The organism is Mesobacillus foraminis, from assembly GCF_004340465.1.
In the GTDB taxonomy this organism is placed as follows: Bacteria; Bacillota; Bacilli; order Bacillales; family Cytobacillaceae; genus Mesobacillus_B; species Mesobacillus_B foraminis.
Window position 1 is genome coordinate 1 of record NZ_SLVV01000012.1, and the last position, 55171, is coordinate 55171.

At 44.8% G+C, this 55171-nt stretch carries 63 protein-coding genes; 41 read left to right on the forward strand and 22 right to left on the reverse strand.

Annotated features, from left to right (window positions below; all coding sequences use genetic code 11):
- Window positions 1–99 precede the first annotated feature (99 nt).
- Window positions 100–603 (reverse strand): phosphatidylglycerophosphatase A family protein, encoded by a 504-nt coding sequence (locus tag EV146_RS20750; RefSeq protein WP_121611161.1) that lies wholly within the window; start codon window positions 601–603, stop codon window positions 100–102.
- Window positions 604–807: 204 nt separating this feature from the next.
- On the opposite strand from EV146_RS20750, the gene yutH reads away from it, so the two are divergent.
- From yutH to thrB, 5 genes are all read left to right on the forward strand, one after another.
- Window positions 808–1815 carry a spore coat putative kinase YutH gene (gene yutH, locus EV146_RS20755; protein ID WP_132010372.1) on the forward strand — a complete coding sequence of 336 codons (1008 nt, stop codon included), beginning with the start codon at window positions 808–810 and terminating at the stop codon, window positions 1813–1815.
- A 159-nt stretch (window positions 1816–1974) separates the two neighbouring features.
- Window positions 1975–2958 (forward strand): 2-hydroxyacid dehydrogenase, encoded by a 984-nt coding sequence (locus tag EV146_RS20760; RefSeq protein ID WP_181215961.1) that lies wholly within the window; start codon window positions 1975–1977, stop codon window positions 2956–2958.
- Between the two features lie 185 nt (window positions 2959–3143).
- Window positions 3144–4442 carry a homoserine dehydrogenase gene (locus EV146_RS20765; RefSeq protein WP_132010376.1) on the forward strand — a complete coding sequence of 433 codons (1299 nt, stop codon included), beginning with the start codon at window positions 3144–3146 and terminating at the stop codon, window positions 4440–4442.
- Window positions 4439–5500, forward strand: a complete 1062-nt coding sequence (gene thrC / locus EV146_RS20770) for a threonine synthase (protein WP_132010378.1) — start codon at window positions 4439–4441, stop codon at window positions 5498–5500. The genes EV146_RS20765 and thrC overlap by 4 nt, the downstream gene beginning before the upstream one ends.
- Window positions 5497–6426 (forward strand): homoserine kinase, encoded by a 930-nt coding sequence (thrB, locus tag EV146_RS20775; RefSeq protein WP_132010380.1) that lies wholly within the window; start codon window positions 5497–5499, stop codon window positions 6424–6426. Before thrC ends, thrB begins: the two co-directional genes overlap by 4 nt.
- A 61-nt stretch (window positions 6427–6487) precedes the next feature.
- Here thrB and EV146_RS20780 read toward each other — a convergent pair whose 3' ends face one another.
- A complete protein-coding gene (locus EV146_RS20780; protein WP_121611167.1) occupies window positions 6488–6724 on the reverse strand; it encodes a NifU family protein in 237 nt (78 codons plus the stop codon).
- A gap of 134 nt (window positions 6725–6858) precedes the next feature.
- On the opposite strand from EV146_RS20780, the gene EV146_RS20785 reads away from it, so the two are divergent.
- Window positions 6859–7188 (forward strand): YuzD family protein, encoded by a 330-nt coding sequence (locus tag EV146_RS20785; RefSeq protein WP_132010382.1) that lies wholly within the window; start codon window positions 6859–6861, stop codon window positions 7186–7188.
- 237 nt (window positions 7189–7425) lie between these two features.
- Here EV146_RS20785 and EV146_RS20790 read toward each other — a convergent pair whose 3' ends face one another.
- On the reverse strand, window positions 7426–8493 hold the full coding sequence (locus EV146_RS20790; protein WP_132010384.1) for an NAD(P)/FAD-dependent oxidoreductase: 1068 nt from the start codon (window positions 8491–8493) through the stop codon (window positions 7426–7428).
- Between the two features lie 425 nt (window positions 8494–8918).
- Here EV146_RS20790 and EV146_RS20795 point away from each other — a divergent pair, with 425 nt between their 5' ends.
- The 7 genes from EV146_RS20795 (at window position 8919) to EV146_RS20820 (ending at window position 13522) form a co-directional block, all read left to right on the forward strand.
- Window positions 8919–9158 (forward strand): YuzB family protein, encoded by a 240-nt coding sequence (locus EV146_RS20795; protein ID WP_121611170.1) that lies wholly within the window; start codon window positions 8919–8921, stop codon window positions 9156–9158.
- A 164-nt stretch (window positions 9159–9322) separates the two neighbouring features.
- Window positions 9323–9685, forward strand: coding sequence for a HesB/IscA family protein (locus tag EV146_RS20800; protein ID WP_121611171.1), 363 nt, complete (start codon window positions 9323–9325; stop codon window positions 9683–9685).
- 458 nt (window positions 9686–10143) lie between these two features.
- Window positions 10144–11370, forward strand: a complete 1227-nt coding sequence (locus EV146_RS20805) for an NAD(P)/FAD-dependent oxidoreductase (protein WP_162990409.1) — start codon at window positions 10144–10146, stop codon at window positions 11368–11370.
- A 104-nt stretch (window positions 11371–11474) separates the two neighbouring features.
- Window positions 11475–11957: an NUDIX domain-containing protein gene (locus tag EV146_RS20810; protein ID WP_132010386.1), complete on the forward strand. Its 483-nt coding sequence runs from the start codon at window positions 11475–11477 to the stop codon at window positions 11955–11957.
- Between the two features lie 166 nt (window positions 11958–12123).
- Window positions 12124–12255 carry a YuiA family protein gene (locus EV146_RS27200; protein WP_158287164.1) on the forward strand — a complete coding sequence of 44 codons (132 nt, stop codon included), beginning with the start codon at window positions 12124–12126 and terminating at the stop codon, window positions 12253–12255.
- 84 nt (window positions 12256–12339) lie between these two features.
- Entirely contained in the window at window positions 12340–12663 is a 324-nt protein-coding gene (locus EV146_RS20815; RefSeq protein WP_132010388.1) for a YuiB family protein, read from the forward strand.
- Window positions 12664–12811: 148 nt separating this feature from the next.
- The gene (locus tag EV146_RS20820; protein ID WP_132010390.1) at window positions 12812–13522 is read left to right on the forward strand and encodes a 3D domain-containing protein; all 711 of its coding nucleotides are present in this window, start codon (window positions 12812–12814) and stop codon (window positions 13520–13522) included.
- A 72-nt stretch (window positions 13523–13594) separates the two neighbouring features.
- Here EV146_RS20820 and EV146_RS20825 read toward each other — a convergent pair whose 3' ends face one another.
- Both EV146_RS20825 and EV146_RS20830 read right to left on the reverse strand, forming a co-directional pair.
- Window positions 13595–14368: a cobalamin-binding protein gene (locus EV146_RS20825; RefSeq protein ID WP_132010392.1), complete on the reverse strand. Its 774-nt coding sequence runs from the start codon at window positions 14366–14368 to the stop codon at window positions 13595–13597.
- A gap of 11 nt (window positions 14369–14379) precedes the next feature.
- A complete protein-coding gene (locus tag EV146_RS20830) occupies window positions 14380–14856 on the reverse strand; it encodes a divergent PAP2 family protein (protein ID WP_132010394.1) in 477 nt (158 codons plus the stop codon).
- 116 nt (window positions 14857–14972) lie between these two features.
- On the opposite strand from EV146_RS20830, the gene EV146_RS20835 reads away from it, so the two are divergent.
- The 7 genes from EV146_RS20835 (at window position 14973) to EV146_RS20865 (ending at window position 20661) form a co-directional block, all read left to right on the forward strand.
- Window positions 14973–15353 carry a DUF309 domain-containing protein gene (locus EV146_RS20835; RefSeq protein WP_132010395.1) on the forward strand — a complete coding sequence of 127 codons (381 nt, stop codon included), beginning with the start codon at window positions 14973–14975 and terminating at the stop codon, window positions 15351–15353.
- Between the two features lie 52 nt (window positions 15354–15405).
- Window positions 15406–16902, forward strand: a complete 1497-nt coding sequence (locus EV146_RS20840; protein ID WP_132010397.1) for a leucyl aminopeptidase — start codon at window positions 15406–15408, stop codon at window positions 16900–16902.
- Window positions 16903–17059: 157 nt separating this feature from the next.
- Window positions 17060–18370, forward strand: coding sequence for a Na+/H+ antiporter family protein (locus EV146_RS20845; RefSeq protein WP_132010399.1), 1311 nt, complete (start codon window positions 17060–17062; stop codon window positions 18368–18370).
- 134 nt (window positions 18371–18504) lie between these two features.
- Complete coding sequence (locus EV146_RS20850) at window positions 18505–19101, forward strand: sulfite oxidase-like oxidoreductase (protein WP_132010401.1); 597 nt, start codon at window positions 18505–18507, stop codon at window positions 19099–19101.
- 127 nt (window positions 19102–19228) lie between these two features.
- Entirely contained in the window at window positions 19229–19429 is a 201-nt protein-coding gene (locus tag EV146_RS20855; RefSeq protein WP_132010403.1) for a hypothetical protein, read from the forward strand.
- 192 nt (window positions 19430–19621) lie between these two features.
- Window positions 19622–20230 (forward strand): DedA family protein, encoded by a 609-nt coding sequence (locus EV146_RS20860; protein WP_132010405.1) that lies wholly within the window; start codon window positions 19622–19624, stop codon window positions 20228–20230.
- A gap of 41 nt (window positions 20231–20271) precedes the next feature.
- The gene (locus tag EV146_RS20865) at window positions 20272–20661 is read left to right on the forward strand and encodes a hotdog fold thioesterase (RefSeq protein ID WP_132010407.1); all 390 of its coding nucleotides are present in this window, start codon (window positions 20272–20274) and stop codon (window positions 20659–20661) included.
- 63 nt (window positions 20662–20724) lie between these two features.
- Here EV146_RS20865 and EV146_RS20870 read toward each other — a convergent pair whose 3' ends face one another.
- The 8 genes from EV146_RS20870 to EV146_RS20905 form a co-directional block, all read right to left on the reverse strand.
- Window positions 20725–20928 carry a hypothetical protein gene (locus EV146_RS20870; protein WP_132010409.1) on the reverse strand — a complete coding sequence of 68 codons (204 nt, stop codon included), beginning with the start codon at window positions 20926–20928 and terminating at the stop codon, window positions 20725–20727.
- Window positions 20929–21312: 384 nt separating this feature from the next.
- The gene (mnhG, locus tag EV146_RS20875) at window positions 21313–21657 is read right to left on the reverse strand and encodes a monovalent cation/H(+) antiporter subunit G (RefSeq protein ID WP_132010663.1); all 345 of its coding nucleotides are present in this window, start codon (window positions 21655–21657) and stop codon (window positions 21313–21315) included.
- A gap of 1 nt (window position 21658) precedes the next feature.
- Entirely contained in the window at window positions 21659–21949 is a 291-nt protein-coding gene (locus tag EV146_RS20880; protein WP_132010411.1) for a Na(+)/H(+) antiporter subunit F1, read from the reverse strand.
- The gene (locus EV146_RS20885; protein ID WP_121611187.1) at window positions 21949–22425 is read right to left on the reverse strand and encodes a Na+/H+ antiporter subunit E; all 477 of its coding nucleotides are present in this window, start codon (window positions 22423–22425) and stop codon (window positions 21949–21951) included. The genes EV146_RS20880 and EV146_RS20885 overlap by 1 nt, the downstream gene beginning before the upstream one ends.
- Window positions 22426–22431: 6 nt before the next feature.
- Window positions 22432–23913 carry a Na+/H+ antiporter subunit D gene (locus tag EV146_RS20890; RefSeq protein ID WP_132010413.1) on the reverse strand — a complete coding sequence of 494 codons (1482 nt, stop codon included), beginning with the start codon at window positions 23911–23913 and terminating at the stop codon, window positions 22432–22434.
- Entirely contained in the window at window positions 23906–24247 is a 342-nt protein-coding gene (locus EV146_RS20895; protein WP_121611189.1) for a Na(+)/H(+) antiporter subunit C, read from the reverse strand. The genes EV146_RS20890 and EV146_RS20895 overlap by 8 nt, the downstream gene beginning before the upstream one ends.
- Window positions 24247–24669, reverse strand: a complete 423-nt coding sequence (locus tag EV146_RS20900) for a Na(+)/H(+) antiporter subunit B (RefSeq protein WP_121611190.1) — start codon at window positions 24667–24669, stop codon at window positions 24247–24249. The genes EV146_RS20895 and EV146_RS20900 overlap by 1 nt, the downstream gene beginning before the upstream one ends.
- Complete coding sequence (locus tag EV146_RS20905; protein WP_132010415.1) at window positions 24666–27074, reverse strand: Na+/H+ antiporter subunit A; 2409 nt, start codon at window positions 27072–27074, stop codon at window positions 24666–24668. The genes EV146_RS20900 and EV146_RS20905 overlap by 4 nt, the downstream gene beginning before the upstream one ends.
- Window positions 27075–27297: 223 nt before the next feature.
- On the opposite strand from EV146_RS20905, the gene EV146_RS20910 reads away from it, so the two are divergent.
- Both EV146_RS20910 and kapD read left to right on the forward strand, forming a co-directional pair.
- Complete coding sequence (locus EV146_RS20910) at window positions 27298–27525, forward strand: hypothetical protein (RefSeq protein ID WP_121611192.1); 228 nt, start codon at window positions 27298–27300, stop codon at window positions 27523–27525.
- A 210-nt stretch (window positions 27526–27735) separates the two neighbouring features.
- Window positions 27736–28353: a 3'-5' exonuclease KapD gene (gene kapD, locus EV146_RS20915; protein ID WP_121611193.1), complete on the forward strand. Its 618-nt coding sequence runs from the start codon at window positions 27736–27738 to the stop codon at window positions 28351–28353.
- 45 nt (window positions 28354–28398) lie between these two features.
- On the opposite strand, the gene kapB is transcribed toward kapD, so the two are convergent.
- A complete protein-coding gene (gene kapB / locus EV146_RS20920; protein ID WP_132010665.1) occupies window positions 28399–28782 on the reverse strand; it encodes a kinase-associated lipoprotein KapB in 384 nt (127 codons plus the stop codon).
- Window positions 28783–28910: 128 nt separating this feature from the next.
- On the opposite strand from kapB, the gene EV146_RS20925 reads away from it, so the two are divergent.
- Entirely contained in the window at window positions 28911–29609 is a 699-nt protein-coding gene (locus EV146_RS20925) for a peptidylprolyl isomerase (protein WP_132010417.1), read from the forward strand.
- Window positions 29610–29709: 100 nt separating this feature from the next.
- Window positions 29710–29919, forward strand: a complete 210-nt coding sequence (locus EV146_RS20930; RefSeq protein ID WP_121611195.1) for a hypothetical protein — start codon at window positions 29710–29712, stop codon at window positions 29917–29919.
- A gap of 713 nt (window positions 29920–30632) precedes the next feature.
- Here EV146_RS20930 and EV146_RS20935 read toward each other — a convergent pair.
- On the reverse strand, window positions 30633–31802 hold the full coding sequence (locus EV146_RS20935; protein ID WP_132010419.1) for a MalY/PatB family protein: 1170 nt from the start codon (window positions 31800–31802) through the stop codon (window positions 30633–30635).
- Window positions 31803–31891: 89 nt separating this feature from the next.
- On the opposite strand from EV146_RS20935, the gene EV146_RS20940 reads away from it, so the two are divergent.
- On the forward strand, window positions 31892–32152 hold the full coding sequence (locus EV146_RS20940) for a DUF1871 family protein (protein WP_132010421.1): 261 nt from the start codon (window positions 31892–31894) through the stop codon (window positions 32150–32152).
- Between the two features lie 18 nt (window positions 32153–32170).
- Here EV146_RS20940 and EV146_RS20945 read toward each other — a convergent pair whose 3' ends face one another.
- Window positions 32171–33031: an alpha/beta fold hydrolase gene (locus tag EV146_RS20945; protein ID WP_132010423.1), complete on the reverse strand. Its 861-nt coding sequence runs from the start codon at window positions 33029–33031 to the stop codon at window positions 32171–32173.
- 152 nt (window positions 33032–33183) lie between these two features.
- Between EV146_RS20945 and EV146_RS20950 the strand changes: the two genes are divergently transcribed.
- Together EV146_RS20950 and EV146_RS20955 are read left to right on the forward strand one after the other, a co-directional pair.
- Complete coding sequence (locus EV146_RS20950; protein WP_132010425.1) at window positions 33184–33684, forward strand: Lrp/AsnC family transcriptional regulator; 501 nt, start codon at window positions 33184–33186, stop codon at window positions 33682–33684.
- Complete coding sequence (locus EV146_RS20955; RefSeq protein ID WP_132010427.1) at window positions 33684–34856, forward strand: aminotransferase; 1173 nt, start codon at window positions 33684–33686, stop codon at window positions 34854–34856. The genes EV146_RS20950 and EV146_RS20955 overlap by 1 nt, the downstream gene beginning before the upstream one ends.
- Before the next feature lie 102 nt (window positions 34857–34958).
- Here EV146_RS20955 and EV146_RS20960 read toward each other — a convergent pair whose 3' ends face one another.
- Window positions 34959–35165, reverse strand: coding sequence for a helix-turn-helix domain-containing protein (locus EV146_RS20960; RefSeq protein ID WP_132010429.1), 207 nt, complete (start codon window positions 35163–35165; stop codon window positions 34959–34961).
- Window positions 35166–35357: 192 nt separating this feature from the next.
- Between EV146_RS20960 and yugI the strand changes: the two genes are divergently transcribed.
- A complete protein-coding gene (gene yugI, locus EV146_RS20965) occupies window positions 35358–35735 on the forward strand; it encodes a S1 domain-containing post-transcriptional regulator GSP13 (RefSeq protein ID WP_121611202.1) in 378 nt (125 codons plus the stop codon).
- An 84-nt stretch (window positions 35736–35819) separates the two neighbouring features.
- On the opposite strand, the gene EV146_RS20970 is transcribed toward yugI, so the two are convergent.
- A complete protein-coding gene (locus EV146_RS20970) occupies window positions 35820–36053 on the reverse strand; it encodes a DUF378 domain-containing protein (RefSeq protein ID WP_121613904.1) in 234 nt (77 codons plus the stop codon).
- Between the two features lie 193 nt (window positions 36054–36246).
- Here EV146_RS20970 and EV146_RS20975 point away from each other — a divergent pair, with 193 nt between their 5' ends.
- The 3 genes from EV146_RS20975 to EV146_RS20985 all read left to right on the forward strand — a co-directional run bounded on the left by EV146_RS20975 (window position 36247) and on the right by EV146_RS20985 (window position 39479).
- Window positions 36247–37410, forward strand: coding sequence for an iron-containing alcohol dehydrogenase (locus EV146_RS20975; protein ID WP_132010431.1), 1164 nt, complete (start codon window positions 36247–36249; stop codon window positions 37408–37410).
- A gap of 181 nt (window positions 37411–37591) precedes the next feature.
- Entirely contained in the window at window positions 37592–38941 is a 1350-nt protein-coding gene (locus EV146_RS20980) for a glucose-6-phosphate isomerase (protein ID WP_132010433.1), read from the forward strand.
- Window positions 38942–39077: 136 nt separating this feature from the next.
- Window positions 39078–39479: a YugN-like family protein gene (locus EV146_RS20985; RefSeq protein WP_132010435.1), complete on the forward strand. Its 402-nt coding sequence runs from the start codon at window positions 39078–39080 to the stop codon at window positions 39477–39479.
- Here EV146_RS20985 and EV146_RS20990 read toward each other — a convergent pair.
- Window positions 39471–40475 carry a potassium channel family protein gene (locus EV146_RS20990; RefSeq protein ID WP_132010437.1) on the reverse strand — a complete coding sequence of 335 codons (1005 nt, stop codon included), beginning with the start codon at window positions 40473–40475 and terminating at the stop codon, window positions 39471–39473. The genes EV146_RS20985 and EV146_RS20990 overlap by 9 nt on opposite strands.
- A 166-nt stretch (window positions 40476–40641) precedes the next feature.
- On the opposite strand from EV146_RS20990, the gene EV146_RS20995 reads away from it, so the two are divergent.
- The 5 genes from EV146_RS20995 to EV146_RS27205 all read left to right on the forward strand — a co-directional run bounded on the left by EV146_RS20995 (window position 40642) and on the right by EV146_RS27205 (window position 45031).
- Window positions 40642–40845: a hypothetical protein gene (locus tag EV146_RS20995; RefSeq protein WP_121611207.1), complete on the forward strand. Its 204-nt coding sequence runs from the start codon at window positions 40642–40644 to the stop codon at window positions 40843–40845.
- Window positions 40846–40997: 152 nt separating this feature from the next.
- Window positions 40998–42548, forward strand: coding sequence for a spore germination protein (locus EV146_RS21000; RefSeq protein ID WP_241993998.1), 1551 nt, complete (start codon window positions 40998–41000; stop codon window positions 42546–42548).
- Window positions 42545–43645 carry a GerAB/ArcD/ProY family transporter gene (locus EV146_RS21005; protein ID WP_132010439.1) on the forward strand — a complete coding sequence of 367 codons (1101 nt, stop codon included), beginning with the start codon at window positions 42545–42547 and terminating at the stop codon, window positions 43643–43645. Before EV146_RS21000 ends, EV146_RS21005 begins: the two co-directional genes overlap by 4 nt.
- Complete coding sequence (locus EV146_RS21010) at window positions 43629–44876, forward strand: Ger(x)C family spore germination protein (protein WP_132010441.1); 1248 nt, start codon at window positions 43629–43631, stop codon at window positions 44874–44876. Before EV146_RS21005 ends, EV146_RS21010 begins: the two co-directional genes overlap by 17 nt.
- Entirely contained in the window at window positions 44873–45031 is a 159-nt protein-coding gene (locus tag EV146_RS27205; protein WP_158287160.1) for a hypothetical protein, read from the forward strand. The genes EV146_RS21010 and EV146_RS27205 overlap by 4 nt, the downstream gene beginning before the upstream one ends.
- A gap of 28 nt (window positions 45032–45059) precedes the next feature.
- On the opposite strand, the gene EV146_RS21015 is transcribed toward EV146_RS27205, so the two are convergent.
- The gene (locus tag EV146_RS21015; RefSeq protein ID WP_132010443.1) at window positions 45060–45848 is read right to left on the reverse strand and encodes an SDR family oxidoreductase; all 789 of its coding nucleotides are present in this window, start codon (window positions 45846–45848) and stop codon (window positions 45060–45062) included.
- 1132 nt (window positions 45849–46980) lie between these two features.
- On the opposite strand from EV146_RS21015, the gene EV146_RS21020 reads away from it, so the two are divergent.
- Window positions 46981–47637: a potassium channel family protein gene (locus EV146_RS21020; RefSeq protein WP_121611211.1), complete on the forward strand. Its 657-nt coding sequence runs from the start codon at window positions 46981–46983 to the stop codon at window positions 47635–47637.
- Between the two features lie 253 nt (window positions 47638–47890).
- Here the strand turns inward: EV146_RS21020 and EV146_RS21025 are convergent, their stop codons facing one another.
- Together EV146_RS21025 and EV146_RS21030 are read right to left on the reverse strand one after the other, a co-directional pair.
- Complete coding sequence (locus tag EV146_RS21025; RefSeq protein ID WP_132010445.1) at window positions 47891–49450, reverse strand: flotillin family protein; 1560 nt, start codon at window positions 49448–49450, stop codon at window positions 47891–47893.
- Between the two features lie 12 nt (window positions 49451–49462).
- Window positions 49463–49993, reverse strand: a complete 531-nt coding sequence (locus EV146_RS21030) for an NfeD family membrane protein (protein WP_132010447.1) — start codon at window positions 49991–49993, stop codon at window positions 49463–49465.
- A gap of 284 nt (window positions 49994–50277) precedes the next feature.
- Between EV146_RS21030 and EV146_RS21035 the strand changes: the two genes are divergently transcribed.
- The 4 genes from EV146_RS21035 to EV146_RS21050 all read left to right on the forward strand — a co-directional run bounded on the left by EV146_RS21035 (window position 50278) and on the right by EV146_RS21050 (window position 55080).
- The gene (locus tag EV146_RS21035; protein WP_132010449.1) at window positions 50278–50847 is read left to right on the forward strand and encodes a chromate transporter; all 570 of its coding nucleotides are present in this window, start codon (window positions 50278–50280) and stop codon (window positions 50845–50847) included.
- A complete protein-coding gene (locus EV146_RS21040) occupies window positions 50847–51377 on the forward strand; it encodes a chromate transporter (RefSeq protein ID WP_132010451.1) in 531 nt (176 codons plus the stop codon). The genes EV146_RS21035 and EV146_RS21040 overlap by 1 nt, the downstream gene beginning before the upstream one ends.
- Window positions 51378–51480: 103 nt before the next feature.
- Window positions 51481–54255: a response regulator gene (locus EV146_RS21045; protein ID WP_132010453.1), complete on the forward strand. Its 2775-nt coding sequence runs from the start codon at window positions 51481–51483 to the stop codon at window positions 54253–54255.
- A gap of 12 nt (window positions 54256–54267) precedes the next feature.
- A complete protein-coding gene (locus EV146_RS21050) occupies window positions 54268–55080 on the forward strand; it encodes a CheR family methyltransferase (RefSeq protein ID WP_132010455.1) in 813 nt (270 codons plus the stop codon).
- The last annotated feature ends 91 nt before the right edge of the window (window positions 55081–55171 follow it).

Here is a 55171-nt window from a genome sequence, read left to right on the forward strand (position 1 = left end):
AGAAAGACAAGCAAAAACAGAGAAAGGTGAAATTGAGTACGCTCAATTTCACCTTTCTCACTATTTGAAGCTAGTTATGGCCCAACCTCTTTTTTGTCATCATTCCGTGCTTTGTGCCCGGTGCGCAAGCCTGCTGGAGGCAGCGGCCGCAATGGCGCCGACAATATCATCGAGGAAGGTATGGCACTCTCCGCTCGATTTATCATTGAGTTTTTCAAGAATTCCTGGCTTTTGTTTATCAATATAGCCATAGTTCGTGAAGCCGATGGAACCGTAAATATTGACAATGGAGAAAGCAAGAATTTCATCCACCCCATATAAGCTTTCATCTGTAGCGATGATGGATTGCAGCGGTTCGCCAAGTTTTTTCTGTTCTGCCAGGATATCCAGCTGGATCCCAGTCAAGATGGCGTTTTGTACTTCGCGTTTGGAAAGGACGCGTTCCACGTTTTCCATGCAGTCCTCGATAGCAAGATTTGGGTGATATTTTTCCTGCAGATAGTACACTAGCTTAGCAATATCCTCAACTTCAACACCCCGTTTGTGGAGCCACTCACGAGCTGTTTCTTCCGTTAATTGAATCGGTTTTCTTTTTTCTAACATATAGTTTCACCCTTCTTTCGATAGTTCCTTATTATATTCTTATTTAACCTAATTTATTCGGTTCAATCCAGTTCATGCAAATATCATCCTTATCATGATTGCCCTAGAGAGGCCCTATTCATTCCGGCTTATTTTAAAACAAGTTTTAACGCTGGGACTCATATAGTACTAAAAGGGATTATTACCGGGGATGGGGGGCTTAGCATGTTTGAAAAAATGTTAAAACAAGTATACGGCCTGAAAGATGGGCAAGAGCTCGATGTCGGAAGGTTCCGTGCATTCAAACAGGATCATTCTCTTTACTTGATTATGAAGGCAAATGGAAGGAAAGAGCAAGAAATAAGCGAACTTGGAAGAATATCAGCACAGCTCCAGGCCTTTGGAGATAAGGAGGTTCCAGGTTTTGTGCCAACAAGTGATGGAAAGCAGTTCTGTGAGTGGGAAGGTGTCTATTACAGTGTCCTGAAATGCCGGGAACTGAGGATGCTGAACCCTGCCACAATTGGCAGGAAACTGGCCCGCTTTCATTTGCGTGGAAGATATATGCCCTTTCAGGTGGAAAATGTAAACCGGATAGGGCAGTGGAAGCAGCTTTGGGAAAAACGTCTGGATCAGATGGAAAAGGTATGGAATGAAAAGCTATTTAATGAACCGGAAAATGAGTTTGAACGGATGTTTTTAGATTCCTTTCCCTATTATATGGGGCTCGCCGAAAATGCGATACAATATCTTGCTGATACAGAGCTGGACGGCACTCCGGTTGAAACAGACGGCGGAACAGTCTGTCATGAACGGTTTACACGGAAAACATGGGGGAGGGACCATTTGGTCAAGAACCCCTTTGATTGGGTATTTGATCACGCAAGCAGGGATTTAGCCGAGTGGACCAGACAGCAATATTTTTCAAATATTCAAACCAGCCAGCCTGCTGTGAAGAGCTTTTTTGCTGACTATCGGAAGGTCACCAGGCTGTCGCCTTTTGCCTGGCGGCTGCTGTACGCAAGGCTCCTGTATCCTCTTCACTATATCGAATGCATTGAAAACTATTATATTACCACGTCCGAGGAAGCGAAACGCAGCCTTGAGGATAGACTGGAAAAGTACTTGAAGCAGACTGCGGAGCATGAACAGTTTCTGGGAAGCTTTTATCAGCTGGCAGAGGTGCCAGTGCGCAGCTATCGGCTTCCTGTTATTAACTGGCTTTTAAAATAATCACGCTTCATCCAATCTTTTATATGTTAAAATAATTATGACAAATCCAGTTTAGGAATGGGCTGATAAGCCGGCGGACTGGAGGGAGTAAAGTATCGGTACAACAGGGATACCGCAGGCATAAAAGCAATACTCTTTTTACCAGCATAAAGGGGACTGATCATGAAACCGTATATTTATCTTACAAGGAAATTGCCGGAGGAAGCCGTTAAGAATTTACAAGCAAGTTTTCAGGTAAACATGTGGGATAGAGACGATGTTGCCGTTCCAGAAGATATTTTACTTGCAGAAGCTGAAAAAGCTCACGCATTGCTGACCGTCGTTTCCGATCAAATCACCGGGGACCTGCTGAGAGCCGGAAAAAACCTGAAAGTCGTTGCCAATATGGCAGTCGGGTTCGACAATATTGATGTGGAGGCAGCAACGAAACAAGGAATTTATATATGCAATACTCCGGATGTACTGACAGAAACTACAGCGGACCTGACCTTTGCGCTATTGACTGCAACTGCGAGAAGGATCGTGGAGGCAGCGGAGTTTGTTAAAGAAGGGAACTGGAAAAGCTGGAGCCCATTCCTGCTTGCCGGGCAGGACATCTACAATAAGACCATCGGGATATGCGGCATGGGAAAAATAGGTGAAGGTGTTGCACGGCGGGCTAAAGGGTTTGGCATGGAGATTCTCTATCATAACAGGACCCGGAAGCCTGAAACCGAACAAGAACTGGGCGCCAGGTACCGTTCCCTTGAAAGCCTGCTCGAAAGCTCGGATTTTGTTGTGTCGTTGACTCCGCTGACAAGCGAAACGAGGCACCTGTTTAATCAATCCGCGTTCAGGAAAATGAAATCATCCGCCATTTTTATCAACGCCTCCAGGGGAGCAGTCGCCGATGAAGAAGCGCTTGTCCATGCGCTTAAAACTCGGGAGATTGCGGGAGCCGGCCTGGATGTTTTCGTTGAGGAACCGATTTCTGCTGATCACCCATTGTTAAAGCTGCCTAATGTCGTTGCATTGCCCCACATAGGGAGTGCTAGCCTGGAAACAAGAATGGTCATGATCTCTGTATGTGTCGATAATATTGAAAGGGTGCTTAAGGGAAAGGAACCGAGGACAATTGTAAACCCGGGTTTATTGCAGGCTTGATTTCTGCTGAGTGAGAATAAAATGCAGCCCTTTATCAGAAGACTAAAAAAATTTTTGTCATTAACCGTTTTCAATGGTATTTCACAATAAAAAACCCTTGTAAATGCCGTGAACAATAATTATAATGTCTACTATATACAAACAAATGTTTATTGTAGAAGAACAGAAAGCGGGGGAGAAACATTATGGATGCCATTTCAATTGGATTGCTCGGACTCGGAACAGTGGGCAGCGGGGTTATTACCATTATAGAGAACCACCAGGATAAGCTGATGCATCAAGTTGGCTGTCCAATAAGGGTTAAAAAAGTCCTCGTTAAAGAACTTGGAAAAGATCGGGCAGTAAAAATAGATGAGGCTCATATGACAACGAACATCGAAGACATCATTAATGATCCTGATATTGATGTTGTCATCGAAGTGATGGGCGGCGTGGACAAGACGAAGGAATATTTGCTGCAGGCAATTAAAAATAAAAAGCATATTGTTACAGCCAATAAGGATTTAATGGCCCTGTATGGTTCAGAGCTGTTAACAGCTGCCAAGGAAAACGGCTGTGATTTATTCTACGAAGCAAGTGTTGCTGGCGGAATCCCAATTATCAGAAGCCTTGTGGATGGTCTTGCATCCGACAGAATTACAAAGATGATGGGCATTGTCAATGGAACAACAAATTTTATCCTGACGAAAATGACCCAGGAAGGCCTTCCGTATGATTCCGTTCTAAAAGAAGCCCAGGATCTGGGCTATGCTGAGGCAAATCCTGCATCAGATGTGGAAGGCCTTGATGCAGCCCGTAAAATGACGATTCTTGCTACCCTTGGCTTTTCCATGAAAATTGATTTGGATGATGTTAAAGCGACGGGCATTACCACCATTACCGAGGAAGACCTTCATTATGCCAAGCAGCTTGGCTACACAATGAAGCTGCTGGGAATTGCCCAGCGCAATGAAGGGAAAGTGGAAGTCAGCGTCCAGCCGACTCTTTTGCCGCAGTCCCATCCGCTCGCTTCCGTACATAATGAGTTCAATGCTGTTTATGTCTATGGAGAAGCAGTGGGGGAAACAATGTTTTACGGCCCTGGGGCAGGAAGCCTGCCTACTGCAACCTCCATTGTCTCGGATCTGGTAGCAGTTGTAAAAAACATGCGCCTGGGTGTAAATGGAAGCCTTGCAGTGGCACCGCAGCATGAAAAGAACCTGAAGGGGTCAGAAGAAATCTATTCGAAATACTTCCTGAGACTTCATGTCAAAGACGAGGTAGGCGTTTTTGCCGAGATCACCTCTGTATTTTCAAAGCACGGTGTTTCCTTTGAGAAAATCCTCCAGCTTCCGGTCAAGGAAGAGGATCTGGCGGAAATCGTCCTTGTGACACATTTAGCGTCTCTTAAAAACTATGAAGATATTTTAATGGAATTGCGGGATTTAAAGGCAATGAAAGAAATCAAAAGTTCGTATAAAGTGGAAGGAAGTGCTGGAGCATGAGATGGAAAGGACTTATCGAAGAATACAAGGAGTATCTTCCGATTAATGAAAATACCCCGAAATTAACCCTGAATGAAGGAAATACACCATTGATCCGACTTGATCACATTTCCGAAGAGTGGGGAGTCGATCTATATGTAAAAACCGAGGGGACCAACCCGACCGGTTCCTTTAAAGACAGAGGCATGGTAATGGCTGTTGCGAAAGCAAAAGAGGAAGGCAGCGATACGGTTATCTGTGCTTCCACAGGGAATACATCCGCTGCAGCAGCTGCATACGCAGCAAGAGCCGGCATGCGATGCATCGTTGTCATCCCGGAAGGAAAAATTGCGATGGGGAAGCTTGCCCAGGCTGTTATGTATGGTGCAGAGATCATCTCTATTGAAGGGAATTTCGATGAAGCATTGAAAATGGTAAGGAACATCAGTGAGACTGAACCTGTCGCCCTGGTTAACTCAGTTAACCCTTACCGCCTGGAAGGCCAAAAGACAGCAGCTTTCGAGATCTGCGACCAGCTTGGCAGTGCTCCTGACATCCTCGCCATCCCGGTGGGAAATGCGGGCAATATCAGTGCGTACTGGAAAGGATTCAAGGAATACAATGAGGCAAAGGAAACAGGCCTGCCAAGAATGTTCGGCTTTGAGGCAGAGGGAGCAGCCGCGATTGTTCATGACCGGGTATTTGAAAATCCGGAAACCGTTGCAACGGCCATCCGAATCGGAAACCCGGCAAGCTGGCATCTGGCCGTTAATGCAAGGGATGAATCAGGCGGTAAAATTGATGAGGTGTCTGATGAAGAAATCCTTGCGGCATACCGTAAGCTGACTGGTACAGAAGGTGTCTTCGCAGAGCCAGCCTCCTGTGCATCTTTAGCAGGAGTGTTCAAAATGCTCCAGAAAGGCGAGATTCCAAAAGGGTCGAGGATCGTAGCGGTCCTGACAGGAAATGGATTGAAAGACCCTGCGACAGCCATGGAGTGCAGCGAAATCAAACCAGTGCTTCTTCCAAATGATGAGGAGCAGGTTGCTGAGCATATTCGCGGAGTTGTGCACCAATGAGCCGAGGGGGAGTGTTTACAGCAAGTGTACCGGCGAGTTCGGCCAATCTGGGCCCTGGATTTGACTCGATCGGGTTAGCTGTAAATCTTTATCTTACTGTTGAAGCAATCAGCAGTGCTCAATGGGAAATCATCGCCCTTACACCGGAATTGGAGAAATTCCCTGTAAACGAGCAGAACTACATTGCCCAGATTGCGATTAAAACAGCCAGGCTGTATGGCAAGGAAATGCCGCCATTAAAAATGGCTGTTTCAAGCGAAATTCCGCTTGCCAGGGGTCTTGGGTCCTCGGCCTCAGCCATCATCGCAGGCATCGAGCTGGCCAGCCACTTCTGCGGACTGAACCTGACCAAACAGGAAAAACTGGAAATATCAGCGGAGATCGAAGGCCATCCTGACAATGTTGGAGCTTCCATCTACGGAGGCCTGGTTGTTGGCAGCCAGCTGGAAACAGGAGTGGATGTAACAGTTTTTAGCGAGATGGATATGGATGTTGTCGCGGTGATTCCTGAAGATGAACTGCTCACAGAATCATCTCGGGAGGTTCTTCCCTCGACTCTGGATTATTCCAAGGCGGTAGAAGCTAGTGCTGTTTCAAACCAATTGCTGGCGTCATTGCTGACCGGCCAATGGAAGCTTGCCGGCAAAATGATGGACAGCGATGTGTTCCATCAGCCCTACCGACGTAGCCTTGTTCCCTGGTGGGGCAAAATTGAACAGCTTGCCCGTGAGGCGGGTGCCTTTGGAACCGCACTTAGCGGCGCCGGGCCGTCCATCCTGTGCCTGGCAGAGCCAGGGAAGGGACAGGCCCTTGCGGCATCGCTGGAGCAATCCCTTGATGCCATGCAGGTTATTCAGCTGAAAATTGACCGATGCGGAAGCAAAGTGAACATCACCGAGGAAGCAAGCAAGGACTGCCTCGCATAGCAATAAAAAAGCGGTTTGCCACAGGGGCAAACCGCTTTTTAATCATGATTTTATGAGTGCATTAGAAAACTTGTTCTACCTCAACGACTCCAGGAACTTCTTCTAAAAGAGCGCGTTCAATACCTGCTTTTAATGTGATTGTTGAACTAGGGCAGCTTCCGCATGCGCCGAGCAGACGCAATTTTACTATACCTTCGTCCACGTCAACAAGTTCGCAGTCTCCTCCATCACGAAGAAGGAATGGACGCAATTTATCTAATACTTCTTGCACTTGTTCAAACATTTGTTGTTCAGACATGTAAAATCGACTCCTTTCATAATAACTATTATAATCACATCCCGGTGAAAAATCTATTGGTTAACATCAAAAACCAATAATCTACAGTTTATGAATACGGTATAGTAAAATAAAAAGAAAGAGGGGGAATCGGAGTGTCAAATAAACAAGTGGAGCTCGTTGTGTATGGGGCGGAACAGCTTTGCCCTAGCTGTGTTAACCTTCCATCATCAAAAGAAACCTTCGAATGGCTCGAGGCGGCAATATCCAGGAAGTTCAAGGACCAGCCATTCACCATCACATATGTCGATATTCATAACCCTCCAAGTGATGAGCCGTCCAAATGCAAATTTGCCCAGAGAGTGATCGAAGAGGGTATGTTTTATCCTGTTGTGCTCCTGGATGATCGGATAGTAGGGGAAGGAAACCCAAGGCTAAAAACGATATTTGCCGAAATGGAGAAGTACGGATACAGCCAGGAATAAGGTGCCTTGATGATAAACAGTTTCTACTGTTGGAAAAGGATTCGTTTGTTCATTGGGGAGTTGTCGACTAAAACTCAATGCGCGGAGCTGAAATCGATGAGAAGTGTTCATTGGGAGCACCTGGATTTTTCTGACAAGATCAAACAGGTAAGAGCACCGGAATTCTTCCAAAGAAAAAGAGCAGGAATAAAAACAGCCCGATGATTGTGTGAGGAGCAATCATTGGGCCTGTTTCATTTAACCGTTATGGTGCTTATACATCCAAAGAATTCCCGATTTTAACAGACGGGCGACCCGTCCGGTAATAGGGCGCTCGGCAAGAAGGCCAAATCCCTGCTTTTTGCCAAGAGAGCCAAGGATCCCTTTCAGTTTTATTGGCGGGAAGTATTCAGGAGGTTCCTGGCCTTTCCAACGCATTGTCAGAACCTGGACTATTTGCTCTGCCTGTCCTTCGGCAAGCTGGGCGCTTGGTGCATGGGGCAGGCTGGCGCAATCACCCAGGATGAAAACATTCTCGTAGTCCGGCAGGTGATGTCTGGGGCTTATAACAGCACGTCCCATTTTATCTTTTTCACCAGGAAGGTCGCGGACAATTTTATTTGCCTGGATTCCGGCTGTCCAGACAATGGCGTCGACTGAGACTGGTTCATCATGATTGTACAGTATGCCTTCTTCCACTCTCGTAATATTGGCATTGTTGATAATCTCGACATGATGTGTGTCAAACCAGTTTTCAATATAAGTGCTGAGCCTCTCGGAGAAAGAGGACAAAATATGGTTTCCGCGGTCAAACAGCTTTATTTTTAAGTCACTTCTGCTTTCGCTGAGTTCACTCGCGAGCTCAACGCCGCTAAGACCTGCACCGACAATGGCAACCGAAGAGCCGGCAGGGAGGTTGTTCAAGGTCTGATAGGTTGCCCTTGATTTTGCAATGGTCTGGATGCTGTAAGTGAATTCTTTTGCACCAGGAACATTGTGGTATTTATCCTCGCAGCCCAGCCCAATGACGAGTTCATCATATTTGACTGTTTCTCCGTCCTTAAGATAAACTTCTTGCTTTTCAAGGTTAACACTTGTAATCTCAGCATATTTTATTTTCAGGCGAGGATGGTCTGGGAAAGGAACTCGGACATGCTGGTCGGAAATCGTACCAGCTGCCAGGGCATAGAACTCTGTTTTTAAACAGTGGTAAGGAACCCTGTCAATCAAAGTAATGGAAACATCATCAGGCAACTCATTTGGCAGAAGGCGCTGCAGCATTCGAATACCGCCGTATCCGCCCCCGAGAATAACGAGACTTTTCATTTTTTTTATCCCCTTTTTAATCTCTCTTCTTCAAACTGTCCTTGTTTAATGTTCTGTTTTTCATGTCATCCGAAACCGCTTGCAAATAAGGTATAAATAATATTTTAAAATAGCGATTATCCAGTAAAACTCATTTGAATTATAACGAAATTGTGACAAAATAACAACAAATATATAAGGATCCAAGGGCCCGGGCGAAGGACAGCAGGCTGAGGTGGAACGCTTAGAAGTGAGAATGCCTGCAAGTACACAGAAAGTTAGAATTTTAATGCAGTCAGGGCTGGATCCTCCCAAGAAGGCTTGACCAAAAGGGCAGCTCATCACAGTCAACGTTTATTCAACGCAGTTTATATGGGAGAATGAAGAAATTGACGATTCACATAAAAAAAGGTAGGATTAACACATTAGTAGAGAGGTGAAAGGGAATGATTAAGCCGATCATCGAATTTTGTATCAGCAATTTGGCAAACGGCTCACAGCAGGCACTCGAACAGCTTGAACGTGACTCCAACCTGGATATTATCGAATATGGCTGCCTCGGCTACTGCGGCAAATGTGCAAGGTCTCTGTATGCCCTTGTCAATGGTGAACCAGTCAGCGCTGATACTCCTGATGAGCTAGTCGAAAAAATTTACCAATATCTTGAAGAAAATCCGATGTTTTAATAGATCAATCATGCCGGCCGTTGGAAGACCACCATCTTCCGGCTTTTTTATTTAATGCACAAGGCGTGGAGCGTAAAATGTTTTAAGCCGATTGGTTGAGAGGCATTCACACACTGTATATAATAATTATAAGAAGGGATTTATCCCGGACAGGAGGTTTGTACATGGAACAGATTATTACTATTACTGAAGAGGCGGCACTTCAGATTAAAGATATGATGAAAGAAAATGAGGAAGAAAACGCATTTTTGCGAGTGGGTGTCAAAGGGGGAGGCTGCAGCGGACTTTCCTATGGTATGGGCTTTGCCCATGAGGTCGAAGAGGGCGACAGCGAATATGAGCAGCATGGAATTAAAATTTTGATTGATAAAGACAGCTCCTTGATTCTCAAAGGAACTGTGATTGGTTATAAGCAGTCCTTAATGGGTGGAGGCTTTACAATCGACAATCCTAATGCAATTGCTTCTTGCGGCTGCGGATCTTCATTTAAGACCGCAACAAATACAGGTACTCCCGAGGAATGTTAGAAAAGCAAGGTGGAGCTTTCCACCTTGCTTTCTGTTTGAACCCAAAGACATGCGCCTACAGAAATGCAACAGCTGATGGAGCCTGGCAACCATCTTTTTCACCCTCCTTTTATTTGGTGCGGATTTTCGACAAACTGTTAAAACACTCTTAAACAATGCCATGCACGGAAGATTGCCTTAGTCTGCCTGTCAAAATATCGAAATCCTTTCCGTTTTGGAAATTTTACCGCTCGAATTTTCTATATATGTACTTGAAAAAGATAGGAAAAAAGAATATTATGTTATGTAGGAAAGCGAATTGTTAAGATTTTGTGACATTTTTCGATCATTTTTTTGTCGTTCTTAGTGAAGGAAATCACAAAGTTTTTCTTTCTCCAAAAACGATAAAAAATAAAAAGTAGTAAAAGCTAAGTAAAAACCTATCTCAGGAAGAAATCAAATTTAATATAAAGGTGGAAGTGATCACTTTGAGAAAGCCAAAGATTGTCATATTAGGAGCAGGATACGGCGGGCTGATGACAGCTACCCGACTTCAGAAACAAATTGGAGTAAACGAGGCGGATATCGTCCTTGTAAATAAAAATGATTACCATTATGAAACAACCTGGCTGCATGAGGCCTCCGCAGGAACATTGCATCACGATCGTGTCCGTTATGATATTCGTGATGTTATTGACCGTCAAAAGGTGGAATTTGTACAAGGTACGGTTGAAGAAATTAAAACGGAAGAAAACCGCGTCATACTGGAAAATGGGGATATCGTTTATGATTATTTAGTGATTGCCCTGGGCGGAGAGTCTGAAACTTTCGGAATTAAAGGCCTTAAGGAATATGCCTTCTCCATTGTGAATGTTAATGCAGCGCGCCAGATCCGCGAGCACATTGAATATCAATTTGCAACCTACAATACAGAGGCTGAGAAGAAGGATGAAAGGCTGTCCATTGTTGTCGGCGGTGCCGGTTTTACTGGAATTGAATTCCTTGGAGAACTTGCTAACCGTATTCCTGAACTATGCCGTGAATACGATGTGGACTTCCATAAAGTAAAAGTTATCTGTGTTGAAGCTGCTCCTACTGTTCTTCCAGGATTTGATCCTGAGCTTGTGAACTATGCGGTTTCCTACCTTGAAAAGAAAGGCATTGAATTCCGAATCGGAACAGCAATCAAAGAAGCTCTTCCGGATGGAATCATCGTTGCCAAAGGAGAAGACCAGGTAGAAGAAATCAAGGCATCCACTGTTGTCTGGGCAGCAGGTGTCCGAGGCAATTCTATTATTGAAAAGTCCGGAATCGAAGCAATGCGCGGACGTGTAAAAGTTCAGCCTGACCTTCGGGTTCCTGGACATGATAACATGTTTGTTGTGGGCGACTGCTCTCTAATTATTAATGAAGAAATTAACCGCCCTTATCCTCCAACTGCACAAATTGCCATGCAGCAGGGCGAGGTTTGTGCAAGAAACATTGCAGCACTGGTTCGCGGCAAGAACGAGCTTGAAACCTTCAAATTCGATAACAAAGGTACTGTATGCTCCCTTGGCGAAGATGACGCGATTGGCGTAGCATTTGGGAAGAAAATTGTTGGGGCAAAAGCCTCCTTTATGAAAAAGATGATTGATAACCGTGCGCTTTACATGATCGGCGGGGCTTCAATGGTTCTGAAAAAAGGGAAGTTCAACATTTTCTAATATCAGTGTTTCTTTTAAAAGCAGATCTTTTTTAGATCTGCTTTTTTATATGAACAAATTTCCACCTCCCTTTTGATAAAATAAAACAAAGAGGAGGGGAACGAATGAGGAAGCGCGGAAATGTCTGGCTGGCGGTCGCTGGCCTTGTGATTGCACCAAATGGTGAATGGCTTGTAGTCAAAAAAAGGTATGGAGGACTAAAAAATCAGTGGTCATTGCCTGCAGGCTTTGTGAATGAAGGTGAGACAGCGGATGAGGCGGTACTTCGGGAAGTTCTGGAGGAAACAGGAGTAGGCTGTGAGCTTAAAGGGCTTGTGGGATTAAGAACGGGTATAATTAAAGGGGAAGTAAGTGATAACTTGCTTATGTTTTTGCTCGAGCCCAAAGAGGCCCAAACAGTTATACCCCAGGAAAGTGAACTTTTCGACGCCTGTTTCATGGATCCCGTCATGCTGGTGGAGCTTCCCAATGTTTCTGTAATGCTGCAGTACATGCTCCATTTAAATAAAGCTGACGCATTGCCTGTTGTTAATGGTGTTGATCCGGGTGAACAGTTTGGATATACCTCATATAAATTATTTTTATAATATTTAGAAAATTTTAGAATAGGACAGCTTTTTAAAGGAAATTCAGCATGTATCCGTTTACATGACGATATTTAAGTCGAAACCGGCCTTTCTTAATTTATTATTTCTTGTTATATTATTCAGAAATTTATTTTTTTTAGGAGAGAGGCCGTTGAATCAGCAAGAGATGGAACTTAAAGAATGTCGATATTGCTCAGGGCTCGGTTATTTTCAGCTTCTGCTGGGCGGGTCGGAAACCTGTGCCTGCTGCAGCGGTACAGGCAAAGAAACAGTAGACAGCAAGGCGGAGGTACACTAAATGGAAAGCCATGTCCGAAAGTCCCAATTGACTACCCCCAGGACATTCAGTACACTATTGATGTAGGAAGTAGGGGGAGTTATCATGGGTCTTACAATTGTAACGTTAATTATTTCAATATTGCTTTTCTTTGTATTGTTTTTTGGAATCGGTTTTTTGCTGAACATGCTGTTGAGGATGTCCTGGATCATGGCGATTATTTATCCAGTCGTGACCATATTTATTGTTGATAACGTGCGTTTTATTGAATATTTTACAAACAGCGGTACAGCCTTCAGAGAACTGGGAACTCATTTTGCAAACCTGGCCATGGCGGATATCCTGATTTTAAGCAGCGGCTTCACAGGGGCCATTGTTGCCGGGGTTGTCATAAGACTATTAAGAAAAAATGGATACCAGATGTTTTAAAAACCTTCATTTACATGAGGGTTTTTTTATTGTCTCTCAAAAACCTTTATTTTCCTTTATTCGGCGCTATTTGGCCCATTTTCGCTGCTTTATGAATATTTCCTCCTGAGATGGGAAAATAATAGTTTTGGGAGGAGTGGAAGATTTAATGTTTAAAATGAAGAAGTGGGCCAGGCGTATGACGATGACTCTGCTTTTTGTTGCCGCCCTTTTGACAACATTCCATTCAATATCTGGAGTGGAAGCCAATACCATAGCAAGATTCTTGTATCAAAACTATGATAGCGGCTCTGAAGAACATCCTTTAACTGAACATAAACAGAAGGTAGCCGGAATTAGCTATAAGTTCCTGAGCAGTATTCCCCGCCTTCGCGCTAAGGCTGCTGCCAGCACAAGCGCTGCTGAAGCTTCGCCAACCCTTGAAAATTCGATTGACTGGTCCAAATATCCAAAGAAAAAAATGACTGCCACTGGTTATACCGCTGGAATTGAATCCACTGGAAAGAGACCGGGGCACCCGGAATACGGAATTACATACTCAGGGGTCAAGGTGAAACGGGACCTGTTTTCGACCATTGCCGCCGATTTAAGTGTCTTTCCCATTGGGACCGTGCTTTTCATACCAGATTATGGTTATGGTGTCGTGGCCGATAAAGGCGGAGCTATAAAAGGAAATAAACTGGATTTATATTACGATACCGTAGATGAGGTCTACGAACAGTGGGGGAAAAGAACCCTGGAGATATCGATTGTCAAAATGGGTGATGGAAACCTGACTGAGGAAGAATTGACGAAAATGAATGAAGATAAGGCCCTGCAGGTTTTTCGTCAGCAGTATACAGGTGAAAAGAAATCTTAATTTGATAGCTAGTTAGACTTTAGCTTCATGTAAGGCGTAAAAGGCAAATCCAGTGGATTTGCCTTTCTTGGTTTATTCAGCCTCAGCCAACAAACGACATAGCTTCTCAAGGCCTTCCAGGAGCCGTGGGGAAGGCCGGCAATACAGTTCCTCCTCGAGAATGAGGATCCTTCCTTTTTTTACAGCATCCAAATCCCCCCACCCCGGCCTGTTGGTAATGAGTGATTTTTTTACCTTTTCCCGCTGGACGCCAACCCAGGCGATACAGATAAAATCGGGGTTTCGAGCAAGAACATCCTCCCAGTCTGTCTGTACACTTGCAAGGTCAACATCTGCGAATAGATTGCGTGCTCCTGCGGCCTCCGACAGTTCCGTCAGCCAGTTGATCCGTCCAGGTGTGAAAACCGGCTTTGGCCACCATTCCCAATATAATGCCGGATGTGTGCTGCGGTTTGTATTCGCTCTCCGGATTGTATCAAGCCTGTTTTTAAATTCGGAAGAGGCTGCCACGCCTTTTTCAGGAAAACCAAGGGCTGCCGCCGTAGCCGCCAGGTCGTTTTCAATGTCTTCAAAGGATTGCGGATTCAGGACAATATGGGGAATTCCCCTTTCCTTTAAGCCTTCTACGTTCTTCTCCATACCAGGAACGCTTAAGGAAGCTAGAACGAGGTCTGGTTTCAATTCCTCCACCAGATCCAGATTGATTGACAGGTCCGGCCCTAATCTTGGCAGCTTCTGAATAGATTCAGGCCAGTCGGAAAAATCATCCACACCGACTAACAGACCTTCAAGCCCAAGATAGGCAATGATTTCTGTGTTGCTTGGGCATAAAGATATAACTCTCATTTTTTTCCTCCCTAATAAAAAATATAATAAAGTACCAATGTTAGTGCAATCCCCGTAAGTCCGCCGAAGAACACTTCAATAGGCTTGTGGCCGAGAAGTTCCTTCAATTCTTTGCGCTTTTCCTGGTCCGGTTTGTTTGTCCATGACTTTGCATCATCAACAAACTTATTAAAATCAGCCACCAGCTGATTCAGGACAATTGCTTGTTCTCCCGCCTGCCTGCGGACACCCGTAGCATCAAACATCGTTATGATAGCAAAGATAGCCGATACAGCAAATATAGGGGAGTCAAGCCCTGCTTCAAGGGCAACACCCGTTGAAAGGGCAGTCACGGCAGCGGAATGCGAGCTGGGCATGCCCCCGGTACTTGTCAGCAAGGCCCAGTCAATTCGCCTTGTAGCAATATACTGAATCGGAACTTTAACAAATTGGGCAAAAAAGATCGCCGCAAGGGACGCCCATAAAGAAAAGTTAAGCAATACATCCATGTTCAGGATCCCCCTTTTTAGGTGATATAGGTTTCATACCCTACGATAGCATAATTCATTACAGACACGCTCCAGATTTGGTAAGATACGCTTATAGCCATAGATGGAGGTGGAGGATGTCCGGGGACTATCCTTATGAATATTACCAGTTCTTTATTAAATTCAATGAAGGGGACTATTATACCTGCCATGATTTACTTGAAGATATGTGGATGGAGGACAAAGGGAATTTATTTTTAAAAGGTCTGCTGCAAATGAGTGTCGCCCTCTATCATTACAGCTACGGAAATTTAAAAGGAACCCGTATCATGATGAAAGTGGCCCATGAATATCTCAGGGAATATCGGCCGGAGCATTGGGGGCTTGACCTTGAACAGGTGATCGGCTTTATTGAGCAATGCCTGTCAGCGATTCCGGATGGAATTGATAAGGTTCCATACTCGGAGATTTCAAGCCTGCCTGCCCTGCCACCGCTATTTCTTTATTTAAATGATTAGGAATTCGAAATAGTCTCTCGTATTGGATATAATAAACTTGGAGGTGAGGCATGTGTTTGAAATAAAAACACAACTGGATTTTAACGATAGCCATGATGCCCTTGTGGTTGGCATTTTTAACAAAACCTCGGGAATGGAAGGGGTTTTAGCCAATTTGGATGAGCACTTTGATGGCGAATTAACACAGCTTATTAAAAGTGGGGATATTGTCACCAAAAAGAAGAACGTATCCAAAATACATACTTTCGGCAAAACCGGGGCTAAACGGGTTTATTTTATCGGACTGGGGCAAGAAAAGGAGTTTAGCTTTGAACTGCTTCGCGAGGCATTTGGCGTGCTGTTCAAATCAGTGAAACAAGAGAAGTGGACGGAGGCAGCCTTTGTTCTTGATACCTTCACAGGTGAAGAAGTTAGCATGCTTGATGCTGCTCACGCCCTCGGAGAAGCCTTTGCCCTCGCCAACTATGAATTTGAAGGCTACAAACAGAAATCAAATGAACCAGAACGGAAGATAGAAAGTCTGACCATTTATAGTACTTTTGAAGAAAGCGCCGAGGTAAGGTCAGCTCTCGAGGTCGGATATGTATACGGAACAGGGGTCAACTCTGCCCGGACACTTGTCAATTTGCCAGGAAACATGCTGACCGCTACCGATATGGCGGAATATGCACAAAAACTGGCGGAGACCTATGGGTTTGAAGCCGAGATCCTTGAAAAGGAGGACATGGAGACGCTTGGCATGGGAGCGATGCTTGCAGTGAATCAAGGGTCGGCACAGCCTCCGAAAATGATTGTCCTGAAGTATCAGGGCAAGGAAGAATGGAAGGATGTCATAGCACTGGTTGGGAAAGGAATTACCTTTGACACTGGCGGCTACTCGATCAAATCGAAGGATGGCATTGTCGGCATGAAAACCGATATGGGCGGGGCTGCAGCCGTTCTTGGAGCCATGGAAGTCATCGGTGAACTGAAGCCTGAACAGAATGTTGTTGCCGTGATCCCTTCTACTGACAATATGGTCAGCGGGGCGGCTTTCAAGCCTGATGATGTCATAACGTCAATGAGCGGAAAAACGATTGAAGTTCTAAACACTGATGCAGAAGGCCGGCTAGTTCTTGCCGATGCGATCACTTACGCCAAACATCACGGAGCCAGCTATCTGGTTGATGTGGCTACGTTGACGGGCGGTGTGATTGTTGCCCTCGGCACGGAGACGACGGGTGCGCTGACAAATGATGAGGCATGGTTTGAGCAGGTGCTGGAAGCATCCTATGAAGCTGCAGAGCCGATTTGGAGACTGCCGCTTTTCGAGAAAGACAAGGAAAGAGTCAGGAACAGCAAAATTGCCGACCTGAATAATTCTCCTGGCCGCGAAGGGCATGCAATTATGGGGGGAGCCTTTGTGGGTGAGTTTGCTGAAGGTACGCCCTGGGTACATCTGGACATTGCAGGTACCGCAACCACGAATAAGGAACATGATCTTGGGCCAGCCGGTGCGACCGGTGTTATGGTCCGGACCCTTGCACTGCTGGTGGAAAGGTTCCAATAATAGTAGTTATTGCCTCCGAACAGGGTTCGGAGGCTTTTTGCCGACGATAAAATTGACATAAAAAACAGTTCTATGATATTTTAGGACATGTTCTCTGCTATTTTACCGAACTAAAGGAAAGGGAGCGGCGAACTAGCCATCGAGAGAGGAGACAATTATGAATGCTGTAATTATTGCCGTCCTTGTCATGCTGATCCTGAGCCTGCTTCGTGTGAATGTCGTCTTATCATTAATCGTGGGCTCTCTGGCAGGCGGATTGACAGGCGGGTTAAGCTTGGATAAAACAATCGAGATATTTTCCATCGGACTTGGCGGAAGTGCCGAGGTTGCATTAAGTTATGCCTTGCTTGGCGGTTTTGCTGTGGCTTTATCCGCAACGGGGCTTCCGGATCTGCTGGTTCAATCCATGGTTGGAATGATTGGAAAAGGGGAGAAAAGGGCAAAGGCCTACTCAAAAGCACTGATTGTATTTTTAATTTTGTTAATGGCCTGCTTTTCGCAAAACCTGATTCCTATTCATATTGCCTTCATTCCAATCCTGATTCCGCCGTTATTGTATATTTTAAATGAATTGAACATCGACAGGAGACTGATTGCTTCTGTATTGACATTTGGGCTTACGGCACCTTATATCCTGCTGCCGGCAGGCTTCGGGAAGATATTTCAGGAAATACTCCAGAGCAATATGGCTGACAGCGGCTTGACTGTCGGACTTGAAGACATTCCAAAGGCAATGGTCCTTCCTGTTTTAGGTATGCTTGCCGGTTTACTATTTGCCATTTTTGTCTCTTACCGGAAACCAAGGAATTATAAACAGAACGAAAGAATGGAAGCGAAAAAGAATCATTACTCAAAAAAAAGCGTCACCTTTTCCATACTGGCAATTGTTGCGGCTTTAGCGGTTCAAATCATAACTGAATCCATGATTATCGGTGCATTTACCGGGATCATGGTTATTTACGCAAGCGGAGCCATTAAGTGGCGGGATGCTGATAATCTCCTGACGGATGGCATGAGAATGATGGCCTTTATCGGGTTTGTTATGCTATCGGCGTATGGATTTGCTGATGTGCTGAAAGAAACAGGGGATGTGGAAGCTCTTGTCAAATGGTCCGCAGATGCCATAGGTAATAACAAGGCAATGGGATCCCTGATGATGCTGGTCGTAGGTTTGTTTGTCACAATGGGGATTGGCTCCTCTTTTTCGACCATCCCGATCATTGCCACTATTTTCGTGCCACTGTGCTTCCAGCTGGGATTCAGCCCAATGGCGACCGTTGCGATTGTGGGAACGGCTGCAGCTCTGGGTGATGCCGGGTCACCTGCATCCGACAGCACGCTTGGCCCGACAGCAGGATTGAATGTGGACGGACAGCATAACCATATTTGGGATACCTGTGTCCCAACCTTCCTTCATTATAATCTACCTTTAATCCTGTTTGGATGGCTTGCGGCCATGGTGCTATAGAGAATAGCCTCCCCTTTGATGGGAGGCTATTTTGATGGTCTTCGTCAGTTTTGACCGAGGATTTTGCTCTTGATGCGAACTTCTTGTAGGATAAAAGAATAAATTCAATCCTTGAAAAAAGGAGGGAGGCTTTTATGTACTTCGGAAAGTCGAAGAAAAACAGCCTGTCGGGGAGGGTGCCTCCGAATCAAAATGTCACTACTTCGTTTCCTGTCCTGCATCATGGGAATGTCCCCTATTATAAAGACCTGTCCAAGTGGGCGTTAAGGCTGTTCGGCTTAGTGGAACAGGAACAATTTCTGACTTACGATGATTTGCTGGCCATGCCTTTGAAAAGTTCCAAAAATGATATCCACTGTGTGACTGGCTGGTCCAAATTAGATAATCATTGGGAGGGCGTCTCAACGAACGATATTGTCCATAGAGCTGCCTTGAAACCTGAAGTCAGGTTTGTCATCCTTCATGCGGAGGAAGGGTGGAGTACGAACCTGCCGCTTGAAGATTTTATCAGGGATACGAGTATGCTTGCCTATGCTCATAATGGACAGGCGCTGAGTCCTGAACACGGATATCCACTCAGGGCTGTTTTCCCGCATCTTTATTTCTGGAAAAGCGCCAAATGGCTTAAAGGGATTGAATTTACGAGAGAGGATAAGCCCGGATTCTGGGAAAAGAATGGCTACCATAACTATGGGGACCCATGGAAAGAACAGAGACTTACCTGGGATTGATTACCCGTAAAAAGGGCTTTTTTTTCTCTGTTTTCTTCTCCTTACGGGATGTTTGCCCACTCACCTCCCAGTTTTTTTGCATATGAAGTAATGTAGGCTGTGCAAATATTCTAAGGAGGTAACCCGGATGCAAGATATGAGAAGACCCTTTTATGGTGGGTTTGGAAGGCGCCGCTTTTTCTGGGGCGGCCCATTCGTTGGCGGACTTTTGGGAGGTTTAGTAGGCAGTGCGTTATTATATCCGCGCCCATTTCCATACTACTACCCGCCTTATTATCCATACGGATTTGGATATGGTGGATTTGGCGGCTATCCTTATTGGTACTAAAAGCAAGGAACAGCTCTTCCCCCAAGAGCTGTTTTTAGTTGAATAATAGTGTCACTCTCTGCTAAATTGGGTACATAACGGGGGCAGCCTGAAAAGAAATAAAGGATTTCTAAGAGGAAACAGCGAATTCTTAGAGGAAAACTTAATATGATATTCCTATGAACAAATTGAATGAATGGGGAGGATATCTCCATGGATTTAGATTTAATCATGGATATAATCGAAAAAAATGGCTATCTGGGGCTTTTTTTATGGCTTTGGTTCGGGGTGTTTGGCCTCCCGGTTCCAAACGAGGTCATATCAATGACAGTCGGTTTAGCTGCATCACTGGGGGCGCTGCACCCCGTACCGGCCTTTGTGGTTACATATTGCGGCATATTAGCTGCATTGACAACCCTTTATTTGCTTGGCCGTCTTGTCGGGAGGAGATTAATCAGCACCCTGGAGAAAAGGAAACGTTTTTCTAATGCATTGAAAAAATCCTTGCGATTGCTGGAAAGGTACCATGCATTATCATTGTCATTCAGCTATTTCATTCCGGGAGTCAGAAACTTCCTCCCTTTGCTGTACGGATTCAGCAGGCTTCCGTATCGAAGCTTCGCACTATTTGCCTACAGCGGTGCATTTATATGGCTGCTGGTGGTCTTTTCAATCGGCTATCTCTTTGGTGACAATGTAGAGGTAGTTGGGAAATATGGAGAAGAATTGGCTGTTGGTGCTTCATTAACTGCATTGGGTCTGATCACCGCAAGGCTCGTCAGGAAGAAAAAAGGCAGCAGAATGAAGGCATTAGACAGATGACGGCATATGAGCCGCGATTAAAAATAGGCAGGAGGGTCAACGTGGACCTGAATAAAACACTACTCGGTGCACTCGGAATTGAGATTGTAGACTTGCAGAAGGGAAAGGCAGTTGCGACCATGCCTGTGGATGAACGAACCAGGCAGCCTTTTGGACTTTTGCATGGAGGGGCTTCAGTGGCTTTGGCAGAAACAGTAGCCAGTATTGGTGCCTATGAGCTTGTCGATAAGGAAAGGGAAGCAGTAGTCGGTCTTGAAATCAATGCCAACCATATACGGGGCAAGCGGGACGGGATGGTTACAGCAACGGGAACCGTGCTGCATCACGGAAAAACGACAATGGTCTGGGAGATTAAAATAACAGATGAAGACAACAATCTGATTTCGATATCGAGATGCACCATAGCCGTGATAAAAATTAATCCACAGTGATAAAAAGGTGCTCCCTTTAAAAGGGACTGCACCTTTTAATGGTAAATTCTTATGGATCCCTTGTTATTGAAACTTGCCGGGATTGGGGACGTAAAACTCAACCAGTCCGCATTCCGGGCATACAAAAGGGCAGATATCATCCATTTGTTTTGTATCGGGACCAAACAGTCCGGCACCTTCCCCTTTTTTATAAACCCTCAACGGCCCAGCGTGATCAAGCTGTCCTTCGGTCAACCCTACCTTACATTTTGGACAAGTATGTTCCACTGAATAAACTCCTTTCGTATGTAAAAACTTACAAAATGTCCCATAACTTACAAGTTACCCTTAAAATTGTATGTATATGGAAAACCCTATTTAATCTTATAAGTGGCAAAACATTCTGTCAACTATGAGTTCTTTTAGCTATACCGTTTCCCCTTCAGTAGGGTTGAGCATGAGGACCCAACTGAATGCCAGCAGACCCCCTTTAAGTATCTTTTATACTCTTTCTTTAGGACACTTTCGATTAGCCCTTCTTATTTGGTAATAATCCCTGATTTTTATGAATCTTTCGCTTATACTTTCGGAATATTCTTCTTCAAAGAAAAAAGAGGTGACTTCAAAGGCCATTATAAGCGACCTTCAAAATCATCCTCTTTTGTTAACAATCTAGGATTTCCTATGATTCATTTTTTTTCGGTCCCGGCCCAAATCATCAACCACGCTCTTGCCCCAAAGCTTGACTCCTGAATTATAGGCCGCCCGGCTGATGAGATGGCCGGCAACAGGGGAGGTCATAAAGATAAACGCTATACCAAGGAGGAGGCGCGAATTAAAATGGTTTTCAATGAAATAAAAATAGATCAGGGTACCGAGAAGTGTAAGCATTACTCCCAGAGTGGCACTCTTGGAAGCTGCATGGTTCCTTGTATAGACATCAGGGAGCCTGATCAGGCCAAATGCTGCTACGAGGCTTAAAAAAGCTCCAAGCAAAATAAATATCCCTACAAACATTTTAATAATTTCCGTCTCTGTCACTTTCCATGATCACTCCCTTCTCAAGATACTTTGAAAAGGCCACCGTGCCGATAAATGCCAGAATCCCGATCAGGAGGATGATATCGAGGAATTCGCTAGTTCTTAAAGCAATGGAACCTAGGGCGACAACCGCTACAAGGTTAATTCCGATTGCATCCAGCGCCACTACACGATCCGGCATGGTGGGTCCCTTGATCACCCGGTAAATGAGCCCCAGCATGGATAGAGAGAAGCAAAAGATGGAGACATAAATCACCATTTCAAACATTAGCGGCTCACCTCCATAATTGCCTTTTCAAATGAATTCTTGATGCTGTCGACCGCCTCATTTATGTCTTCGATGTCCATGGCATGGATGTACAAGGTTTTGTTGTCAAACGATACATCCACTACAAGTGTCCCGGGGGTCAAAGTAATCAGATTCGCAAGAACGGTGATTTCCCAATCTTTTTTCAATTCGGTCGGGAGCGCAAAAATTCCTGGTTTAATATTCAGTTTAGGCCTGAGCACCAGCTTGAGCACAGACCAGTTTGCGAGAAACAGCTCCTTTATAAAAAGAAGGAACAAGACTGCGACCGCATTGACTCGCACCAAATAAAAACGGGAATCGAAAAAACGTCTGAACACATAGATGATGAGCAGGCCAAAGAAATATCCGACAAAGAATGATGCCGGTGTGTAGGATGATTTCAGGAACATCCACACAAAAGCTAAAAAGAAATTAAGCAAAATCTGAAATGCCATCGCCCACTACTCCTTTAATACTGCATTGATATAGATTTCCGGGTTGCTCAGTGTCTCGGCAGCAAGAGAGATGATTGGATACAGGGCTTCAGTACCCAGTCCGTAAAGAACAGCAAATGCGGTTAATACTGCAGGGGCAGCAAGAAGCCATTTTGCTGGTACAGGTTCCTGCTGTCGATAGGCCCGGGGTGAACCCCAAAAAACATTGATAAAGATTTTCATGACAGAGAACAGGACGAAAAGACTGGATAGCAGGACAATTCCAGCGCCCCAGTAATTTCCGCTTTCTAGTCCGGAACGGACGATCAGGACCTTACCGGCAAATCCACTTAAAGGCGGGATACCTGCCAATGCAAGTGCTGCAATGAAGAAGGTCCAGGCGAGCCCGGGATATTGGTGAATCAATCCGCCCATTTTCTTGATGCTGCTCGTTCCTGTAATTTTAACAATAATGCCGATCAGCAGGAATAACGCAGCTTTTATGATCATGTCATGAATGAGGTAAAAGACCGAACCAGCCAGAGATTCTTCTGTAAGTGTAGCCACCCCAAAAAGAATCACTCCTACTGCAACAATGACGTTATAAATGATGATTTTTTTTACGTCGGAGTAGGCAATTGCACCAATCACACCAACAATAATGGTGAAAATGGACAAAATCTCGAGAAGCCCGTGCGTATAGCCTGTGTCATGATAGAAAAACAAAGTATAGGTCCTGGTGATCGAGTAAACCCCTACCTTCGTCAGGAGGGCACCAAACATCGCCATGACAGGGGCGGGTGGTGCGTAATAAGACCCAGGGAGCCAGAAGTAAAGCGGGAAAATCGCTCCTTTGATCCCAAATACAAGCAGGAAAAATACGGCAATTACGGTAACAATTCCTGGCTGGCCAATCTGGCTGATCCTTTCGGAAATGTGGGCCATGTTCAACGTGCCGACAACGGAATACAGATAGGCAACAGCAATCACGAACAAAGCTGATGAAATCACATTAACCAGTATGTATTTGATAGTTTCCCGAAGTTGAATCTTGGTCCCGCCGAGAACAAGCAGAACATAAGATGCCATCAGCATGACCTCAAAAAATACAAACAAGTTAAAAATATCGCCTGTCGTGAAGGCCCCGTTGATTCCTAGAACAAGGAAGAAGAAAACAGGATAGTAAAAGAAACTCTCCCGCTCTTTTCCGATGGAGCGGAAAGAATACAGCAGGCAGGCAAGCGCAATGACGCTTGTTGTCAGGACAAGAAGTGCCGACAGCATATCCGACACGAGCGTAATGCCAAAGGGAGCCTCCCAGTTGCTTAAATTCATGGTTTGAATCCCGTCCTGATAAACCGCAACAGCCAGGTAGAGAGCCGAAAGCACCATCAGCAAGGAACTGATCACAGAAATAAGCTTCTGAACCGGGATGTTCTTGCTGAAGAAAATCAGGATGATTCCTGTCAATAGTGGTATCAGTATAGGCAAGATAATTAAACTATTCATTTCCTTCCTTTCCTCTCATGCGATCCATGTTATCAGTTCCAAGCTCCTGATACGCACGGTAGGCGAGAACCAGGAAAAAGGCTGTTACTCCAAAGCTGATAACAATGGCTGTCAGAATTAAAGCCTGCGGGAGCGGATCGGCATAGGCTTCAGCATGCTGTCCCAGCAGGGGGGCGGCCCCGCGTTTCAACCCGCCCATGGTCAGGATCAGCAAATGGGCTCCATGGCTAAGGAGGCCTGTACCGACAATAATTCGAAGCAAGCTTTTAGACAGCATAAGATAAGTTGCTGACATAAATAAAATTCCAATTAGAAAAGCCATTAATATTTCCATTATTCGCTCTCTCCAATCGTCTGAATAATGGTCATCGTTACACCGATGACAACAAGGTAAACCCCCGTATCAAATAGCACAGCGGTGTGAAGCGATGTTTTCCCGAGCAGCGGAAGGTCCACATACGTAAAGGCATGGGTCAGGAAAGGCACCCCGAAAAGGAGCCCTCCTGCAGCCGTGCCTGCCGCAAACAGCAAGCCCACTGCAATCATCTTCTTATAATCAACCGGAAGGATGGTGGTCACAGTCTTGATGTCATATGCGAGCAGCATCAGCACGATGGCACCGGATGTCATCAGCCCTCCGACAAATCCTCCCCCGGGATGGTAATGGCCGGCAAAAAACATATAGAGTGAGAAGAGGACGATGAGGAACAGAATCACTTTTGAAACGGTCTGCAAAATGAGATCATTTGTCTTCATCCTTGTTCTTTCCCCCTTGTCATTCGCAGTTTGATCATCGCAAAGATTCCAAGGGCTGCAATTCCGAGCACTGTAATTTCAAACAAAGTATCAAACCCGCGGAAATCTACGAGAATGACGTTCACCATGTTTTCTCCGCCAGCTTTTTTATACGTATTTTCAACGTAGTATTCCGAAATGGAATTAAACTCTTTATTGCTGTGCGCCGACAGGGCAATCAGAGTGACAATGGCGCCTACTCCGATGGATACAAGCAGGTTGCCCAGCTTAAAGCCCATTCGCTCCTCATTTTTCCCGAGCTTCGGCAAGTGGTAAAAGCACAGGAGGAACAAAGCGACCGATACTGTTTCAATCACCAGCTGGGTCAAAGCGAGATCCGGAGCCCTGAAGATGACAAAGAACAGGGAAACCGTGTACCCCACAGCACCCAGCAGGATGATGGAGGTCAATCTGGATTTGGAAAACAGGATGGTGATCGAGCTAATTGCAATAATCGCCGCAAGCACCACTTCAAAGTAGTGAATGTTGGCAACATTTGAAGTATCAAGCTTAAATGCATTTTTATAGACCATCGTTGTCCCTAAAATAAAAATCATAAAAGTGAATATATAAACCAGGTAGGTACGGATAAATCCATTCATGTACAAACCTGTAAAACGCATGGCCCCCAGCTGGGTCTTTTCAAGCCCTGTATCGTAAAAACGATTGAGGGAGAACCGTTCCGGCATTCTGTTATAGATACCCGACCAGCGCGGCAGGTTCCTGTAAAGCAGGATACCGGCAATTATCACTCCTGCTGTCATCCATAGCTCGGGCGAATCGAAGCCATGCCAATGAGAGATATGCACATGGAACTCATGGCCTTCCGCTAACAGGGAAGGAAGGATCGCGCCCATGACCGACTCAATAAGTGTTTCAATAATATTGGGAAACAGGCCAATGATAACGACCAGCGACACAAGGATAACAGGCGGAATCAGCATGCCGACCGGTGCCTCGTGCGGCTTTTTCTCCAGCTTTTCCGGCTGATATTTTCCCGTAAAGGTTTTGAATACAAGGATCATGCTGTATAAAAAAGTAAATACGCTGGCGATCCAGGCTACAATAGGAAACAAGATTCCCAGCGTTTCAAAGTTAAACAGCCCGATCTCCTTTGCCCTAAGCATTCCTGTAAAGAACATTTCCTTGCTGAGGAAGCCGTTGAATGGAGGCAAGCCTGCCATTGAGAATGTTCCAATCGCAGCCAGTGTAAACGTAATAGGCATGAGAGTCATCAAGCCGCCGAGTTTCCGAATATCGCGCGTACCGGTCTCATGATCCACGATTCCAACAACCATGAAAAGGCTGCCTTTAAAAGTGGCATGGTTAATCAAATGGAACACAGCCGCCGTTATGGCCACGGTATAAAAGCCGTCTTCAACATTCCCGTAATGGAGGGCAATGCCGCCAACACCCAGCATGGACATGATCATCCCGAGCTGGCTGATGGTTGAATAAGCAAGGATGCCCTTAAGGTCGTTATGCTTAACTGCAGAAAATGAGCCCCAGAACAGCGTCAGGATTCCAATTCCGGCAACCAGCCATACCCATAGACCCGAAACGGCAAAGACAGGTGTCAGCCTGGCAACTAAATAAATCCCCGCCTTAACCATGGTAGCGGAATGCAGGTAGGCACTGACAGGGGTCGGAGCCTCCATCGCATCCGGGAGCCATATATGGAACGGAAACTGGGCCGATTTTGTAAAAGCGCCCAAAAGAAAACAGATCAGGGCAGGTATGAAAAATTGGTGGCCGGTTATCTCGCCAGCCATGCCGATAATTTCTGAAATGCTGAACGTCCCGGTCATCAAATAAAGAAGAAGGATGCCCCCCAGCATAGATAAACCGCCAAACACTGTGATCAGCATCGACTTTTGCGCCCCATAGCGCGACCTCTCCCTATGGTTCCAGTAGCCGATCAGCAGGAAGGAGGAGAAGCTGGTCAGCTCCCAGAAGGAGTATAGGACAATGAGGTTGTCCGAGAGTACCACTCCGAGCATGGCCCCCATGAACAGCAGCAAATAGACATAAAACTGGTTCAGTTTTTCCTTTTCTTTAGACAAATAGAAAATCGAGTACAGAACAACCAATGCCCCGATCCCGGTTATCAGCAAGGCGAACAGCAGGCCGAGCCCATCGATTCTTGCTGCGAAGTCAATACCCAGGGAAGGAATCCAGGGCAGCGTTTCTGTTACTGATTCGCCGTGGGCGGTTTCAGGAAAGTATGACATAAAGTAGAAAAACAACAGGGCTGGAAGCGGCAGGAGAAACCAGCCTGTATGAATTTTATGAAAATACTTATGTAGCATCGGAATAAAGATAGCCAAAATTAAAGGTGAAATGATGGCAAAATGAAGCAATGACAAATTCGTAGCCTCCCTTGTAAAATAATTCTGTTTTTCGATGTTGCCCCCATGTTTTAGTTTTTAACCAATGCCGTACTTAAATACCAAACTCGACAAATTGTGCCAAGCTGCAACACAAATTATAACCTAAATAAAACACCTATGCATGTATCCGACCCCTGCCGCACTCCCTAGGTATAAAACCGGCTGAAAATGGAACCCTATGGAAGTAAGGGGGATGTTTATGGCGAAAAAGGTTTTTATCTGTTTATCCCTATTTTTTCTGATGCTTGCCGGGGGTTTTATGCTGAACCGGCAGGAAAGCCGGAGTTCAGAGCGGCAGGCAGCTGAAAACAGGGATGGGAGGATTCAAGTCCAGCAATTAGAAAACAACTCTGCCCTTGGGATTGACCCCCAGCAAATCTTTGCTCCAAGGGAGTATGTAAAGATTATCCAAATCAAGGGTGAATAGGCAAAAGAGGGTGAACAAAGTTCATCCTCTTTTTTGTAGTACGGACGAAAACAAAAAAAGTTCTCAAATAAAGCAAAAAAATGCATAAAAGATTATTAAGGGAAATATAAAATTGCAGAAAAGTTAAAAAAATAGGCCGGAATCGTGGTATAATAGTATAAAAAATTTATTGAATTTCCAGCTATAAGATCTTAGGAAAGTTGGGGGAACATGAAAGAAAAAAAACGGGCCATATTTATTGATTTCGAGTTCACAATGCCTGACCGCCACGGCAGGCGAAAGGGATTTTATCAGGAAATTATAGAGGCTGGAATTGTTCTGGTCGAAAATGGCCAAATAGTTGAACAGTTTTCTTCCTATGTAGCCCCAATCAGGTTTCCTGTTTTGTCCGAAAGATGCAAGTCGTTTTTGAATATTACCCAGGAACAGGTGGATACAGGAATTTCCTTTCAAGAGCTTGTGAACCGTCTGGGCAGGATGGGGCAGCTGCCTGCATCTATTATCACCTGGGGAAACATGGACATGAAAGTCCTCCGCCATAATTGCCAGCAGGCAGGGCTTCCGTTCCCGCTTAAGGGAGCTGAAGTGGATCTTTCGATGGAATATAAGAGGTTCTTTGGTGACCAGAATCAGACCGGGCTGTGGAAAGCCGTGCAGGAGTATGGCAGAGAAGGGACGGGAAGGCACCATCGTGCGCTTGATGACGCCCTGACAACCTACCATATTTACAAACTGGTGGAAAAAGATAAGCAATACCTTGAGCGCCCGAAGCCGACCACAATTGGCGACCGCGTCGATTTTTCCAAGCTTTTGAATAAATTTGCCTGAAGAGCCAGTCAACCAATGTGTTAACTGGCTTTCTTGCGGCTGTATTCAACTATTGAAATAGTCTTTTTCAAGTGTATCGATGTTTTTGAGGCTTTGTTCCGCCCACTCCGATGAATCCGCTTTTAACTGGTCCCGGATTTTTGCAATTGCTTCCCTGAGAGAGACCTGATAGTCCGGGATTTCTCCTTCGTAATGCTTCACCATCTGTTTAGGGATGTTTGCCTGTTCCCTGCAGGCGAGGGCCCGTCTTTCATGGAAAAAAACACCTTCTGCATCCCTGGGGCTGTGAAGGTCTCCTTGCGTCGGATGCTTTGTGACACCAAGTACACGCACAAGATAGGCTTGCGGCCTGATGTCTGTGATCTCCCCAATATATTTCCCGGTTTTATAAATGGCTGTTACCTTGTCTCCAACCTTGAACTCGCTCATCATATTCAGCTCCCCTGAAAGAATGTAAACAACTGGATTATTTCAATATCATGGTTTATATTATGGGACAAGTAAAACTAAAAACAAAGCAGAAACTATAAGTTTATGAAAAGGCAAGGAGTGTTTGTATGCGGAAACTGCTAATGGTTCCACTATTATTGTCATTCATGCTTCTCGGCGCATGCGGGACGAATACCGAAAATACTAATGAAGAAGGAGGGCAATCCGGGAAAAACGGAGAACAATCCAGTCCTAAGGATTTTCCTCAATTGACATCAGAGGTTGCGGATAATGAAAGGCTGATTGAGATGGAGACATCCATGGGAAAAGTGAAAATTAAGCTGTTCCCTGAACAGGCTCCAAAAGCGGCAGAAAACTTCATCACTCACAGCGAGGAGGGCTATTACAATGGCCTGACCTTCCACAGGGTCATCAATGATTTCATGATTCAGGGCGGAGATCCTGAAGGAACAGGAAGAGGCGGAGAAAGTATATATGGCGAGCCTTTTGAAGACGAATTCTCAGACAGCTTGTTTCATATCCGCGGTGCATTATCCATGGCAAACTCAGGTCCGAACACAAACGGAAGCCAGTTTTTTATTGTCCAAAGTAAAAATCTTCAGGGAGAAGTCGATGGGAAATACCCTGATGCAATAGCCTCAGCCTATCAAGAGGAAGGCGGGGCTCACTGGCTCGACGGCAAACATACTGTATTTGGCCAGGTAATCGAGGGGATGGACGTTGTAGACAGGATTGCTGGAGCTGAAGCGGTGGAATCAAAGCCGAAAGAGGAGATTATCATTAAAAAGATCAACATTTTAAAGTAGGTGGCTTCTTTTGCCGGGGCAACTTTCGCATTGGAAAGAGGCTTCCCCATGTTATAATAGTGTAGAATGACTGCCGCCGGGCAGAAAGGAAGCTAGCTTTATGAATTGGTTGATACTCTCATTATTTCTGTACTTTCCTGAGGATAAGTCCGAATATATTCCAGCTGCCATTTGGTTAATGATCTTCTTTGTCGCTGCAGCCATTACCATGAGGTTCATTATCCGAATTTCCAAAAAAGAAGCTCAAAAAGCAAAAGAATATGAAAAGGCTTTGCAGCAGAGAATGGCAGAAGACAGCAAAAATAGTTGACCAGTGAAGGAGGTGTCCCGGGAAGGGGCATCTCTTTGTTTTTATTATGCAAGGTGGAGAAGATTCGGATACATTGTTTTATGACTTCTTTTGCGCGTAGGAGGGATTTAGGAGACCCTTCTCGAGGGGAGAAGGAGGGGAGGGAAGGTAGCCAAGTTCTACGTGACCATTTAGGAGGGGAGAAGAAGGGGAAGGGAACATAGCCAGGTTCTACGTGACCATTTTGGAGAGCGGAATAAGGAAAAGGGAACATAGCCAGGTTCTACGTGACCATTCCGGAGGGTGGAATAAGGAAAAGGGAAGGTAGCCAGGTTCTACGTGACCATTTTGGAGGGCGGAATAAGGAAAAGGGAACATAGCTAGGTTCTACGTGACCATTCCGGAGGGTGGAATAAGGAAAAGGGAAGGTAGCCAGGTTCTACGTGACTATTCCGGAGGTGCAGTATGAGGGAAAGGGACCGTAGCCAAGATCAGGATCTGCATACCTTTTTCTCAGCGTAAAGAAGGTAACTTAGACGTTATTTACGGGGCAACCCAGAGAATGAAGAGGAGAAAGGTCACGCAGGTGTTCTTTACACGCCCTTCCACCTGGGCTTTATGAGGGATAGGCACCATAACTCTCTCTTTTTCCCCGTGCTCCTCCCCTAAAATCCACAGACGGGAAGCAATGAATTGCTTCCCGTCTGTATTACAGAGTCGTTCCTGTCGATACCTTAGGAAAACGCCTTTTTAAGCCGCTCCAAACCATCTCTTAAAGTATCGCGAGGGCAGGCAAAGTTAAGGCGAACAAATCCTTCTCCGCCCGGTCCGTATTTTGCCCCGGGTTCTAGAGCCAGTTTTCCTTTGTTCAGAAGTCGGTCCTTAATTTCGTCGTCTGATAGTCCCATCTTCCGGCAGTCGAGCCAAATCAGATAGGTGCTGTCTGGAACCACTGGGGTAATCCCGGGGATATTGGCTTTGATATAATCAACAATTTCATCGCGGTTCTCTTTCAGATAATCCAGAAGTTCTTCCAGCCATCCTTCTCCATGCAGATAGGCTGCCTGCATTCCGGTGATGCCAAAAATATTGAGGCCGAAAAACGCGTTTCTATGCTGATGCTCCTTGAACCTTTTTTGAAGGTCGGCATCCGGAATGATGACAGCGGAAGCCTGAAGGCCAGCAAGGTTAAATGTTTTGCTCGGTGCAATGCAGGTCAGGGTAATCTTTGCATATTCTTCCTTCAACGAGGCAATTGGAATATGGCGATGCGGTGAATATACCAGATCTGAATGGATTTCATCAGATAAAATCAAACAGTCGTACTGTACGCACAGATCGCCAATTTTAATAAGTTCCTCTTTGGTCCAGACCCTGCCACCTGGATTATGCGGGTTGCAAAGCAGAAAGAGCTTTACACCTTGCTTAAGCTTGTTTTCAAAATCATCAAAATCGATTTCGTATTTCCCTTCTTTATAGATTAGGGTAGAGTTGACAACTGTTCGTCCGTTTTCTTCCGTCATCCCGAAAAAAGGAGTATAGACGGGTGACTGGAGCATGACTTTATCTCCAGGGTCTGTAAACGCCTGTATCGCCATACTAATGGTGGGTACAACACCCGGGCTGTAAAAAAGCCAGGACTTCCTGATTTCCCAGCCATGCCGTTTTTTTACCCAGCCTTGAACAGCTTTCGATGCGGAAGGAGTGATAAAGGTATAGCCATATATCCCGTGGTTTACACGATCCGTGATGGCTTCACTTACTTCGCTGGGAGGCTTGAAGTCCATATCAGCCACCCACATGGGCAGAACATCTCCTGTTCCATAAACCTCACGGGTCATCTCCCACTTAACGGAGGCTGTCTGCAGCCTGTCGATCACTTCATTAAAATTATAATTACCCATTTTTGCACCATCCTCCTGTATACATTTCTAAATCCACTGTCTTCATGATAAAATAGTTTTGATAAAAAGTGAAAAATATAGGTGATGATATGGAAATACAAGAACTCAACCGCCAGCTGGTAAAAATCCTGAATGAATGGGATCCATTTGGGCGCGGCCAAGGGGAATACGATCCGGAGATTGCAGATGTGATTTACGCTGTTCAAGAGATGGACAAGCCGCATGACCTGGCTATCAAGGTACAATCGATCTATGAATACTCCTTCGAAGAGCTGCTCCCTTTTGACAGTTGTTTATTGCTGGCCGAAACCTTGCTCGCAGTGAAGGAACAGGGATCCTGCGATTTATAATAAGACGGCAGACTGCAATCAGCAGCTGCCGTTTGCTGTATCTGAACCATGCTCCCTTAGAAAACCTTTGATGTGCCGGCAGACTTCCTGTGGCCTTTCCTCCGGAACCAGGTGGCCTGTTTCCTTAAGTACAATGAGCCGGGATTCAGGAAGGTCCTGATGCAGCCGCTTTCCTATATGTAGGGGGACTACTTTGTCGTGTTCTCCCCATATTAGCAAGCAGGGTTCTTTAACCTGACGGATGGCATCGGCAGGAAGATCTCCTTCGTGATGGCGGATCATCCGGGCCAATCCTTTGAAAATGCCGTTTTCAAGAAATGGAGACAAATAGCCTTCCCTCATTTCCTCGGTAATCATCGAGTGGTCATAGACAACATTTCTTAAATTCTGCTCGACTCCGGACCGGCCCAGATAGTATTTTACATAGAGATATGAGAATGGCAGGTAACTTAAAAGTATGAGTGGGAGCTTCGATCTCTTGGAATATCCGGAACTGCAGAGAAGGACGGCTTTTTTTGCACTTCCTGGGTAATGGTAAAGCAAGTTCAACGAAATCTGCCCTCCCATTGAGTGACCGATAAGAGTATACTGGCTGATTTTAAGTGTTTGCATGAGTGAGGCAACTGCCCCGGCAAGACTTTTAAAAGAGTATTTGAAATTTGAGGAGGACTTCCCGCTTTTCCCAAATGGAGGCAAGTCTACTGATACAACGGAATACTCCTCCTTCAGCAATGGCACGAGATGCCTGAAGCTGAATAAGGAGGATAAAAATCCGTGCAGCAGGACAACTGTCTCTTTTGAAGTAGGATGGGCATACTGCTCATAGTAGAGATCAATTCCGTCAATGTTCTTGTACCCGGAAAAATAGTCTGTTTCCATTGTTATCAACTCCTGGATTTGGAAATATTTTATATTCTTCCCTGCTTCTGCTTATCCACACATATTAAAACTTCAAAATCGCAAAAATGAGCGTATGATGTTTCTGACTATTTTGATATAATAGGCTTATTTGAAGCACTTAGGAGGACTTTATGAAACTCACCGAGAAGGAAATAGAAATTATTGAAATTCTGGAAAAAAATTCACGTACCTCGAATGATGACCTGGCAGCTATGATCGGCCTTCCCATAAATGAAACTGAAGAGGTTCTCCGGAAACTGGAGGAACTAAAAATTATCGTCAGGTACACTTCTGTAGTCGACTGGTCTAAAATACAGGGACATGAAGGCGTGACGGCCATGATCGATGTTAAGGTCACTCCAAAGCGGGGTGTCGGCTTTGATGATATTGCCAAGCGCATTTACCGTTTCAAAGAGGTGAAATCGGTTTACTTAATGTCAGGTGCATATGATTTGTCGGTCATTATCGAAGGCGGCTCGATGAACGAGGTTGCCCGGTTTGTTTCGGACAAGCTTTCAACGCTCGATTCCGTTATTTCTACAACTACCCATTTTATTTTAAAGAAATATAAACACGATGGCACCATTTTTGAACCTGAAGAAGAAGATAAGCGGATCGTGGTGTCTCCATAATGAAAACAAAGAAATCTTATCTATCCAGAACAGTTAGTGAAATCAAGCCCTCTGGGATTCGTCGCTTCTTTGACCTGGCCTCGGGAATGGAAGGCGTTATTTCCCTTGGGGTGGGGGAACCGGATTTTATTACACCATGGTCGGTCAGAGAGGCTGCCATCCTTTCGCTGGAAGAAGGTTATACTTCCTATACTGCTAATGCAGGGCTTTTGGAGCTCAGGCAGGAAATTGCATCCTATTTGTCAAAGGCCTTCAAACTTCATTATTCCCCGGAATCCGAAATCATTGTGACAGTCGGTGCGAGCCAGGCCATTGATATTGCTTTAAGGTCAGTTGTCGATCAAGGTGATGAGGTCATTGTGGTCGAGCCTTGTTTTGTTTCCTACAGTCCGCTCGTTTCTCTTGCCGGAGGCACGCCTGTTCCTGTTCAGGCTCCCAAGGAACGCGGATTTAAAATCACCTCGGATATCCTTGAAGAAGCGGTAACAGATAGAACGAAAGCAATCATGATCTGCTCGCCGAATAATCCGACCGGCACCCTTTTGGAAAAGGAGGATCTTCAGGCCATTGCCGAAATTGCGGAGCGCTATGATTTACTGGTGATTTCAGATGAAATTTACGCCGAGCTGTCTTATGACTCGGGTTATACCAGCATGGCGGCCATTGATGGCATGCGGGAAAGGACCATTCTCATATCCGGATTTTCCAAAGGGTTTGCCATGACTGGATGGAGGCTTGGATATGTCTGCGCACCGAAGGAGATTTCGGGAGCGATGCTTAAAATCCATCAATACGCGATGATGTGTGCTCCCACAATGGCGCAGCACGCTGCTTTGGAAGCCCTGAAGAATGGGGCCAATGAAGTGGAGGAAATGAGGAAAAGCTATCGGCGGAGGAGAAATTATATGGTCAGTTCCTTTAATGAGCTGGGCCTGAGCTGCCATTCGCCAGGTGGAGCTTTCTATGTATTTCCATCCATTGAGTCCACCGGTTTGTCTTCAGAACAATTCGCCGAAAAACTGCTGCTGGAAGAAAAGGTTGCTGTCGTACCCGGCAATGTCTTCGGTGAAAGCGGAGAAGGATTTATCCGGTGTTCCTACGCCACCTCCATCGAACAGCTGCAGGAAGCCGTCAGACGGATCGGCAGCTTCCTCGAAAAAATCAAATCATAAAAAAGAGGGCAGCCCGGCATGGGCTGCCCTAAAAAAGGGGGAATACTAGAAAGCCTTATGCTATCAGCATAACCAGTTTCCCTGTTTTTATACATATTCTGCCTACACTCCTGTTTCTTTTGCAAAATCGGAGGCAGGGACATCGAGAACGGTTGATATTTTTAACAAAGTTTGGGTATCAGGTGTTTTCTCATCTGCTTCGTACTTTTCAATCGTATGTTTTCCGACCCTGATTCTTAAAGCAAGCTCTTCCAGGCTCATCTTCCGCTCTTCGCGGATATTTTTAATTTTTTCTCCAATAGAAGCCATTCCCCTTCACCCCTTAAAAAATAATTCTCTATACGTTATTTTATCATGATTATCCAGGAAGGTTAGTTAATTATTTGAACATTTAGTTAATTTATGCAATGGAAGGTTACTTTGATATGGAGCGCCAACTGTGCTATAATTTTATATTGCGTATAAATGGGATAAAATAAATATATTCTTAGGAGTGTTTTCATGTCAGAGAAAATCGAAACAGGCAGCATTTTAACAGGAAAGGTGACAGGTATCCAGCCTTATGGTGCATTTGTAGCACTTGATGAGAATACACAGGGGCTTGTTCATATTTCAGAAATTACCCACGGCTATGTCAAGGATATTAATGAACATCTAAAAGTGGGAGATGAAGTACAGGTAAAGGTATTATCAGTTGATGAAGCAGCTGGTAAAATTGGCCTTTCCATTCGTGCGACGGAGGAAGCGCCTGAGCAGGCAGCAAAGCCAAAAAGACCGCGCAAGCGCCCTGCTGCCATCATCAGCCAGGACGACGATTCCCAGGGGTTCAATACTTTAAAAGACAAGCTTCAGGAATGGATTGCGCAGTCCAAGCAATAAGAACAGACGAAAAGCCGGGACTTCCCGGCTTTTTTTATGTCCTTAGAATGCAAAAAAATCCGCCAGTTGGCGGATTTGGTAAAATTATCGGTTTGGGTTTGTCTGAGGCTGTTTCTCTGCCTGTTCACTTGGAGCGAACAGAAGACCCAGATTAATTAAGCCGGCAAGACCAACTAATCCGTATACGATTCTGGAAATCCCTGCGTCCTGCCCTCCGAAAATGGATGCAACTAAATCAAATTGAAAAAATCCAACCAAACCCCAGTTAATTGCGCCAATAATAGTCAGAATTAATGCTATGCGTTGAAGTGTACTCAAGGTGCTGCTGCCTCCTTTTAAAATAGGTTCAGTTATAGAATGTAGCTTCTTTAAAAAAATATTCTTGCTGTGCTTAATATTTTTTTGAAAAAAAAATTCCCAAGCCACATTCCAGCCATCCAACAGGAGATACTAAACTTTTGCAAAGCTAAAACAGATGCAACATAATAGGTATGGAAGGAAGGTGATCTTTTTGGACAACTTTACATTTGTTAATCCAACCAAGCTTATTTTTGGAAAAGGCCAGCTTGAACAGCTGAAAACCGAAGTACCTCTTTATGGAAAAAATGTCTTGCTGGTCTATGGCGGGGGAAGCATTAAGCGAAACGGCCTTTATGATGCTGTCCTTGAGCAATTGAATGCAATCGGGGCTAAAGTTTCAGAACTGTCCGGTGTGGAACCCAACCCAAGGCTGTCAACTGTCCATAAGGGAGTCAATATTTGCAAGGAAGAAGGCATAGACTTCCTGCTCGCAGTTGGCGGCGGAAGTGTCATTGATTGTACAAAGCTGATCGCGGCTGGTGCTAAATATCATGGGGATGCATGGGACATCGTGACGAAAAAGGTGCCTGCACAGGATGCGCTGCCTTTTGGCACGGTGCTGACTCTGGCCGCAACTGGTTCCGAGATGAACTCAGGGTCTGTCATCACGAATTGGGAAACCAAGGAGAAATATGGATGGGGAAGTCCTGCAGTCTTCCCGAAATTTTCAATCCTGGATCCTGTCAATACGTTTACAGTTCCAAAGGACCAAACAATCTATGGAATTGTGGACATGATGTCACATGTATTTGAACATTATTTCCATCTCACCGAGAACACGGAATTTCAGGACCGCATGTGCGAAGGCTTGCTGCTGACTGTCATGGAAACTGCTCCAAAGCTTTTGGAGGACCTTGAAAATTATGATCATCGTGCAACGATTTTATATTGCGGAACGATGGCTCTTAACGGAATGCTTTCGATGGGATACCGTGGAGACTGGGCTACACATAATATTGAACATGCCGTATCAGCGGTGTATGATATCCCGCATGGAGGCGGCCTGGCCATTTTGTTCCCGAACTGGATGAAGCATAATATCAAAGTGAAGCCGGAGCGTTTTCAAAAGCTCGCTGTCCGCGTGTTTGGAGTGGATCCGAATGGCAAGACAGCCGAAGAGGCAGGTCTGGAAGGCATCGAAAAGCTGAGTGAATTCTGGAACAGCATTGGTGCCCCTTCACGCCTGGCGGATTATGATATTGATGACAGCCAGCTAGAGGTAATGGCAGATAAAGCAGTCATCAATGGCGATTTTGGAAACTTTACAAAATTGAACAAAGAAGACGTCATGAATATTTATCGCATGTCGCTTTGAGGGAAACAACATCCTGAGCGACTACCTGAATTCCGGCCCATCCCACGGCCGGAATTTTTTATTTCCATCATTGTCGAAAAATAGTCTGAATTGAATGCGTTTACATTTAAGCGTATTCTTGATTCTTGTCCCGCCTTCCGATAAAGTGATAAAGAGACCAATATATAATGGAGGTTCAGGCATGACACATATTCGTTTTGATTATTCAAAGGCTTTAAGCTTCTTTGGGGAGCACGAAGTTACATACCTTAGAGATTTTGTAAAAGTTGCCCATCATTCCCTGCATGAAAAAACGGGTGCCGGAAGCGATTTTTTAGGCTGGATTAACCTTCCGACAGACTATGACAAGGAAGAATTCGCCCGCATCCAGAAATGTGCGGAAAAAATTAAAAATGATTCAGATATCCTGGTGGTCATTGGGATCGGCGGTTCCTATCTAGGGGCGCGTGCCGCAGTGGACTTTTTGCAGCACAGCTTCTATAATTCCCTTCCAAACGAAAAGCGCCAGACACCGCAGGTTATTTTCGCCGGCAATAATATCAGTTCCACCTACATGAAGGACCTGATGGACCTGTTGGAAGGAAAAGACTTCTCCATCAATGTTATTTCAAAATCTGGAACAACTACAGAGCCTGCATTGGCTTTCCGTATCTTCCGCAAGCTTCTTGAAGAAAAATATGGTGCTGAGGAAGCACGTAAGCGCATCTATGCAACCACCGACAAGGCAAGAGGCGCTCTTAAGACACTGGCTGATGAAGAGGGGTATGAATCCTTTATCATCCCTGATGATGTAGGCGGCCGCTATTCTGTTTTGACAGCAGTTGGGCTGCTTCCAATCGCTGTAAGCGGCGCAGATATCGAGGCAATGATGAAAGGGGCCGCTCAGGCTCAGGAAGACTTCGGAAAATCCGAACTCGAAGAAAATCCTGCGTACCAGTATGCCGCAGTCCGAAATGTTCTTTATAACAAGGGCAAGACCATTGAGATGCTGATCAACTATGAACCATCTCTTATGTACTTCTCTGAATGGTGGAAGCAGCTATTCGGGGAGAGTGAAGGGAAAGACCAAAAAGGAATCTATCCTTCATCAGCGAATTTCTCTACAGACCTTCATTCACTTGGACAATATGTTCAGGAAGGCCGCAGGGACATTTTTGAAACCATCATTAAAGTTGAACAGCCTCGGCATGAGCTTACGATTGAAGAAGAGGAAAACGATCTGGACGGATTGAATTACCTGGCAGGACAGACTGTCGATTTCGTCAACAACAAAGCATTTGAAGGTACTTTGCTTGCTCATACAGACGGCGGTGTTCCAAACCTCACTGTGACCATTCCCCAGCTTGATGAGTACACATTTGGCTACCTCGTGTATTTCTTCGAGAAAGCATGTGCCATCAGCGGCTATCTTTTGGGGGTAAATCCGTTTGACCAGCCGGGAGTGGAAGCCTATAAAGTAAATATGTTTGCTCTCCTTGGAAAGCCGGGATTCGAAGAGAAGAAGGCCGAGCTTGAAAAGCGTTTGAAATAATTTTATAAAAGCGGTCAGCTACCCGAAATCCGGGAGGCTGATTCAAGAAAGAGTGCCAGTTTATGAATTGGCACTCTTTTTTTCATGAAAACCTCTTTTTTTGTAAACACTAACAGAAAAGGAAAGGACGAGGAAAATGATTGAAATGCCATCTCAGATTGAAGGGAAAGAGTTTGGTCTTTACCAGCTGGAACAGAAACTAAAGCCTATGGGATATTCGATTGGCGGTAACTGGGAATATGACCAGGGGTATTTTGACTATAAAATCGCCGACGATAACGGCTACCAATATCTCAGGCTTCCATTCGAGGCCGTAGACGGGCAGCTTGACTCAAAAGGGTGCACTGTAAAACTCATGCGTCCATTCCTGCTCTCTCATGTTTTTGAAGGAGGCTTGGATGACCATTCCAACATCAGCAATATTTCTGCTGCATTCAACCAGTTTCAGGAGCCTGATCAAAAAGACGGAAAAGTGCCCAATCAATATATTGAAATCGGGAAATCTCTTATTAAGGAGACAGAGTCAGCATTATTGTAGGTTCTCCTCGTTTGAAATAACCAATAACTGATCTTCCTTCTCAATCTTGACCGCCTGCCGGGGATTGACGTTCACTGCGTCATTCCCTTTTTTTATTCCTAGCAAGATTTTCCCCTTGGACAGCAAAACAGCATTTGCTTCTTGAAAGCTTAAACCAAGTAATTCATGTTTTGGAAGGTGATAGTTAAGGTTCTTTGCACTCAGTTCACCCAATAAATCAAGGAGGGAGTTGGCCACTCCGGGATTATGGATACTGTCCAGAACGACGGCGCTGGTTAATCTGTTTGTCTGGATAATCTCATCTGCACCTGCCCGTTGTGCATTATTGAGCTGTTCGCTAGTGAGAATCTCGACAATGCAAAGAATATCCGGATTCAGTCCTTTTACTGCCAGCAGTGTCAGGACCGTATTCATGTCAGCCTGCATCTCATCCAAATTTTGATCGGCCGTGATGATGACCTGTTTCGCTCCGTTGATATTGGCTTTGAGGAGAATTGAATCCCGATGTGCCTTCCCTTTAATAAAGTGAATGTGATGAAATGGAAGCGGATTTTCCTGCAGGGACTCATCAATTAAAATGACATGCTGACGCAGTTCGGATAAAGAACTGATAATTTCCCTGGAGCGCTCGTTCCAGCCGACAATGATTAAGTGCCCTTCCGCCCGGTATTGGGCGTATCCCTTAATATATTCGTCCTGCTTCGTCACAGCAACAGTAGAGAGGGTTATGAAATAGGATGACAGGAAGCCGGCACCCACTAACAGCAGGATGATTCCTGCAATCCTTCCTGGCAGTGTGAGAGGGACAAAGTCTCCGTAGCCCACTGTGGAAGCGGTTATGACAGCCCACCAGATTCCATCGAAAACTGTAGGAAAGTTATCAGGCTCCAGGATGTGGATCAGGATGCCGAAAAGGCAAATCAATACGGCAGTAATGAGCAGTATTCTAAAAATAAGAGGAAGCCTGATGAAGCGGATATAGATATGCTGGTGCACGTTCGTCACTCCTTACTGGCAATAAAATTAGTACCTATTATTCCCTTGATGTCGCTGGTTGAAAACAGTGCAACTCAGGTTTCAAAACATTTCAATGGAGAACTGTGCATTTGTCCAGTCCTGCGAGCGCTTTCAGCATAATCTGAAAGTAAAAGGAGGGATTGCAATGTATTATATTATTTTATTATTTTTAGCCAATATTCTGGCTGGTTTTGCACTGCTGGAGGTTGCCGGTCTATCTGGTTTAGGAATGCTCGCAGGCTTAATGCCATTCCTGAAGGTTGTTGCCGTTATCCTCATTATTGTTTTTTCTTTAGGGCTCTTTTATCTGGGGCTCAAGTCACTGTTTAATGGCAGCTGGCGGAAGTAATAAGAAGGCCCTCCATTAATTTGGAGGGTTTTTACATTTTACATAACACAGGGAACAATCAGCAGGATAGAACGATATTCATAAAAAAGGCAGAAATGGCAAATAGCTAAGAAGAACTGGAAAATCCTTCAGTAAAAAAGGGGGACCTTGGGTTGTTCAAACGATTGAAAAACATAGCGGGGCGTAGGAAGGATAAGGCCAGGCTTAGTAAAAAAGACACCCTGGCTTCCCAAAAGAGGGAAAAAAATAAATCTGTTCAATCTTCGGTAACAGACAACTTAAATCTTTTTAAACAAATTTATAAAATTCCGGAAAACATGGATGTGAAAATTAGAGAGTTCACGCTGGGGAAGTCAGGCCGAAAAGCCGCAATCCTATTTATTAGCAGCATTATTGACAGCAAGAGGCTGGAAGAAAGCATCATCAAGCCTCTTTTGCAATGTCAGGATGATGATGCAAAGATCAGTGAGATCATTTTTAATCCCATCCTGACTCCTGTTACCGAGATAAAAAAGGTAATCGTACATCTTAACCTCGGAAATGCCGCAATTTTTTTGGATGGCGATCACACTGCCTACATGGTTGATTGTGCCAAATTTGAAAGCCGGGCGATTGAACAGCCGCAAAATGAGGCTGTTATAAAAGGCCCCAAGGAGGCATTCACCGAAAAAGTCGTTGTCAATCTCAGTCTGATCCGTAAGCGGATTAAGAATGAGAAATTAATTGTAGAGGCTACCGTTGTCTCAGAAAGGTCAAAAAATGAGGTTTTAATCTTATACATCCGCAATCTCGCAGACGAAAAAATGGTGGCCAATATTAAATCCCGGCTGGAAAATCTCTCTGTTGACGCTGTTCAAAACCTGTCATTACTCGAGCAGTATATTGAGGAAAGGAGATACTCCCTCTTTCCCAGTGTGCTTTATACGGAAAGGCCTGACCGCGCGGTTTCCTTTCTTGAGGATGGAAATATCGTCCTTCTGATGGACAACTCTCCAGACTGCATGGTTCTTCCGGCGACCTTTTGGTCCTACTTCCATTCTCCCGAGGACCATTATCTTAGATTTGCCTTTGGGAACTTTTCCAGGATTATTAGAATTGTGGCCTTATTCATTACGTTATTTACATCGGCTATTTATGTCGCCGTCACCACCTACCATGCTGAAATGATTCCGGCGGACTTATTGCTTGCGATTGCGGGAACCAGGGAGAGGGTGCCTTTTCCTGCGTTTTTTGAAATTCTTATTATGGAAATAGCCTTCGAATTGATCAGGGAAGCCGGGTTAAGGGTTCCTAATCCCATGGGTCCCACAATAGGGATCGTTGGCGCACTGATTCTTGGACAGGCTGCTGTAGAAGCCAACATCATTTCCCCCATTGTTATCATCGTTGTGGCTTTGAGCGGCCTCAGTTCCTTTGCCATCAGTGATGTGAGTCTTAATTTTGCCATTCGCATCGTCCGGTTTGGTTTTATCTTCTCTGCAAGCTTGTTTGGAATCTATGGGATGACAGCCCTCTTTATAACCGGGCTGTTTTATATGGTGTCTATTAAATCGTTTGGCGTTCCATATCTGGCTCCGATGTCCCCGCATTATGTATCATCGGGGGACACCATTTTTAGAAAGGTCGTGACCAGCGAGGTGTTCCGGCCTGGCTATCTCAAACCGGCTGATTTGAAAAAAAAAGGTGATGGTTCCACAAAATGAAACAAACAAAAGGAAAAATGGGAATCAGGGAATTTGCAGCAATACTGTTTCTTCTTATCGGGACCAAAATTACTGATGATACCCCAACCTACCTATATAGCGGGGCCAAAAACGCAGCCTGGATTTCCATGTTATTAATCAGCATGGCCTTGATTATACCGACCATCCTTTTGCTCAAGGTGCTATCGGTGCACAAGGGAAAGAACCTTCATGAAATTAATCTCTATCTTTTCGGAAAGGTTATAGGGAATATGGTTTCTTTCACTCTCTTAATCCTTGGGTTGTTGACGATTGTGATGGACTCCTCGGTATACGTAGATATCATCGGAACCATGTACTTCACAAAGACCCCGACAATCGCCATCTTTGCTGTCCTTATGTGTGTAAGTGCCTATGGAGCAAAAAAAGGGGTTGAACATATTGGCTCTGTCGCCTGGCTGGTATTTTTTTATACAAAAGTAACATTGATTGTCGCCCTATTTTTTACCTTTAAAGAGGGGAATTCGAAGCTCCTCTTTCCCATTTTAGGCCCCGGCGTTGGCGGAATTGTAAAAACAGCAGCGCAAAAATTATCAATTTTTGGCGACTTTTTTTATGCAGGGCTGATTGCCCCGTTCGTCGCAACCTTTAAGGATTTTAGAAGAGGAATGTTCTTGACCTACTTGATTCTAACGGTTGAGCTGACTGTTGCATTAATGCTTTTTGTGATGTTATTTGATTTCACTTCCGTTGAAATCTTGAACTATCCGTTCCATGAAACGATCCGTTATATTCAGATCGGTTTTTTGACAAACGTTGAAACGTTGTTTTTCCCTTTCTGGCTCGTTGCAACCTTTATCCGGTTTTCCTTTTACATCTATCTCTTTGTCCTTTTGCTGGGAGGCATTTTTAAAATCCGTGAATTTGAGTATTTAATCCCGCTGGTTACAGTCATATTCATCCTTCTTGGAATTGCCCCAGAAACACCCCTAATTACAATTTCCGAAAATAGGGATATGACTCTGCAGGTCCTCAGTCCACTGCTTTTTGTGCTGCCCTGTGTAATGTGGATTATAGCAAAAATAAGGGGGGATTTTAAAAATGAATCCTCTGTTTAAGCTTTTTTTATTAGTTCCCATCCTTTTTCTATTGGCAGGATGCTGGGATCATAAAGAAATTGAGCGGAAATCTTATGTGATCGGGATTGGCCTGGATAAAGGAAAGGAACAAGGAACATTGGAAATCACGTATCTGATTGGCAATCCGGAAGTAGGGTCCCAGCAGTCGGGTGGAAGCAGCATGGAGGAACCGTCAGAGCTTATTACGATTAATGTAACCGATTATATCTCCGCAAGGAATATAGCCAACTCCGTTATTGCACGAGAAATATCGTATGACTTATTAAGAGTTATTCTTGTTTCGGAAGAGCTTGCCAGTGATAAAGATTTTCTTCGATTCATCTACGGAACTGTCAAGGACAGAGAAATAAAGCGCAGCACCCAGCTGGTGGTCACCAAAGAAAAAGTAGGGGACTATTTAAAAAAGAATAAGCCTAAAATGGAGACGCGGCCACATAAATACTATGAGTATATGATTGACCGGGGAATTGAGACAGGCATGATTCCAGATTCGGAGCTCCATATCTTTTTTCGTGTTACCGAAGAGGATGCAAAGGTATTTCTCTCTGCCTACACCTCTTCCGAAACCACCGAGGAAGAGAAACAAGGGCCAACCCAGGACGAGTTTTATGCGGGGCAGCTTGAAGTAAAAGGGGAGACAAATAGAACCGAATTTTTTGGCTCCGCTGTCTTTCTCGAAGGAAGGATGATTGGAAAGCTGAACGGGGAAGAAAACCGGCTTGTTATGCTGCTGAATGAATTCTCGGAGATCTCTGATATCATAACGACCTTTCAGGATCCTTTTCATGAACAATATCAGCTGTCTGCAAGAATAATTGCACATAAAGAGAAAACAGTAAAAATGGAGCTGAATAAAAAGCATCCCAAGATTAGAGTGACTTTGCCGCTGAAGGTTGAGATCCTAAGCGATCCCAGCATGACCAATTACGTGGAAAAGAAAAAGGAAACAGCCCAGCTGGAAGATTATATTGAGAGCAGCATGGAAAAGAAGATTGCTGACCTAGTGGAGAGGACACAAAAGGAATTCAAGGCCGAACCATTTGGCTGGTCTCTCTATGCCAGAAAGGAATTCAAGACACTGAAGGAATATATGACATTCGATTGGATGAAAACCTATCCCGAAATTGATATCGGGGTAAAAGTTGATGTTGAGTTAGGCGAATTTGGCCGTCAGCCAAAAATTCCAGGTTTTAAAGGAGTGAGAGATTGACCTATACCATATACCTGGCAGTTATAGGAGTGGTGATCTATTCCTGCGGGTTTGCGTTATCATTATGGAAGCAGAAAAATAAACCGGGTGCATTTGTGATAGTAGTTTTGTCAGTGATTGCCCTGGTTTTGCCCTATTTTACGTATATAAAGTAAAAGAAAGCGGCCGGCTGGCCGCTTTCTTCTAGAAAATGAGTGATTCAACACCATCGATGTAAATCTCTGTACCACTGATATGGGATGATTGTCCAGAGGCCAGGAACAGGACCAAGTCTGCAACCTGCCTGGCTTTTCCAGCTCCCTGTTCAAGCGGCTGGTTGCCTTCGGGGTATTCAATCGGAATCATAATTTCTTTTAGCTGTTCTTCCTTTTTAAAAGTATTCTGGTCAATATTAGTGTCGATTGCACCAGGACAAATAATATTGACCCGTATACCGTATTGAGCCAGTTCCAGTGCGGCCATCTTGCCAAAAGCAACCTGTCCCGCTTTTGAAGAGCTGTAGGCAGACATGCCCCAGTTCTTGAATACTCTGTTTCCATTAATCGAGCTTGTAATGATGATACTGCCGCCATTTTCTTTCATATGGGGAATGGCATACTTGACAGAAAGGAATGTGCCTTTGAGATTGGTTTCCAACGTATCGTCCCAATCATCCGGTGAAATATCCTCAATCGGGGCTACCACACCGTTGATTCCTGCATTTGCAAAGACAACGCCAACATGGCCCCACTTGGATGCCACCTGCTCGAAAGCCTCCTTGACATCTTTCGGCTTTGAGACATCTGCTTCGAGAACCATGGCCTCGCTGCCCATATCTGTAATTTGCTGCTTGACCTCAGCGATATTCTCCTCTTTTAGATCTATCAGAGCCACCCTTGCACCATTTTCTGCTAACTTAAGAGCGGCTGCCCGGCCGATTCCGGAGCCGGCACCTGTTATGACTGCTGTTTGACCTTGCAATGTTTTTTCCATCCAACATCCTCCTCTAATGAACATTTTCTAGATTGATTTATTCACAAAAATTGTTTGAATTAAACCCGCTTCCCTTTTAATACCCCCTGTAAAAGAAAAGTATGTAAAAAATTCTTGTCAAATTAGCAAGCTGCCATGAGTTGGGAAGGAGATATTCATTAATGTGGGAGAGTTATGCATCAAAAAACAGGATTTATAGATCAATCATTCGGATTTAATGAAAAACCTGTGTCGGGGCTGTGAAAAGGGGAGGAAAACCTAAGTTGGTTATGTCCTGATTTAAAACAAATTCTGGTTTATGCATCGTTGCCTGGAGAGTTATGCATCGATTATTGGGAGTTATGCATCAGAAAACAGGATTTATCGATCAATCATTCGGGTTTAATGAAAAACCAGTAGCGGGGCTGTGAAAAGGGGAGGAAAACCTAAGTTGGTTATGTCCGATTTAAAACAAATTCTGGCTTATGCATCGTTACTGAAGAGTTATGCATCGATTATTTGGAGTTATGCATCAGAAAACAGGATTTATCGATCAATCATTCGGATTTAATGAAAAACCGGTGTCGGGGCTGTGAAAAGGGGAGGAAAACCTAAGTTGGTTATGTCCTGATTTAAAACAAATTCTGGTTTATGCATCGTTACTGAAGAGTTATGCATCGATTATTGGGAGTTATGCATCAGAAAACAGGATTTATCGATCAATCATTCGGATTTAATGAAAAACCGGTGTCGGGGCTGTGAAAAGGGGCGCTGCCTTTTACAAATTTTCAAGAAAAACCAGAGATGATGAATAGGCAGGTTACACAGTCTTTACAGAAAAAAATGAAGGGGGTATGATAACTGCATTCGGCATTTTTTTCTTATGGAATACATACCCCGAAGGAAGTACCCGGGGCGGAAAACATAATATAGGGCTCATGTTCCATACTAAATATAGTAAATCAGGCACTAGTTCAACCTGAGTGAAAAGGTTGATCGCCGAGAATGTACGGGTATTTAAATGGGGAGGCATTTCTCTTATTCCTTTCCCCTTATTGAACGACGATTTAGCGTCCCAGGCATGCTTATATACAGATTTTCAGTCTGAGACCCATATCCGGGAGAGAAATCATGATTGGCTAGGAGGAACACCATGAAAAGACAATTTGCAGTGATTGGCATGGGCCGTTTCGGCTCTAGTGTGGCGGCCACTCTTTTTAAAGAGGGGCATGAGGTTTTGGCAATTGATAAAAGTGAAGAGAATATTGACGACCATAAAGATACGGTCTCCTATGCGGTTATTGGCGATTCTACAGAAGAAGAAACCATGAAGGCAGTTGGAATCAGGAATTTTGATACAGTTATCGTCGCTATTGGTGACGACATTCAGGCCAGCATTCTGACAGTGTTGCTGCTGAAAGAAATGGGTGTGAAGCATGTTGTTGCAAAAGCCCAGAACAAGAGCCACGGGCAGGTACTATCCAAGGTTGGGGCAGACAGAATCATTTTTCCTGAGCGGGATATGGGCGAACGGGTGGCACATCAGCTGATGGCATCACCCAATGTGCTTAATTTTATTGAGCTTGCTGATCATTACAGCATTGAAGAAATCAAAGTACCTGCCAGCATGGAGGGCAGAAATCTCCGTGAACTCGATCTTCGGGCTAAATTTAACGTTACGGTTGTAGCCATTAAAGAACGAAATAAAATAAATATAGCCCCCGACCCAGAGGAGACCCTTGAGCCAGACGATATATTACTTGTCATTGGGGAGAACTGCGATTTAGAGAAGTTTGAACGGGCAAAGTAATAGCAAAGCTGGAAGGACAGAATTGACGTTTTGGTGAATAAGTCTGGGATTAGGTTTTCCAAATATATGTAAAAAAGTATGCTGAATCCACCTGTTAGGAATATATTTCATGTAATCAGGAATAAAAGCTATGAAATCAGGAATAAAAGCTATGCAATCAGGAATAAAAGCTGGGCAATCAGGAAAAGTGCTCTGCAATCAGTCTAGAATAAAAACAACAAAAGGCAAGCCCGCACGGGGCTTGCCTTTCATGTTATTCCGCCTGTGGTGCCGCGCCCACTTTTTCCTTTGACTGCTCCAGCGGCAGGGGGTTTCCGCGGAGTTCGGAGGTTAGGGAATCAATACTTTGCCTAACATTGGCTTTCCCTGAGAAATTTTCGATCAGTTCTTTAACATCGATGCCTGAGGAAGCCTTTAGGCTTTCTTGAAGGCCGGCCATGAGGTTTGTAGCATACCCGGTGACTTTATTAGCCCCGCCGTTCGCCCCGCTGCCTCCGGTATCAACAACAGTAATTTTGTCAATATTGCCCAATGGGCCTGCCACTTGTTTGGCATATTCAGGCAGCATTTTTAAAATCATATCGAGAGTCGCGGCCTGGCCAAACATTTCGAAGGCTTCGGCAATTTTTTCCTTTGCCTGGGCTTCGGCCATCCCTTTTAATCGGATAATCTCGGCTTCTGATTCCCCCTGGGCTTTTTGGGCCTCCGCCTTGGCGAGACCATCCATTCGAACCCTTTCAGCTTCAGCGCGTGCCATGGCTTCAATCCTGTATTTATTGGCGTCAGCCTCGGCCATTTCTTTTGCTTTTTGTGCGGCAGCCGATTGTTCGACGGCATAGCGGTCCGCGTCCGCTTTCTTTTTCACTTCCGAATCATACTGACGCTCACGGCGCTGAATTTCTTTTTCTTCTAGCTCAATTTGTTTCTGGCGCTCAATAATCCTAACCTGCATCTCTTGTTCTGTAACATCCTGTTTGGAGCGGGCTGTTTCCAGATCGTACGCCTGGTCAGCGCGCGCCTTGGCTATATCCTGCTCCCGACGGTATTCGGCAACCTTCAATTTATTGATTTTCTCTGCTTCAGCGATTTCTGTAGCCCGTTCAAATTCCGCTTTTTTAGCTTCCTTATCGGCTTCTGCCTTTTTAATCCGGGTTTCCTTTTCGGCGTCCGCTGTAGCAATATCTGCATCCCGTTTTACCTGGGCAATCCGGGGCTTCCCGAGTGAATCGAGATACCCGTTTTTATCCCGGACATCCTTGATTGTAAAAGATACAATGGTCAAACCCATTTTTGCAAGGTCCTGAGAGGCGACACGCTGGACCTCCTGCGAGAATTTATCTCTGTTCTTATAAATCTCTTCCACTGTCATCGAACCAAGAATGGAGCGCAAATGACCTTCAAGTACTTCCCGCGCTTCATTTTCCCGGTCTTCCTTTGACTTGCCAAGGAATTGCTCGGCCGCCGTCGCAATCTCACTGATAGAGCCGCCAATTTTAATGATGGCCGTTCCATCAGCCATGACAGGGACACCTTGCTCGGTATATACTTCGGGAGTAGTTACCTCAAGCTTGCTTGACAATAGGCTCAAAGGGCGTGCCTGCTGAAATACAGGGAAAATAAATGCACCGCCGCCCCTGATGATTTTTATCCGGTTGCCTGATTCGTCTACATGTACATTCTTGCTGCCTAGGAAACTCCCGGTTACAATCAAAGCCTCATCAGGTCCAGCTGTTTTATACTTCGTAATAAAGACACCTATTAAAGCTAAAATTAAAAAAACAGCGATTGCAGTGACAATCCAGACCATGCTCATATCAATGACCTCCTAATAAAAGTTCTCCATTTCTTCATACAGGCCGACTTCAAGGACACCATCGGCCACGTCAATAACCAGCACTTTGCTTCCGGATGGAATTGTTCTTTTATTAAAGCTGACCGCAGGCTTGGCAATCCGCCCGCTGATGCTTTCAATCAGCACTTCACCATATCCATCTTCAGGGACAGTCGTTATGACTGTACCAGTCCTGCCCCTTAAATCCGTTTCCTTGTACACCAGTGATTCTTCGGCAGCAGATAATGGGATTAAGACAAAAATATTTAACAGTATGACAAGAATAAGGGAAATAATGGCCGAAATAACGGCAATCAATATACTGTGAAACGAGGTAAGTACCTCGGCTGCATATCCTGCGGCCGAGAAAATGGCGATGAAAGAAAAAATCAGGACAGGGTTGATCAGTCCATCCAATAAGCCGCTCAAAGCATCGCCGAAGAACAGGTAGAGAAGAGTTACGGCACCTGAGAAAATCAAGGCATAAAAATATACTGTTTCAACAGGCAAACCAAATAGCTCCATTGTTCATCGTCCTTTTTAGAATCTTTAATGGTTTTTAGACAAACTATGCTTTTGTGTGACAAGCCCTCCTCCCTGTTACTGAATAGTCTTATTACGGATAAAAAAGGAAAATAGTTTCAAATAATAAAAAAATTACTTTTTCTTCTAACCCTTATGGATAAGCATGGCGAACGAAAAGGAACTCAATTTCAATTTTATTTGCCGGAACTTTCCTTTAGAATAAAAAGAAGGCAAGACAGGCGGCAGGAGGACTGTGTGTTAAAAAAATTTAAGAAGGTGAATGCATGAGACAAAAAGATATCTTCATTGCTTTTTTCCGTTCGGGAATATTGGGCTATGGCGGGGGCCCCTCCTCGATTCCTCTTGTACATAAAGAAGTAGTAGAGACGTTTAAATGGATGGACTCCGATGAGTTCAGTGACATCCTTGCTCTCGGGAATGCTCTCCCAGGTCCGATCAATACAAAAATGGCTGGATACATTGGCTATCGGGTAGGAGGAATTACCGGAATGATAAATGCCATTCTGGCTTCAGTGACCCCGTCCATTATTTTAATGATTCTTTTGCTGACAGGCTTAAATGCCTATAAAGATGAAGCATGGGTGAAGGGGATGGCGGAAGCCGTGGTGCCGGTGGTGGCAGTAATGCTCGGTGTCCTGACATGGGGCTTTGTTGAAAAGTCGGGAAAGTCGAAAATCGGATGGCTTTGGACATTCTGTCTGATTGGGATTAGCCTCCTGTTGCTTGAGGGCTTGAATATCCATCCAGCGTTCATTATCTTTGCCTTTTTGGCCGGTGCGCTGCTAATTCCTGTTTCTGGGAATGGGCAAAAGAGAAATAGGGGGGGTGAATAATGCTTTATATTCATATATTTTTAGCTTTCTTTATTCCCGGGATTCTCGGCTATGGCGGAGGTCCGGCTTCGATTCCATTAATCGAAAATGAGGTAGTGGACCGGTATGGATGGCTGTCAGTGAAAGAATTCAGTGAAGTGCTGGCGCTCGGAAATGCCTTGCCTGGCCCGATCGCAACCAAGATGGCAGGGTATATCGGCTATGAGGTGGGCGGAATAGCGGGAGCAGCAACAGCAGTCTTTGCCTCGGTCGCGCCCTCTCTGGTTCTGATGATTGGCCTGCTGGGACTGCTAATGAAATATAAGGAATCACCGAGGGTTAAACGGCTTACGATTGTCGTCAGGCCAATTATCGCTGTGCTGCTTGGCATTATGACATATGATTTCTTTTTTTCCTCTAATGAAAGTGTTGGAACCATGCAAACCCTTTTTATTGGGGGAATCAGCTTCATATTAATGGAAAAGCTTAAAATTCATCCTGCCTATGTCATTGCAGGAGCCTTGATTTACGGTGCCATTGTTCTATCCTAAAAAGAGCTCGATGCTCGCCATTGAAAAGTCTTATTGGTATAGTAGAAGTACGAAAAATTAACACAGTAATCATTATACATATATCAGAAAGAAGGCTGGTGCAGTGACATTTAAAAAGAAACAGTTTATGGGATTGGGCCTGACCATTTTCTTTTTAGTCCTCCTGTTGTTTGTCATCATGTACATGACAAGCACCATCAAGACAAACATGCTCGAAATTGTCCAGGACCGGTATGAAAAGGTCAATAAGGCAATGGAAATCAGGCAGCAAATTTACCAGGAAGACCGGGAACTATTATACTTGGTTAATCAGGGAGAACATGAGGGATCCAGTAACCAGGCCGCCTTCCTTGACGAAAGTGAGCGGGGAATTAACGAGAATATTTCGTCTCTGGAAGGAACTCTTAATAAAAAGCGGTCCAGAGAGCTGCTGAATGATGTGGAGGATGCTTACCGGAGCATTTCCGATATGAAAATAGAGATTCTCGACGGGCTGTCTGCCGGTGCGGCTTCTGGGGAGCTAGTGGAAATTTATAATAGTGGGAGCGCGAACCGCAGCACCCTGTTTAAAACGCTTAATGAATTTAAGGACTATCAGGAAAGCCTGATCAGTGAGGCAATGAACGCCTCCAATACCGCTTTTAGGCAGCTTGTGGCAAGCCTTATTGCTGCAGTTGCTGCTGCCATTCTCTTAATCTCTACCGTTACCCTTTGGGTAATCAGGAGCACAAATAGGAGTCTTGAAACGATTGCAGACGGAATTAAGGCGATAGACTATGAAAACCTGGACACCCTTCCGAGGCTGAAACAGGAAACAGATGATGCAATTGGCCAGATTGCTTACTCGTTCAATTCAATGGCTGCGTCCCTGGAAACGTATAATGCCAGGGAAAAGGAGTACACATCAGAAATAGCGGAGCAGAACTGGATTCAGACTCATTCGGCCAATATTATTAATTTATACCATAGGAGCACAGAAATTGAACTGTTGGCGGATCAGTTCATTACAAAGCTTGTACCGACAGCAGGTGCGAGCCTGGGTGCTTTTTATTTGCATGATGGAAATGGCGAAAATGCAGTTTTTAGAAAAATAGCTTCCTATGCTGATAGCGGAAATGATGCAGGGAGGGAAGTCATTCCTGTCCGGGAAGGCCTGGTTGGACAGTGCGCCCGGGAGAAAAAGGCAATCTACCTTACTAATGTCCTGGACAGTTATACTCCGGTTATGACAGCTTTCGGGGAGGCTGTACCGAAATCGATTCTGATCTCGCCAGTCATTGTTAAGGATGAGGTTGTGGCTGTAATTGAGCTGGCCAACCTTCGGGAATTCACAAAAGCAGAAAAAATCCTAGTCGAAAAAGTACTTGAAACACTGGGTATCGCTGTGACAAATATACTTGGAAGAATGGAAGTTGAGAGACTGCTGCTCGAGTCGCAGGCTCAGACAGAAGAATTGCAATCCCAGTCCGAAGAGCTTCAGGCACAGTCGGAAGAGCTGCAGACCCAGGCAGAGGAATTAAGGATGATAAATGAACAGCTGGAAGAACGTTCAAAAGAAGCTGAACAAAAATCAGCACAGCTCCAAAAAGCAAAAAAAGACCTTGAAGAACATGCAAAACAGCTTCAGCTCAGTTCGAAATACAAGTCAGAATTCCTGGCAAATATGTCGCATGAACTGAGAACTCCGTTAAACTCGATCCTGCTTCTGTCTGAGATGCTTACGGAAGATGAGGATCAGGCACTCACTGATGAACAAAAGGAATTTTCGCGGGTGATCCACACCTCTGGCCAGGACTTACTCGATCTTATCAATGATATTCTTGATCTCTCAAAAGTAGAGGTAGGGAAGCTTGAGGTCGAATTCGATGTAGTCAATATCAAAGAATTCAGTGATCGAATCAACCAGCTGTTTGCCCATTTGGCGGCTCATAAAAATCTGGAGTTTTCCGTCACGGCCAGCAAGGACCTCCCGGATGTTTTTTATACGGATGAACAGAGGCTTCAGCAGATTGTTAAAAATCTGTTGTCCAATGCATTCAAATTTACCGAGGAAGGATCAGTTGCTGTCTCGGTGGAGAAAGCTGGCAGCAAGGAGCTTGCGAGCCTTCCAAATTGGGATGGGGTGAATGATTGGCTGAAAATTAAAGTGGCTGATACGGGGATTGGAATTACAAAAGAAAAGCAAATGATAATTTTTGATGCTTTCCAGCAAGGCGATGGTGCAACGATGAGAAAGTACGGCGGAACGGGTCTTGGCCTGTCGATTTCGAGGGAATTTGCCCGCCTGCTTGGTGGAGTTGTCCAGGTAGAAAGTCAGGAAGGGAAAGGAAGCGTCTTTACGCTCCTCATTCCAAGCCTGCCTAATGGAGTTCCTTTCTCCAGTGAACATCAATCCTTTGAAGAGGTGGCATCAGCTGCCGAAATCCTTCCTGGCGGCGATGATCATAGCGACACCTTGGTACAAGGGGTGGTAAACGGCAGGGATTCTCTTGAAACCAATATCCTGTCTGGTAAAAAGGTGGTTGTGGTCGATGATGACCAAAGAAATATCTATGCACTCACCAAGGCTCTGAAAAAGGAAGGCATGGAGGTCATTACAGCTGAAAACGGGCTTGAATGTCTCGAAATCATGGATAAAACGGAAGCGGATATTGTGCTGATGGATATTATGATGCCTGTTATGGATGGATATGAAACCATGAAGCGTGTCAGAAGCATGGAAAGTGGAAAAGATATTCCGATCGTTGCCCTTACAGCTAAGGCGATGAAGGGAGATCGGGAGAAATGTCTTGAAGCAGGGGCGTCCGATTATGTCAGCAAACCTCTGAAGCTCGACCAGCTTTTATCCGTTATGCGTGTCTGGATTACCAAAGAATAAGAGGAATGTAGAATGGATAAGGAAGAACTTGAACTAGAATTATTGCTGCTTGCGGTTTATCGGTTATCCGGCTTTGATTTTAGACAGTACATGCGATCCTCGATTATGAGGCGGGTGCAGAACAGGCTTCGGCTCGAACAGCTGCCGCAAATAAGCAGGCTGACTGAAAAAGTTATCCATGATGAAAACTGTCTTAAGAAGCTGCTTCATGATTTTTCAATTAATGTTACTGAAATGTTCAGGGATCCTTCTTTCTTTCATACTTTCAGGAAGGATGTTGTTCCTTATTTAAGAACCCTTCCTGAGATTCGGATTTGGCATGCAGGGTGTTCTACTGGGGAGGAAGCGTACTCCATGTCGATCCTGATGGAGGAAGAGGGTCTCGGGCCAAAGGTTAAAATATATGCAACGGATATGAATGAAAGTGTTCTTCAAAAAGCTGAAAAAGGAATAATCCCGCTTGCAAAAATGCAATTGTTTACAAAGAATTATATTCAGGCTGGCGGGAGAAGATCCTTTTCCGAATATTATCATACCGACAGTCAATTTGCTTATCTTGCTCCAAAACAGCTTGAGAAAATTATTTTTGCCCAGCATAACCTTGTTACTGACGGTTCCTTCAATGAATTCCATGTGATTATCTGCAGGAATGTCTTGATCTACTTTAATTTGCAGCTGCAGTCCAAAGTGCTTTCATTGTTCGAGGAAAGCCTTGGCGCAGGAGGCTTTCTCGGCCTTGGAAGCAAAGAGACGATCAGAACCGAGATTGAAAGCAATTTTAGCGATTTTTGTCCGGAAGAAAAACTATACCGTAAAAAAAGCTGAAGGAATCGATTGAATAAACCTGTTGAGTGGAGTGGAAGGGTGAAGACCCCTGTTGGATCAGCGGGACAGGTGAAACCCGCAGAATCAGTAA

What these genes read in the sequence shown, in the direction of transcription:
- EV146_RS20825 (WP_132010392.1), bottom strand. Translation starts at nt 14,368, where the DNA reads ATGAGAGTTATATCTTTATGCCCAAGCAACACAGAAATCATTGCCTAT.
- EV146_RS20995 (WP_121611207.1), top strand. Translation starts at nt 40,642, where the DNA reads ATGTATTATATTATTTTATTATTTTTAGCCAATATTCTGGCTGGTTTT.
- EV146_RS21030 (WP_132010447.1), bottom strand. Translation starts at nt 49,993, where the DNA reads ATGGAGCTATTTGGTTTGCCTGTTGAAACAGTATATTTTTATGCCTTG.
- EV146_RS20940 (WP_132010421.1), top strand. Translation starts at nt 31,892, where the DNA reads ATGGAAATACAAGAACTCAACCGCCAGCTGGTAAAAATCCTGAATGAA.
- EV146_RS21015 (WP_132010443.1), bottom strand. Translation starts at nt 45,848, where the DNA reads ATGGAAAAAACATTGCAAGGTCAAACAGCAGTCATAACAGGTGCCGGC.
- EV146_RS20900 (WP_121611190.1), bottom strand. Translation starts at nt 24,669, where the DNA reads ATGAAGACAAATGATCTCATTTTGCAGACCGTTTCAAAAGTGATTCTG.
- EV146_RS20960 (WP_132010429.1), bottom strand. Translation starts at nt 35,165, where the DNA reads ATGGCTTCTATTGGAGAAAAAATTAAAAATATCCGCGAAGAGCGGAAG.
- EV146_RS20885 (WP_121611187.1), bottom strand. Translation starts at nt 22,425, where the DNA reads ATGGCATTTCAGATTTTGCTTAATTTCTTTTTAGCTTTTGTGTGGATG.
- EV146_RS27200 (WP_158287164.1), top strand. Translation starts at nt 12,124, where the DNA reads ATGGAACTTAAAGAATGTCGATATTGCTCAGGGCTCGGTTATTTTCAG.
- EV146_RS20980 (WP_132010433.1), top strand. Translation starts at nt 37,592, where the DNA reads ATGACACATATTCGTTTTGATTATTCAAAGGCTTTAAGCTTCTTTGGG.
- EV146_RS21010 (WP_132010441.1), top strand. Translation starts at nt 43,629, where the DNA reads ATGAATCCTCTGTTTAAGCTTTTTTTATTAGTTCCCATCCTTTTTCTA.
- EV146_RS20890 (WP_132010413.1), bottom strand. Translation starts at nt 23,913, where the DNA reads ATGAATAGTTTAATTATCTTGCCTATACTGATACCACTATTGACAGGA.
- EV146_RS20795 (WP_121611170.1), top strand. Translation starts at nt 8,919, where the DNA reads ATGATTAAGCCGATCATCGAATTTTGTATCAGCAATTTGGCAAACGGC.
- EV146_RS20800 (WP_121611171.1), top strand. Translation starts at nt 9,323, where the DNA reads ATGGAACAGATTATTACTATTACTGAAGAGGCGGCACTTCAGATTAAA.
- EV146_RS20925 (WP_132010417.1), top strand. Translation starts at nt 28,911, where the DNA reads ATGCGGAAACTGCTAATGGTTCCACTATTATTGTCATTCATGCTTCTC.
- EV146_RS20950 (WP_132010425.1), top strand. Translation starts at nt 33,184, where the DNA reads ATGAAACTCACCGAGAAGGAAATAGAAATTATTGAAATTCTGGAAAAA.
- yugI (WP_121611202.1), top strand. Translation starts at nt 35,358, where the DNA reads ATGTCAGAGAAAATCGAAACAGGCAGCATTTTAACAGGAAAGGTGACA.
- mnhG (WP_132010663.1), bottom strand. Translation starts at nt 21,657, where the DNA reads ATGTTTGTAGGGATATTTATTTTGCTTGGAGCTTTTTTAAGCCTCGTA.
- thrB (WP_132010380.1), top strand. Translation starts at nt 5,497, where the DNA reads ATGAGCCGAGGGGGAGTGTTTACAGCAAGTGTACCGGCGAGTTCGGCC.
- EV146_RS20810 (WP_132010386.1), top strand. Translation starts at nt 11,475, where the DNA reads ATGAGGAAGCGCGGAAATGTCTGGCTGGCGGTCGCTGGCCTTGTGATT.
- EV146_RS21050 (WP_132010455.1), top strand. Translation starts at nt 54,268, where the DNA reads ATGGATAAGGAAGAACTTGAACTAGAATTATTGCTGCTTGCGGTTTAT.
- EV146_RS20780 (WP_121611167.1), bottom strand. Translation starts at nt 6,724, where the DNA reads ATGTCTGAACAACAAATGTTTGAACAAGTGCAAGAAGTATTAGATAAA.
- EV146_RS20895 (WP_121611189.1), bottom strand. Translation starts at nt 24,247, where the DNA reads ATGGAAATATTAATGGCTTTTCTAATTGGAATTTTATTTATGTCAGCA.
- EV146_RS20935 (WP_132010419.1), bottom strand. Translation starts at nt 31,802, where the DNA reads ATGGGTAATTATAATTTTAATGAAGTGATCGACAGGCTGCAGACAGCC.
- EV146_RS20845 (WP_132010399.1), top strand. Translation starts at nt 17,060, where the DNA reads ATGAATGCTGTAATTATTGCCGTCCTTGTCATGCTGATCCTGAGCCTG.
- EV146_RS21040 (WP_132010451.1), top strand. Translation starts at nt 50,847, where the DNA reads ATGCTTTATATTCATATATTTTTAGCTTTCTTTATTCCCGGGATTCTC.
- EV146_RS20850 (WP_132010401.1), top strand. Translation starts at nt 18,505, where the DNA reads ATGTACTTCGGAAAGTCGAAGAAAAACAGCCTGTCGGGGAGGGTGCCT.
- EV146_RS20835 (WP_132010395.1), top strand. Translation starts at nt 14,973, where the DNA reads ATGTCCGGGGACTATCCTTATGAATATTACCAGTTCTTTATTAAATTC.
- yutH (WP_132010372.1), top strand. Translation starts at nt 808, where the DNA reads ATGTTTGAAAAAATGTTAAAACAAGTATACGGCCTGAAAGATGGGCAA.
- thrC (WP_132010378.1), top strand. Translation starts at nt 4,439, where the DNA reads ATGAGATGGAAAGGACTTATCGAAGAATACAAGGAGTATCTTCCGATT.
- EV146_RS20910 (WP_121611192.1), top strand. Translation starts at nt 27,298, where the DNA reads ATGGCGAAAAAGGTTTTTATCTGTTTATCCCTATTTTTTCTGATGCTT.
- EV146_RS20985 (WP_132010435.1), top strand. Translation starts at nt 39,078, where the DNA reads ATGATTGAAATGCCATCTCAGATTGAAGGGAAAGAGTTTGGTCTTTAC.
- EV146_RS20820 (WP_132010390.1), top strand. Translation starts at nt 12,812, where the DNA reads ATGTTTAAAATGAAGAAGTGGGCCAGGCGTATGACGATGACTCTGCTT.
- EV146_RS20945 (WP_132010423.1), bottom strand. Translation starts at nt 33,031, where the DNA reads ATGGAAACAGACTATTTTTCCGGGTACAAGAACATTGACGGAATTGAT.
- EV146_RS20815 (WP_132010388.1), top strand. Translation starts at nt 12,340, where the DNA reads ATGGGTCTTACAATTGTAACGTTAATTATTTCAATATTGCTTTTCTTT.
- kapB (WP_132010665.1), bottom strand. Translation starts at nt 28,782, where the DNA reads ATGAGCGAGTTCAAGGTTGGAGACAAGGTAACAGCCATTTATAAAACC.
- EV146_RS21035 (WP_132010449.1), top strand. Translation starts at nt 50,278, where the DNA reads ATGAGACAAAAAGATATCTTCATTGCTTTTTTCCGTTCGGGAATATTG.
- EV146_RS20765 (WP_132010376.1), top strand. Translation starts at nt 3,144, where the DNA reads ATGGATGCCATTTCAATTGGATTGCTCGGACTCGGAACAGTGGGCAGC.
- EV146_RS20880 (WP_132010411.1), bottom strand. Translation starts at nt 21,949, where the DNA reads ATGTTTGAAATGGTGATTTATGTCTCCATCTTTTGCTTCTCTCTATCC.
- EV146_RS20830 (WP_132010394.1), bottom strand. Translation starts at nt 14,856, where the DNA reads ATGGATGTATTGCTTAACTTTTCTTTATGGGCGTCCCTTGCGGCGATC.
- EV146_RS20955 (WP_132010427.1), top strand. Translation starts at nt 33,684, where the DNA reads ATGAAAACAAAGAAATCTTATCTATCCAGAACAGTTAGTGAAATCAAG.
- kapD (WP_121611193.1), top strand. Translation starts at nt 27,736, where the DNA reads ATGAAAGAAAAAAAACGGGCCATATTTATTGATTTCGAGTTCACAATG.
- EV146_RS21025 (WP_132010445.1), bottom strand. Translation starts at nt 49,450, where the DNA reads ATGAGCATGGTCTGGATTGTCACTGCAATCGCTGTTTTTTTAATTTTA.
- EV146_RS20930 (WP_121611195.1), top strand. Translation starts at nt 29,710, where the DNA reads ATGAATTGGTTGATACTCTCATTATTTCTGTACTTTCCTGAGGATAAG.
- EV146_RS21020 (WP_121611211.1), top strand. Translation starts at nt 46,981, where the DNA reads ATGAAAAGACAATTTGCAGTGATTGGCATGGGCCGTTTCGGCTCTAGT.
- EV146_RS20855 (WP_132010403.1), top strand. Translation starts at nt 19,229, where the DNA reads ATGCAAGATATGAGAAGACCCTTTTATGGTGGGTTTGGAAGGCGCCGC.
- EV146_RS20790 (WP_132010384.1), bottom strand. Translation starts at nt 8,493, where the DNA reads ATGAAAAGTCTCGTTATTCTCGGGGGCGGATACGGCGGTATTCGAATG.
- EV146_RS21005 (WP_132010439.1), top strand. Translation starts at nt 42,545, where the DNA reads ATGAAACAAACAAAAGGAAAAATGGGAATCAGGGAATTTGCAGCAATA.
- EV146_RS20750 (WP_121611161.1), bottom strand. Translation starts at nt 603, where the DNA reads ATGTTAGAAAAAAGAAAACCGATTCAATTAACGGAAGAAACAGCTCGT.
- EV146_RS20860 (WP_132010405.1), top strand. Translation starts at nt 19,622, where the DNA reads ATGGATTTAGATTTAATCATGGATATAATCGAAAAAAATGGCTATCTG.